This is a genomic window from Nonomuraea longicatena (assembly GCF_039525605.1).
GTDB classification, from domain to species: domain Bacteria; phylum Actinomycetota; class Actinomycetes; order Streptosporangiales; family Streptosporangiaceae; genus Nonomuraea; species Nonomuraea longicatena.
This window is the reverse complement of the sequence record NZ_BAAAHQ010000001.1, coordinates 683,699-741,369: the sequence shown is the minus strand read 5'-3', so window position 1 is coordinate 741,369 and position 57,671 is coordinate 683,699. Positions and strand designations below refer to the sequence as shown.

Genomic DNA, 57,671 nt, shown 5'->3' with positions numbered 1-57,671 from the left:
ATGAGCGTGTCGCCCAGGAGGTTGCCCAGGATGACGCCCTCCATCATGCTCTCCAGGTCGTCGCGCCCGGCCACCACGGAAAGATCGACGGCGGCGATGTCGTCGGCCGCCCGCGCGTAGTCGCCGAGCCGGTCGAGGAAGTCGTCCTGGCCGAGGGTGCGCAGCGAGCCGATGACCTCGGCGAGCATGATCCGCGCCGGGCTCTTGACGGGCACCCGCCAGTCGCGCTCGGCGAGCAGCCGGCCCGCCTCGGCCTCCGCCTGTTCCCTGGTCTCCTGGTCGCAGTGGTGACGCCGCGCCGTCAGCAGGTACTGCGCCGCCCCCAGCATCCGGTGGGTGTCCTTCTCGGCGGCGTCCACGGTGGCGAGCACCTCCTTCGCCGTGGCCACCGAGATGCCGCCGATCTCCAGCATCGCCCTGATGAGGCGCAGTCTGCGTAGGTGGCGGGCATCGTATCTGGCCTGGTTGGGGCCGGTCTTCTCACCTGGGAGGAGAAGCCCTTCCCGCAGGTAGTACTTGATCGTCGGGGTGGGGACGCCGCTCTCGCGGCTCAGTTCCGCCATACGCATGAGGACCGCCTTGCACGATTACGTCCATTAGTGGATAGTTACCGCTATCCATTATGGATATCACTCGCTATCCATCTTCCGGAGGAGTCTATCGTGTTCTCAAGCATGGGCAGGGTGATGGCACGGCGCCGGTGGTGGGTCGTCGTGGCGGCCCTGGCGCTGGCCCTCGTGGGCGGGATCTGGGGTTCCGGCGTGTTCGCGACACTCACCGGGGGCGCCGGGTTCGACGACCCGGGCAGCGAGTCCATCCGCGCCGACGAGATCCTCGCCGGGCCTCTCGGCAGGCAGGCCGTGGACGTGGTCGTCCTCTACGAGAGCGACCGGCTCACCGTCGACGACCCCGCCTTCTCGGGTCCGGTGAAGCAGGCGATCGAACGGGTGCCCCGCGACGGGATCACCCGCCTGGAGTCGTTCTGGTCGAACGGCGGCGCCGACTTCGTCTCGAAGGACCGCCGCGCCACCTACGTCGCCGTCCAGCTCACCGCCGCCGACGACCAGGCGCGCGTCACCGAGCTGAAGCGCATCGCCGGCGCGTTCGAGGCACCGGGGCTGAACGTGCGCTTCGGCGGCACCACGGCGATGACCGAGCAGGTCAACGCCCGCACCGGCAGCGACATCGCCACGGCCGAGCTGCTGTCCATGCCGCTCCTGCTGATCCTGCTCGGCTTCGTCTTCCGCAACGTCGTCGCCGCCTCCGTCCCGGTCGTCGTGGGGCTGGTCGGCGCGCTGGGCTCCTTCGTCGTGCTGCGGGTGCTGACGTTCTTCCTGCCGATCTCCAGCTCGGTCATCAACGTCATCACCATCCTCGGCCTGGGCCTCGCCATCGACTACGCGCTGTTCATGATCAGCCGCTTCCGCGACGAGCTCGCCACCGGCGTCTCCGTCGAGGAGGCCGTCGAGCGGACCACCGCCACCGCGGGCCGTACGGTGGCCTTCTCCGGGCTCGCCGTCGCCATCTCCTTCGCCGGGCTCGCCGTGTTCCCCTCCCGCTTCCTCACCTCCATGGGGTACGCCGGGGTCTCGGTGGTCGTCTTCACCGTGCTCGGCTCGCTCACCCTGCTGCCCGCGCTGCTGCGTTTCGCCGGGCACCGCATCGGCCGGGCCCGGCCGCGCGCCGAGGCCGGGCGCTGGTACCGGGCCGCCCGCGCGATGACCCGCCGCCCGCTGGTCGGCACGCTGGCGCTCGCGACCGTCCTGCTCGGACTCGGCGCGCCGATGCTGGGCGCCAACTGGGCCCGGCCCGCCGAGTGGGTGCTGCCCTCGGACGCCGACGCCCGCGCGGTCACCAAGACGCTCGACACCGGGTTCGCCGCCAACCCGGCCAAGATCATGACCATGGTCGTCCAGCCCGTCCCCGCCGATCTCCCCCAGTACGCCACCCGGCTCGACGCCGTCCCCGGCGTGGACTCCGCCGAGGTCACCGGCACCCACGGCGACCAGGCCCGGATCACCCTGCGCTACGCCATGGAGCCGATGTCGCCGCAGGCCCGCGAGACGGTCGAGGGGCTGCGCGCCGTCCCCGCCCCGCAGGGCTCCACGGCGCTGCTGACCGGGATGCCCGCCTCACGGGTGGACATCGTGAACATGATCGGCGAGAGGGCCGTCTGGATGGTGCTGTTCGTCGCGCTCGTCTCCTTCGTCGTGCTGTTCCTGGCCTTCGGCTCGGTACTGCTGCCGCTGAAGTCCGTGGTGATGAACCTGCTGTCGCTGTCGGCCGCCTTCGGCGCGATCACGCTGATCTTCCAGCACGGTTACCTGTCCGACCTGCTCGGCTTCGAGCCCGTCGGCGCCGTGGACGCCAACTTCCCGGTGCTCATCGTGGCCATCGCCTTCGGCCTGGCCATGGACTACGAGGTGTTCCTGCTCGCCCGGGTGCGAGAGCACTACGACAGGACCGGCGACCCCGCCGAGTCCGTGGCCCTGGGCGTGCGCGACACCGCCGCCATCATCACCAACGCGGCCCTGCTGCTCGGCGTCGTGGTGTGCGGGTTCCTGCTGTCGTCGATCACGCTGATGAAGATGATCGGCGTCGGCCTGATCATCGCCATCGCGGTGGACGCCACCCTGGTCCGCGCCCTGCTGGTGCCCGCGACGATGGGACTGCTCGGCCACGCGGCCTGGTGGGCGCCCGCGCCGCTGGCCCGCTGGTGGCGCCGCCACGGTATCCGCGAGACCGAGGCGGCTCCCGCCGCCCGCTGACGCCGCCTCAGAGGGCGACGGATCCGGCCAGCAGGTCGTCGAAGCGGGCCAGGTCCTCGGCGGGCCGGTCGAGGCCGCGCAGCGGGCCATGGTCGGCCAGGTGGGCCTCGGCGTACAGGCGGGCGACCGCCGCCTTGCGGTCGCCGTGGCCCGCACGCTGCTCCCACCCGGCCTGCTCCAGCAGCAGCGCGGCCGCGTACACGTCGCCCATGAACCGGGCCAGCGGGAACAGCCGGGCCTCCGCCGTCACCGGGTCGAGCGAGGACCAGAGCGTGATCGCCTTGCCGAGGTCGTCGAGGCGGCCGGCGACGAGGTCGGCCGTCGCGCGGTCGTCGGGCGCCCCCGCCACCGCGGCGGCCAGCCGCTCCAGGAAGGGCTCGTGCGCGTTCTCCCGCGCCATCGCCCGCCGGACGTCGAGGCACAGGATGTTGTCGCCGCCCTCCCAGATCGGGTTGACCTGCGCGTCGCGCAACAGCCGCGCGACCGGCCAGTTCTCGATGTAGCCGTTGCCACCGTGGATCTCGACGGCGTCGCTCGCGGCGCTCACGCCGAGCCTGGCGGCCCGCAGCTTGATCACGGCGGGGGTGAGGCGCAGCGGGTTCAGCATGCCGTCGAAGACCAGCGCCTGCGCCGCCTCGACCTCGACGATCAGCTCGGCGAGCTTGCGCCGCATGAGCGGATGGGCGATCAGCGGCGCGCCGAACGCCTCGCGCGCGCTCGCGTAACAGACCGACTCGACCAGCGCCCTCCTGGCCACGCCGAGGCCCATCATGGCGATGCCGAGGCGGGCGGCGTTGGTCAGCCCCATCATCGCGCCGATGCCCGAGCCCGCCTCCGGCCCCGACAGCAGGAATGCCTCCGCGCCGGTCAGTTCGACCTCGGCGGCGGCGACCGAGCGGGTGCCGAGCTTGTCCTTGAGCCTGCGGATCCGCACGCCGTTGCGCGAGCCGTCGCGCCGCTCCCACAGCACCAGGAACGGCTTGACCTGCTCGTCCGGCAGCCTGGCGAGCACCACGTAGGCGGAGCCGTTCGCGTTGGAGGCGAACCACTTCACCCCGTCCAGCAGCCACGCCTGTCCGTGCGGCGTGGCCCTGGTCTCCAGGGCGGCGAGGTCCGAGCCGCCGGTCCGCTCGGTGAGCAACTGCGCGGCCTCGCCGGAGTGGTCGCCGTTCGCGAAGATCTCCCTGACCCGGTCGCGCACGTCCGGCGGCGCGTACTTCTCCGCCAGCGACACGACCATCTCGCCGCCGGTGCCGAGCGCGCAGCCGAGGCCGATGTCGGCCTGGTCCAGCAGGTACATCCAGGCGGCGCCGAGCGCCACCGGGTCCGCCCCGTTCTCGCGCGCCCGCTTCGTGAAGCCGGGTGAGAGGAAGTTGTGTTCCATCATCGCCGCGCGGGCGGTCTCGAAGGACGGCGGCATGACGATCCGGCTGATGTCGCGGCCCCAGCGGTCGTACTTCTCCAGCCTCGGCGGGTTGCGGTCGCTCTCGACGGCGCAGCTCGCGACCACCCCGCCGGTGACGGTGCCGAGTTCGCGCAGGTACGGCTCGGCCCACGCGTACCCGTCGCCGAGGTGGCGGCGCATGAGCAGCCGGAAGGCGGGGTCGAGGGCCCACCAGTCACGGCCGGTGGCACCGTCGTACCGTTCGGTCGCGTAACGGTCGCTTCCGTCGTACGGCTCGGTGAGATAGTGGCCCATACCAGCAGTGTTACATATCCTGGATACGTGTTGGAAGAGCGTAACACTCTGAGCGCCAGATCCGCGCTGCTCAGCGCGCTGCTCGGCAGCCACCCGCCCGAGCTGGCCGCCCGGCAACTGGTCCGTATCGGCGCGCTGTTCGGCATCGCGGAGGGCACCGTACGCGTGGCGCTGTCGCGGATGGTCTCGGCGGGCGACCTCGTCCCGGCCGACGGCCGCTACCGGCTGTCCGAACGGCTGGTCGAACGGCAGGCCCGCCAGGACGAGAGCCGCGACCCGCGCACCAGGCCGTGGACCGGCACATGGGAGATCGCCGTGGTGACGGCCGAGCGGCGGGTCCCCGCCGAGCGGGCCGCGCTCCGGCACGCCATGGGCGCCCTACGGCTTGCCGAACTGCGCGAGGGCACCTGGACCCGGCCGGCCAACCTGAGCCGCACCTGGCCGCAGACCGTGCTGGCGCAGTGCACGCTCTTCGACGGCCGCCCGCACGACGACCCCACGCCGCTGCTGTGGGACCTCGGCGAGTGGGCGGCGCAGGCGCGGAGCCTGGAGCAGGCCCTCTCTCGCCCGCGAGACCTCGCGGACGGCTTCCTGGTCTCGGCCGGCGTGCTGCGCCACCTGCTGCGCGACCCGCTGCTGCCGCCCGAACTGCTGCCCGCCGACTGGCCCGGCGAGCGGTTGCGGGCCCGCTACGACGACTTCGACCGCGACTACCGCGAGGTGCTCATGCGGCACCTCGCGGACTGAGCGCCGCTACAGGGGGACCCCGAAGATCACCCGCTTGTTCCTGAACTCCGTGACGCTCCACACCCGGCCGCCCTGCACGGTCAGGTCCTCCGGGCCGATCGGGAACGGGCGGACCGTGCTCTGCCCGCCCTCCTCCACGAGCAGCCTGCCGTTGGTGGCGGCGTCGTAGGCCTGGCTCAGGTACCAGCGCTCGCCCTGCGACACCGCGCCCTGGATCTTGTCGGCGCCCATCGTGAAGCAGTCGCGCGGCGCGTCCAGCCCGCCTGCGGCGAGCAGCGGGTAACGGGCCGCCCGGCCGCCCGGCCCGGCCGCGTCGTACTCGCCGGTGACCAGCAGGTGCTGCGCTCCGCTGCGGTCGATCGCCGCGAAAGAGAAGCGCGCCCCCGGCGTCGCGACCGTCCACGCGTCGCTCTGCGGCACGATGTAGCGGTAACCGAAGGCGTTGAACTTCCCGCCGATCACCCCCACCTTCTGGGGGTCGCCGAGATCGCGCTGCACCGTACGCAGGTCGAGCAGGTGCGCCAGGTCGAAGACACGCAGGCCGCGCGTGGTGTCGGCGACGTACAGCAGGTCGCCGTACCACGCGATGCCGCCCGCGTGGATGTCGATCGGCCCGTACGAGCCGTCCGGCTTGGCCTCCACGAGCAGCGCGTGCTGGTACCTCATCGTCGTCGGGCTGAAGAAGGTGAGCCTGATCCCCCGCTCCCCCACGGCCGGCTTGAAATACCAGCTCACGACGAACACCGGCACGCCGACCTCGCCGGAGTCCGTACCGCACGTCAACCCCTGCGGGTACCAGTCGATCGTGTCCTGGTCACCGGTGTCGAAGGCGTACCACTCCGGCGGTCTGGGGTTCATCGTGCCGAGCGCGGCGCTCGCCCCCTTGCGCACACCCGTCCTGTTGGCCTGCGCCAGCACGGCCTCCACGGCGGTGCCGCCGATCTCACCGGCCAGTCTGGCAGCCCCCTCCGCGAGGGTGCCCGTCGTCTGCCTCAGCGTGTAAGGGGTCTTGTCCGCCGGAACCATGGTCACAATCACTCTTTTCCGTCACTCGATGCTTAGTGTGACGGAAAGGAAGTGGCAGAAGTTGCATCAGTTCCACAAGTGAACGGGTTGTCCCGTCAAAGACAGCTCCCGGTAGCGGCGCACCATTCGCTCGGTGTCCCCTCCGAAGGCCGTCAGCGCTTCGCGCTGCCACACCGCGCCGGTACGGCGGCGCCGTACCCGCTGCCTGATCACCTCCAGCGCGGTGTCCGCGTCGCCCGCCGTCACCCCGGCGGCCAGGAGCGCCGCCCTCGCCTCCGGCAGCAGCGCGGCGGCGAGGTCGGCGGCGGGCAGTTCGCCGGCCCGCCCCGGCCACGACAGCCGCGCGTCCAGTCCGTACCTGGCCGCCCGATAGAAGTTCTGGTACGCCTCGGCGAAGCGGTAGCCGGTCAGGTCGTGCTCGGCGCAGGCGAGCGTCAGCCCGAGCAGGAAGGCGGTGTTGGCCGCCATGTCCGCGCCCGACGGCCCTGCGGGCAGCGCGCGCATCTCCACCCGCAGGTGACCGCCGTCCGCCGGGTCGTACACGGGGCGGTTCCACTGCCAGACCGTGCCCTGGTGCAGGCGCAGTTCGGCCAGGCCGCCGGCGTCGGACAGCTCCGGCACGACGGGGTCGTAGTCGCGGACGTACCGCTCGAACAGCTCGTAGGCCCCCTCGCGCACCCAGTCGGAGCCGAAGGCGACCCGCCCGTCCCGCCGGAAGCGCCGCGCGATGTCGCGGTCGTCCACCGCCTCCTGCATGAGCGCGATCCTGGTCTCCTCCCACAGCCTCCTGCCCAGGAAGAACGGGGAGTTGCCGCAGACGGCGAGCACCGGGCCGATCGCCAGCTGGGCGGCGTTGAACAGGCGGGCGAAGCGGTCCGGCGGCGTGCGCAGGTGCACCTGCCAGGAGGTGTTGGCCGCCTCCAGCACGATGTCCTCGACCTCCAGCTCCAGGTCGTCGACCACCACGACGAACGGCTCCAGCCGCAGTCGCCGCAGCCCTCTGCCGAGCGCCCGGTAGCGGTTCTCCGGCGTGATCGCCTGCCGGGTGAAGTCGCCGGTGCCGAGCGTGGGCAGGATGCCGATCGGCAACGCTCCCCCGCCGTCGACGGCCGCGTCGACCCGCTCCAGCGTGTCCTGGGCCTCGGCGCGCAGCGTCTCGAACGGGGTGCCCGCGAGCGGCGTCGGCGTCAGGTTGGCCTCCAGGTTGAAGCGGCCCAGCTCCAGCACCACGCGCGGGTCGCCGAGGCGGTCGCGGGTCTCGCTGTTGCGCGGCAGCGGACGGCCGGCGGCGTCCACCAGGAACAGCTCCAGCTCGGCGCCGATCGTCGTGGGGCCCTGCCCGAAGCCGGGCCGGTCGAGCAACGACCGCAGCTCGGCCAGCTGCTTTTCCAGGCGTTCGCCGAAAGCCGTGTACTCCGCCTCGGAGAAGCGTTCCTTGTCCAGATCCCGTCCCATTCCTCCCTCCTGTCCGTAATTTGGGAAAGCACACCTACCAGGGCACGGCGCCTTCGTCCGCGAGGAAGGCGCCCGTCGGGCCGTCGGCGTCCAGGGTGGCCAGCCTGACCACGATCGCCGCGCCCTGCTCGGCCGAACGCGGGCCCCTGTGGGCGGTCATGTCCGTGGCGCAGTAACCGGGACTGGCGGCGTTGACCTTGATCGGGGTGTCGACCAGCTCCTTGGCGTAGGCGACCGTCACCATGTTCAGCGCCGACTTGGAGGAGTTGTAGATCAGGTTGTTCCGCGCCCAGAACGGACTGCCCGGGTCGGTCGCGAGGCCCAGGGAGCCGAGTTCGCTGGAGACGTTCACGATGCGGGCGGCCGGGGACTGCCGCAGCAGCGGCAGCATCGCGTTGGTGACGGCCACCACGCCGAACACGTTGGTCTCGTACACCTCGCGCAGATCGGCGAGCGCCGTGGCGCTCGGGGACGCGCCACGGCGCACGCCCGCGACGGCCGCGTTGTTGACCAGGATGTCGAGTCCGCCGTACTCGTCCCGGAGCCGCCTCGCCGCCGCCGCGACGCTCGCGGCGTCCGTGACGTCCAGGGCCAGGTACGGTTGCCCGAGCCGCCGCGCGGCCGCGCGGCCCCTCTCCTCGTCGCGGGCGCCGAGCAGGCGGGCGCTCTCGTGACCGATGCCCTTGTCGGCTCCTGTGATGAGTGCGATCGTCATGCCTTCACCATCCGGCACGGGGCACCGTCACGCCAGGAACCCGGGATCGACCGCCGGCGGTCAGGCGCTCAGGATTCCGCGACGGTAGGCCTCCCCGACCGCCGCCGCCCGGTCGGCGACGTCGAGTTTCGCGTAGATGTGGACGAGGTGGGTCTTCACGCTCGCCTCGCTGATGAACAGGCTGGCGGCCGCTTCCCTGTTGGTCGCCCCGCCCGCGACCAGCCGCAGCACCTGCAGTTCCCGGTCACTGAGCGCGCCTCGGGCGGGCCTGCGCACGTGCTCGGCCAGCCGTCCGGCCGCCGCCGGCGCCAGTACGGTCTCCCCCCGGTGGGTGGCGCGCACGGCCCGCACCAGTTCCTCAGGCGGCGCGTCCTTGAGCAGATAGCCGCTGGCACCCGCTTCCAGGGCGGGCAGCACGTCGGTGTCGAACGTGGTCAGCACCAGCACCCTGGCCCCGGAGCCACGCAGCCGCCCGATGGCGGTGACGCCGTCCATGCCGGGCATGCGCAGGTCCATGAGAACGACGTCCGGCCTGGTCGCGGCGGCCAGTTCGATCGCCTGCGCGCCGTCCGCGGCCTCGCCCGCGACCTCCACGTCGTCCTGTCCGTCGAACGCGGCGCGCAGGCCGTCGCGCACGATCGGGTGGTCGTCCACGATCAGCAGCCTGATCATCGCTCCGCCTCCAGCAGGATGGCCGGGACCGTGACGGCGACCGCCGTCCCGTGACCCGGCTCGGACTCGATCTCCAGGGTCCCACCCACCGAGCGCACCCGCTGCCGCATGCCGTCCAGGCCGTAGCCGTCGCGCGGCGCGGCCGGCTCGAAGCCTCGGCCGTCGTCGCGGACGTCGAGCATCACGACGTCGTCCTCGTAGGAGAGCGTCACCCCCACCCGTGCGGCGCCCGCGTGCCTCGCGACATTGGCCAGCGCCTCCTGCGCCACCCTGAACAGGGTCAGCTCCAGGTCCGCCGCCAGCGCCACAGGGGTGCCGGTGACCTCGAACGACAGTCCCGCCACCCGTTGGGCCGCCATCCTCCCGATCGCCTCCGGCAGCCGCGCGTCCTCCAGGGCCTCCGGCAACAGCGCGTGCACCGATCTGCGGGCCTCCGCGAGGCTCTGTCCGGCCAGGTCGGCGGCCTGGTCGAGGTGGCGGCGCCTCACCTCCTCGGTCTGGGCGGCGCCCGCCGCGCGCAGGCGGGCGGCGATCGCGACCAGTCCCTGGGCGATCGTGTCGTGGATCTCGCCCGCCATCCGCTGCCGCTCGTCGCGCACGCCCGCGCGCCTGGCCTGTTCGAGCAGCCTGCGGTGCAGTGCGGAGTTCTCCTCCATCGCCGCCCTCAGCTCGGCGATCAGCGACTGGCGTCTGTCGCTCTCCGAGCTCACGTACCAGCCCGCGAACAGCAGCGGTACGGCGACGCCGATCAGCAGCGGGAGCGTGCGGAGCTGCTCGTCCGGCCCGGCCTGGGCCAGCACGGTGAGGACGGCGACGACGGTCACGCCCGCCATGACGAGCCTGCGCGGCAGCATCGCGAAGATCAGCGGGTAGCTGACGGCGGCGAACAGCACGAACGCCGTGCTCCTGGTCACCAGCAGGGTCCCGAGGACCGCCAGGACCATGAGGTAGCCGGTCACCAGCACCGGCCGGTCGGCGCAGCGGGGCTGCAGCCGTACGAGTGGCGCCAGCCAGACCGCCGAGGCCGCCACCAGCGCCCACGCGCCCGGCCGCGCGCCCATGACGGCGGCGGCGACGGCGGACACGGCGAGCAGCCCGTAGGCCATGGCGAGGTACATCCACCGCGCCCGGTCGGCATCGTCGAAGGCGTCCAGCCAGCTCACCCGACCAGCCTGGCACAACATCCATCGAACGGTTGACCCCGGACATCCACCGCACGGACAGCCGCCTGGGCGATCCACGGCGACCCCACCCTGCCGCATCCTGACGGCATGACCTCCAGAAGACAGCTGCTGCAACTCGCCTCGGCCGCCGGGGCAGGGGCGCTGACCACGTCGGCCTGGGTCCGCGAACCGAAACGTAAGGGGAACGAAGTGACCACGTTCGTCTTCGTGAGCGGCGCCAACGGGCCCGCGTCAGGCGACTCCGAACTGGCGTTGCGCGGGCATCGCACCGTCGGCGTCAGCCTGCCCGGACACGATCCGGCCGAGCAGTTCCACCTCGCCTACCAGGCGCCGCAGGACCTCACGACGCTCGCCACGCTGCCGTCCCCGGTGTCGGCGCTCACGCTCGACGACTACGTCGAGGCCACCGTACGGGTGGTCCGCCGGGTCGCCGACCACGGGCCGGTGATCCTGGTCGGCGGCAGCATGGGCGGGATCACCATCACCAAGGTCGCCGACGAGGTGCCTCGCCTGATCGACCGACTGGTCTACGGGTCGGCCTTCTGCTGCACCGGGCTGCGCAGCGCGGCCGACTACCTGTCCACGCCCGAGGCGCAGACGAGCCTGCTGCCAGAGCTGGTCAAGGGCATGATCGCCGATCCGCGCGTGATCAAGGCCACGCGCACCAACTGGCGCTCCAACGACCCGGTGTTCCTGCGGGCGGCCAAGGCGGCGCTGATGGCCGGGGCCAGCGACGGGGAGTTGCTGGCGCTGCTCAACACGCTGCTGCCCGATGAGACGCTGACGGTGCCGTCGGCCGACGGACGGGGCGATCCGGACAGGTGGGGGCAGGTGCCGCGCACCTACATCCGGCACTCCCAGGACCGGTGCATCCCTCTCGACCTGCAGAACCGGATGATCAGGGAGGCCGACGAGGCGACTCCGGGCAACGCGTTCGACGTGAAGACGGTGGCCACGTCGCACGTCCCCGTCGGGAAAGCGGGCCGCCAGATCACCGACATCCTCGACCGGCTCGCACGGGGCTGAACCCGGTTCCGGTGCAGCTCAGGACAAACGGGGGTTCCGGCTTGCGGCGGGCCTTGCGCGAATTGCGGGAGATGACCCTAAGCTCAGCAGATGAGAGCGGTAGCGTTTGACGTCTTCGGCGGCGAACTCGATGTGCGAGAACTGCCCGACCCGGCCCCGTCGCCCACCGGCGTCGTGATCAAGGTCGAGGCGACCGGGCTCTGCCGGAGCGACTGGCACGGCTGGCGTGGCCACGACCCCGACATCACCGTCCTGCCCCACGTGCCCGGCCACGAACTCGGCGGGCAGGTCGTGGCCACCGGGTCGCTGGTGCGCGGCTGGGGGGAGGGGGCGCGGGTGACCGTACCGTTCATCTGCGCCTGTGGGTCCTGCGCGGCGTGCGCGGCGGGCGAGCAGCAGGTGTGTGAGCGGCAGACGCAGCCGGGCTTCACCCACTGGGGGTCTTTCGCCGAGTTCGTGGCCATCGACCATGCCGACGTCAACCTCATCGCCGTGCCCGAGGACATGGAGTACACGACCGCTGCCGCGCTCGGCTGCCGGTTCGCCACCTCGTTCCGGGCCGTCACCCAGGTCGGTGACGTACGGCCCGGCGAATGGGTGGCCGTGCACGGCTGCGGCGGCGTCGGCCTGTCCGCCATCATGATCGCCACCGCTGCCGGGGCCCGGGTGGTAGCCGTCGACGTCAGCACCGACGCCCTCCACCTGGCCGAACGCGCCGGTGCCACCCACTTCGTCAACGCTTCCGCCGGGGATGCCGCCGCTCAGGTGCGTGAGCTGACCCGGGGTGGGGCGCATCTGTCGCTCGACGCGCTCGGCGATCCGGACACGTGCGCGGCCTCCGTCGAGTCGCTACGGCGACGGGGGCGCCATGTACAGGTCGGTCTGCTGCCGGGCGGGGCGACGCCGGTGCCCATGGGGCGGGTGATCGCGCACGAGCTGCGACTGCTGGGCAGTCATGGGATGGCCGCCCACTCCTACCCTCGGATGATGGAACTGATCAGGGCGGGCGTGCTCCACCCGGACCAGTTGGTGACCCGCACGATCGGTCTGCCGGACGTCGGCAAGGCATTGGCCTCCATCGGCTCGGTTCCCGGCGTCACCATGATCGTCCCCTGACAGGGGGTTCCGGGTCCGATCCGCCGTCAACCGCACACACCTAAGCTGATTCCTATGAAATATGCGCGACTTGGCAATACCGGTTTGCACGTTTCCCGCATCTGCCTGGGCATGATGAGCTACGGCGACCCCGCCAAACAGGAGTGGGCCCTCACCGAGGAGCAGGCCGAACCCATCGTCCGGCGCGCCGCCGACGCGGGCATCAACTTCTATGACACCGCCGACCTCTACAGCGCCGGTGCCAGCGAGACCGTCACCGGCAACCTGCTCCGCCGCATCCACCCCCGCCGCGAGGACTACGTGCTCGCCACCAAGGTGTACTTCCCCATGGGCCCCGGCCGCAACGACCGTGGCCTGTCCCGCAAGCACATCATGGCGGCGATCGACGACTCCCTCCGCCGACTCGGCACGGATTACGTGGACCTGTACCAGATCCACCGTTGGGACTCCGAGACCCCGATCGAGGAGACGATGCGGGCCCTCCACGACGTGGTCGCCTCGGGCAAGGCCCGCTACCTCGGCGCCTCCTCCATGGCGGCCTGGCAGTTCGCCAAGGCCCAGCACGTCGCCGAGGTGAACGGCTGGACCAGGTTCGTGTCGATGCAGCCGCACTACAACCTGCTGTACCGCGAGGAGGAGCGCGAGATGCTGCCCCTCTGCGAGGACCAGGGCGTCGGCGTGATCCCGTGGAGCCCGCTGGCGCGCGGCGTGCTCGCCCGCGCGGGCTCGGCCGCGACGACCACCCGGCAGACGTCGGACGGCGGACGCATCGACTTCCTCTACGACGCCGACAACGACCAGAGCATCCTGGACGACGTGGCGGCGGTCGCGGCGGAGCGGCAGCTTCCGGCGGCCCAGATCGCGATGGCCTGGCTGCTGCACCAGCCGACCGTGACGGCGCCGATCGTGGGGGCGACGAAGGACCGTCACATCGACGACGCGGTCGCGGCGGTGGACGTGGAACTGTCCGACAAGGAGCTGACCACGCTCACGGAGGCGTACCGGCCTCGCGAAGTGAGAAGCTGACCCCACCCGGGACGTTCCTTACGCGCTCAGCACCTTCGTCGGTCATCGGTCTTCGGAACGAACCACCGGCTGAACAGCCGAGGTCAGGTGGAGGAGGTCGGTCAGGAGTTCTGAGGCGCTCACCCTGTCGAGGTCGGCGAAGGTCGCGGTGCTCGGACCGGCGGGCCGGCCCGGGGCGTGGGTGTGACCTCGGACGATCCGGACGGACCCGATCCTCTGGTCCGGCCAGTCGGCCGGAGCGACGACCGAGATGCCCGGTTCAACGGTGACCACGACCGTCCGGGCGCCGGGCAGACGGCGCGAGATCCAGAAGATGAGGCCGTTGTCCTGCGGCTCGCCACGGTCCCAGGCGCGTCGCTCCATGCCCAGCACCGTCCCGGCCAGGACGGCGGCGTCGCGGAACCGGTCGAGGTCGGCCACAGCCCGTTCGGCGTCCGTCAGGGCGTGGACCGGACGGCCGAGTTGGAGGAACGGCTGGCCGATCCCGTGGTCGGCGAAGACGTCGCGCCATGCCGCGAGCGCGTCCGAGGCGATGTTCAGCGGGTGCACGATCATGACGGAGTCGGTGTCGGCGAGGTGCTTCTCGGCATCGTCGAGGCCGGCGGGCGTGCCGTCCTCGGCCACGCGGAACGTACGGCCGTCCACGGTCGTCCAGAGCAGTCGTCGAGCGATGTGCCCGACCAGCGGGTGCCCGACGATCAGCCCCCTGAACTCGTCCGCCGTCCAGCGCCGCCCGGCGACCATCGCCCGTTCCAGGCGCTCGATCCGGCCCGCCGCGACCGTCCTCACCTCCTTCTTCAGCGTGGCGAACCGCTGGTGCGCGGCCGGGGCCAGCTCCGCGTCGTCGCGCGCGCCCGGCTTGGGGAGGCCGGCCCGGCGCTTGCCGTCCTGGTCGAGGACGTAGGGTTTGAGCTGCTCGTCGAACCCGACCGTGAAGCGTCGCGGTCCGTAGTCGAGGGTGAGGGTGCCGTCGGCGTCCAAGCCCAGGTCGGGGATGAGACGATCGGAGAGCTGCTCGCCGGACAGGCCACGGTCGGCGGCGAGCACGGCGATGCGTTCGCGGGCCTGACCCTTGAGTCCCTTGTACTTGATCCGTTCGGCGATGCCGTTGAGCTGGATCAGCGCGGTGTCGGTGCCGATCGCGAGCAGGACGTCGAGGCCCGCGACGGCCAGGTGGTGGCTGTTCATGCCCGGCCAGGCGCGGACCACCGCAGCCAGGTCGCGGACGGTCGTGTCGTTGCCGAACAGGCCGAGCGCGGCCAGCACCCACCCCTTGTCGCCCACACCACCGCTCCAGCCGCGCAACCCGGACTGCTGGAAGATCTCCCATGCCAGTCCGGCCAGAGAGTCGGGGTCGCAGACCTCCCGAACCGTCTCGACGCCGGGGTGGACGTCGTCCAGTTCGGACACGGTGAGAAGCGTGATCAGGTGGGCGACGGCCGCGCCGCGAAGCGCCCGCCCGTCACGCATCAGCACCTGCGGGAGCAGATACGGGTCGAGCCATCCCGGGGCCGCGGGGATCTCTGCGGGAAGGGCGGCCACCAAGGGGTCGAGCGAGACCAGCGCCTCGATCGCGTCCGAGGGACGGCCCCCGAGTTCCCTCGCCGCCGCCAGTACTTCGGCGGCGTGTCCGTGCGCGGCCAGGTGGAGCAACGCCGTCTCAGCCTCGCGACGGGCGCGGCGCTCGGCGACCTTCTTGCCTCCGGCCAGAGCGGCGGGCACCAGCGCGCGGGACGCGGCCGCCGCATGCCGCGCGAACCAGAGTTCCGCGACGGACCGCAGCGCCGGCCGCCGCAGCCGCCAGGCGGCCATCAGCGTGGCGACCTCGCCGTCGCAGAACGGCAGCAGCAGCTCTGCGGACCCCGCCGGCTGCCACTCGGCCAGGTCGAGTGCGGCCGGGACGGCGTCCTGGGTGAAGCGCGCCAGCACCGGCTTCAGGCGTGCCGGGTCGGGTGCGAGCAGGCTCGGCCGCCACCAGGCGAGCAGGGGACGGACGCGTTCCTCCGGGCCGGACAGGAACAGCTTCCACTGTCGTTCGGGAGACAGCCGCCGGTCCCGGAAGAGCCCGATCTCCCTGTCCCAGTCGAGGTTCTCATCAGCCGGAGGAGCGGCCCACTGTTCGCGTTCGCCCGGCTCCCACGCGACTACGCACCCGGCCGGGGCCTTGACACCCTTGACGACGACGGGAGTCCGGTCCGGGAGCGCCTTCGTCCACGGCGGATCGACCAACACGGACGGCAGGTCCTCCGGCACGGCCTCGGGAATCCACCCGGCTTCGCTCGCGGCCTCGCCGCCCAGCAGACGGGCCGCGTAACGCGAGATCTCGGCTTCGCCGGAACGCACCGCCTCGCCGAGGACGCGGCGTGCGCGCTCAGGGAACCGCTGCGCGACATCGACGACGGCCGCGTGCACATCGTTCCTGTCCAGCCGCCGGACCAGGCAATCCAGTGCCTCGTCCGACGGCAAAGCGGCCAAGACTTCCAGAACGCGACCCCCGTCGCCGGTGATCATGAGAATGTCGTCCAGCACGGGAACCAGAGCCGGGCCGAGCCCGTCGGCCGCCGTGTACAGGGCGGCGCCATCCAGCCAGTCATAGCGTCGCTCACGTGCACGGAACCGCGCGACCTGGTCCGCCGAGCCGAGGGAGCACAGCACCCTGCGCAACAGCCACCAATTGAGCTCGTCGGGCAGTTCGTCGCAGAGTTCGTCCACCCAGCCGGTCTCCGAGGGCACGAGGAACGCCGTCGCCATCCGGCCCGTCAGATCTTCGCGGCATTCCGACACGGACGCGACCACCCTCCGGTACTCGGCGTCATCGGCTGCCGCGACGAGCGCACGGATTCGTGGTGCGACCTCGTCGAAGCACGGATCATCGGGGTTCCAGATCCCGTTGAGGCGTTCGCTCCTGATCGACTCAAGATGCCGCCGTGAGCGACGTCTGGAATTGATCCGCGCGCGGGCGGTCTCTGCGGCCGCCGCAGCGGCGAAGGCCAGCCCGTGCTCGGCGACCCACGCGTCCGCGAACACCCGAGCGTCGGCGTTCCCGTCGACGGCGATGACCGCGAGAACGGCAGCGCCTTTGGGGTTCTCCGAGCCCGCGAGCTGCGCACGGGCGGCTCGGAGTAATCCGGGCTCGTTCTCCTCGGAGTCGAGCAGCCGATCGATGTCGTCCCGCAGACCGGCCAGAGTCGCCCGCGCGACTTCGGGAGCGCCCGGATCGATCGGGGCGGACGGCACGGGGACGCCTCCGCGCCGGGGATACAGAGCCCGCCGCCAGAACTCGGGAATCGTGAGCGTGTTCTCAGACATGGACGAGCACGATAACGCCATCGACTGACAAAAGATCGTGACCGACCCTTCACCAGGGGAAGGGCACGGTTCTGACACCGATTCCCTCGACGTCGGATCGGGAGGGGCGCCGTTGCGGTGGGGTGGGGTGAAGGCGGGGAGCGTCACCCTGGAGGGTCGTCAGCCTGGTGGGGCGGGTGGTGGGTGGGGTGGCTTTGCCGTAATGGAGGGTGGCGGGCGGAACGGCCGCCCCACCACGGCGGGAAGCCCTCGACTCACTCAGGGCGGATGAAGGACAGGAGGTCCTCCAGCGGCCACGTCGTGATCACGTCGTCGGGCGTCAGCCCGGCGCGCTGGGCGATGCCGACGCCGAAGCGCTGGTTGCGAAGGTGCGGCACCGCGTGCGAGTCGCTGTCGATCGCGAACCGCACCCCGTGGTGGCGCGCCATCCGCACCAGTTCGGACGGCAGGTCGGAGCGGTCGGGGAAGGAGTCGATCTCCATCGCCGTGCCTGTGCGCGCCGCCGCCTTGAAGACGGTGTCCCAGTCGGCGTCCACCGGCGCCCGTTTGCCGATCTTGCGGGTGGTCGGATGTCCGATGATGTCGACATACGGGTTCTCGCACGCCGCGACGAACCGCGCCGTCATCTCCTCACGCGTCTGGGAGAAGTGCGAGTGGACCGACGCCACGCACACGTCGAACTCACGCAGGATCTCAGCGGGCCAGTCGACCGAGCCGTCGGGGCCGATGTTGAGTTCGGTGCCGTGCAGCAGCCGCATGTCCGGATATTTCTCCTGCAGCTCGCGGATGCGTCCGCGCTGCTCCAGTGCCTTGTCCAGCGTCATGCGCTGCATCGTCAGGTCGGGCGCGTGATCGGTGATCGCGTAGTAGGCGTAGCCGAGCGCGTGCGCCGCCGCCACCATCTCCTCCAGCGAGGCGATGCCGTCGGTCAGGTCGGTGTGCGTGTGCAGGTCGCCGCGCAGATCGCCCAGCTCGACCAGCCTCGGCAGCGCGTTCCTGAGCGCGAGTTGCACCTCGCCGTCGCCCTCACGCAGCGGCGGCGGAACGTACTGCATGCCGAGCGCGGCGTAGATCTCCTCCTCCGACGCGGCCGCGATCACCCGCTCACCCTCGAACAGGCCGTATTCCGACAGCTTCCAGCCCTTCTTCACCGCTATCTCGCGGATCGCGACGTTGTGTTCCTTGGATCCGGTGAAGTACTGCATCGCAGCACCCCACGACTCGGCCGGGACCACCCGCAGATCGACCTGAACACCCGTCTTGGTGCGGACCGAGGTCTTCTTGTCGCCCGCCGCGACGATCTCTTCGACGTACGGCTGCGCCTTGAACGTCTCCATGATCTCCACGGGAGCGACCGCGAGGACGTCGATGTCGCCGATCGTGTCCTTCATCCGGCGCAGCGAGCCCGCGTAGGCGATGCGCTCCGCCTGGCCCGCAAGGGACGCGATGACCTGCTCGGCCAGCGACATCGCCACCCCGATGTGCACGCGGCGGCTCGCCTGCTCCAACTGCTCGACGCCCTTGGCCAGATTGGCGAGCGTCTTGGCGCCGAGCCCCTTGACCCCGTCGAGCCGCCCGGCGGCGATGGCCTCCGACAACGCCGACGGCGAGTCGATACCGAAGTCCTCGAACAGCATGATCGCCGTCTTGGGGCCGAGCGTGGGCACCTTCGTCAACCTGCGCACCCCGTCGGGCACCCGCTCGCGCAGCGCGTCGAGCTGCCGGAAACTACCGCGCTGCAGGAACTCCTCCATCTTCAACGCGATCGCCTCGCCCACCCCCGGCACCTTGCGGACGTCGACCTGCGAGATGTCCTCGGCGAACCCCGCGATCGCCTTGGCCGCCTTCTGATAGCTGCGCACGCGGAAGGCGTCGCCCCCGGTCAGCGCGAACAGCTCTGAGTACTCCTGAAGGGCGGCCGCAGCCTGCTCGTTTGCCCGTGCCATGGGCCCAGCTTAGGAGGTGCCACCGACATTTAGCCTTGCTCATGGAGCTGACCAAGGCATGCTTGGCGGTTTCGTAGAGTGTCGGGCGGGTCCTTCCAGCACGGCTTGTTCACCGACTGGCAGCTCTGACCTTCGGGTCAGAGACTCCTGATTTCTGATCGTCCGGCTGGACGGATCTGCCCGGCGCATGTGCATCCCTGTTGGGGAACTCGCGGCCATCCCCTCGGCTCTCGCGGTCGAGGTCGCGTGATGGACCGCTGCTACCGAATGTCAGGCCTGGCACTCGATCACTCTGCGGACATGCCCCGCCCCTACCGCGAGCGCGTGCGTGGAAGGCTCCCCGAACCGCACCATCAGCACCACCGAGGGGAATGTCCTGTGAAAGTACGGCTGGGCATCGACGTGGCCTGCCGGGCCGCGCACCGGGCCGCCTGCGCGAACGAGGCCGGGGAGTTCGTCTTCCCCGGCCGCGAGTTCCGCACCACCATCGATGATCTGGAACGGCTGTGGGCCCAGCTGCCCGCCGACGCCGACGAGGCGCTGGTGGTGATGGAACCCACCCGCAACGCCTGGATTCCGCTGGCCGCCTGGTTCGCCGCCAAAGGCGCCCAGATCGCCATGGTCACCCCGGAGCAGTCTTCCGACCTGCGCAAGTACTACCACAAGCACACCAAGAACGACCGGCTGGACGCCCGGATCCTGGCCCGCATCCCGCTGCCGCACCCCGAAGGGCTGCGCCTGTCCGGTGAGGGTGAACTCGGCCCGGCCGACCCGTTGCGGCGGGCCACCCGCCGGCGCCGCTCGCCGGTCAAACGCCGCACCGCCACCGGTCGGCGCATCGACGCGCTGCTGGAGATCTACGGCCCGCAGTGGGCCGCCGCGCTGGGTGATGGCGACTTCTCCAAGGCTGCCCTGACCGTGCTGGAGCGCACCGGCGCCGACCCCCGCGCTCTGAAGCGGCTGGGCCACAAGCGGCTGACCGCCCTGTTGATCCGGGCCGGCCGCGGCCAGTGGCGACAGGATCGGGCCGAGGCGATCCTGCAGGCAGCCGAGGTCACTCAGGCCCTGTGGGCGGCCGGTGGCCTGGACTTCGCCGAAGTGGCCGAGGATCTGGCCGGGGAGGCTCGGCTGGCCCTGCAACTCGGCGAGGAGATCAAGGCCCTGGACTCGCGGATCGGGGTCCTCTACGAGGAAGCCGACCCCGAGCAGATCATCGCGTAGGGTCCCGGCATGGCCACTATTTCCGCCGCCGTCGTGCTCGGCGCGCTGGGCAACCCCGACCGCTTCGACAACCTGGCCGGGGTGCGCGCTCTCACCGGCCTGACCCCCAGTCTGGACGAATCGGGCACCAGTTCCCGGCACGGACCGCCCACCAAGGCCGGTGATCCAGCCCTGCGCGAGGCCTTGTTCGGCGCGGCCGATCGCGCCCGCGAACTCGACCCCACCCTGGCCGCCCGATACCAGCGGCTGGTGGTGACCGAGGGCAAACACCACAACTCCGCCGTCTGCACCCTGGCCGCCACGCTGGTCACCCGGCTGGCCGCCTGCTGGCGCTCGCGCACCCCCTACCAGCTCCGGGACCTGGACAGCACGCCGATCACCGTCGAGCAGGGCCGGGCCATCTGCGCCGAGCAGTACGCCGTCACCGACACCGACCGCGCCAAGAACCGGCCCAGACGAGCCAGCAAGCGATTGAAGCAGGGGACGAGCCGACGCGGTCAGGAGTCGCCCGACGACGCTCCGGAAGTCGGCCCGTCCACCGTCAAGGCTACCTGGCGCAAGGTGGCCTGACCGGGAACCCGCCGCTCACCGCGACCAGCACCAACGCCGGGACCACTGAGTCCCGACGGCAGTTGCGCATGCCCAGATCCATCAGCCCTTGATCGGGTTGACGTCGGTTAGGAACTCAGTCTGGCTGTGTCCGGCCCAACCAGGCGCGGGACACCTTGTGTCGCTGTCAGCTTCCCTCTCGCCCTGGTACGGATCACCGACACAACCTCGGCTGACGAGGTGTACAGGACATGCAGGATGGAGTTCACCGTCACCGTCGTCTCGACGGCGCCGGTCTCTACTCCCGGCCACCGATCTTGCGCCGTAGCACGATCTTCGGCAATCAGGTCCCACGGCACAACAAGTGTCTCCGTGTCACAGACCGGAGAGCTAGGAATGTAGCTCAACGATCACCATAGACTCCGAAGGCGTTATCTTCCGAGCCTTGCGGAGCGCCTCCGACACAGTGGGCTCATCCGGGTCTCCCAATCCCCACGCCTGAATCTGATACTTCATACTGGATGCCGTACCGAAATCGAGCTAAAGCCCCTAGCGTTTGATGGGTATTTACCTTTTCACGACAAGTGCGCATCAGAACTTTAAAGCAACCATTCCTTGCGTAGATATCTACCCAAAACGCTATCCCAGCCAGCTGACCCCCTCCTCTAGATTTAGCTCCCACTCATCGGTGTCTTCGATAAGATTCCAGAACTCGTCAATACCCATCGAGATCACCTCAGCTCGACTCCTTCATACCAGAAGTAGACAATCGGAGTCACCGAACCGAGCGCATCTACCTCCCGATAGAACCCACCCAGACAGCAGACTTCAGACGTCGGTTCATCATAAACGGGCAATAATTAGTCGTTCCGGATCCCCACAATCGCTTCCGAGATCCTGCTCCTTACTTTCTCATCCAGTACCGGATCCGCCGGATCTAGTCGCTCAAGAGTAAGAAGCTTCATGCCCCATCTTTCGGCCTCTAACTGCACACTTAGAGACGGCAGTCTAGCCACCACTTTCCACCCATTGACCTCTAGCGCTGCCGCCACCTGCGACACCTCAAGATCGTGGCGATCGACCGCCGAATCGAAGACAAGATAGTGTGTGACAATCATTGAGTCAGACTCCGCAAAGCTGGCTTCGGCTTCTGCCACCACATTTCCAGATGCCCGAATCGACTGAAGTGCAGCCGCGTCGACTTTTAACGCCTGCGACTCCAGCCAGCCAAGACCGAAGATCCCATGGCCAATCACTGCCACCACAAGAAAAGCAACTGCGATGCATCCGAGTATCTTCATTCTCATGAAACATCACCTTTGGGTTCTATTTGATCACCGGATCTGGCGCTCGAGGGTCGCATTGCGGCTTGACTGCGACGCACCTCCAGTACGAGTCCGCCACCGCCCAAATCGTGTAAGCAGAGTCTATCATCAGCGTTCTAATGATCCGCCAATCACTCACACTCCGATCCTTACGGGTCAAATTCTTCAGCAGTAGATCAGACCCCACATCCTCCATTCAAGCCGAGATGTCTCAACATAACTCACAGACAGGAGCCGGAATCAGGATGGCGCTCAATCCAGAACAACCCAAAGATATGACTGTCGCACACAAGGCTATCCGCAACGGCGTTAACTCCGATCAACGCTCACACTGATGATGACCGGCGACCCCATAGATTTCATCCTCGCCTGTAGCGTAGCTCTAATCTTCGGATGATACCGAAGTGCCTCAGGGTCGAACGGGATGATGTCCAAGACCGCACTCCATTTGGCAGACTTCATCATCACTGCCGTCGGATCCTGCGAATAGAGCACCCAACCATGTCCACGCAAGCGGGAAGCAGCTTTACCGATTGCCGCTCCCGTTTTCGCCTCACCAACGTCGACAACGAAGGTGTTTATGATTTCGAACCCTTCTGCCCACCTAACGTCATAATCAGATTCAATACTGTCCTCTGCTTGCACTGCGCCAATCTGTCGCACCGTTTGAAGTGCAGCCGAATCTACTTTCTCGTCAGGCGATACCAGCAAATCTCCGCGCCATACAAGGACAGCCAACCCAAGAAGGGAAAGCGCCACCGCACCTCCCACTAACAATGTTTTCAGCCACATGCCCTCTTGTCACGCTCCTCGACACAGGACCAGAACTCCCAGACCACGCCGTCATTCCCGCCAATATTAGTCATCGCATCCAACTCCCTCGCGCGACGATCCGCTTCGGCCGCATTTCCACCCTGCAGCGGATTCCTTTTACCAGGATCATTGCTCTTATGATAGGACAACCAAGCCGCAAACTTCTCATAGCGAGGAACCGGATAATAGAACTTCCTACCATCCCATGTAACCACTCCTGAACATCCACAGTATGCGTATGCAGCCTCGAAATCGTCGATGGGGCGTCCGTTTATCCTGATATTCTGCTTGAGATGAGCCAGCCAAGCCGCAGCGAGATCGATGGCCCTGGCGGGCTTTAACATCTCCTTGATTATGTAACGCATTTCCGTTCTAGCCCACTTACGCCCTTCGTGCTTGATGAGCATAAGGGTACCCTTGTAGATCTCCATCTGCGCTATACCGATTGACGCTCCCCAGGCGCGATGACGCCCCTTGGTCGACTCCCACATGAATGCAAGAAAGGCGCCACCCCTACCGACACCCTCTCCTGCGTTCGCAGTCTCCCAAATCAATACAGCGGTAAGTGCATATTTACTCACCTTATGCTTCTTGGCGGCCTTCTGAATATCCCTCCAGTACGGCAGCAGGTTCTTGTAGCGCTCATAATAAGATCCCTTCGATGAAGAATCACCAATCGCTCCCCCGCTGGGCGCAACCCCACCTATCAACTGCTCCAGACTAATCGAAGGGTTGAGAAAGTTCATCATCGAAGCGAAATCGGAGAATTCCGCACGCTGCCTGGCAGAAAGCTTGTAGAATCCCGGTGGCGCAGGCATCCCGTTTGGCATCACACCGATCCGCCTAGCTTCGGCGTCGTCGAAGGACGGCAATCGGTACTTAACAAAGTTCTCGAAGTACCACTCAGGGTCAGCTTCAGCGAGTGCGCTAAAATCAGCAGCACCGCACAGATTTGTCGCTGGACCGGCGCAGCCGATTGCGCCTTCGCCGCCTCCGAGTCCGCCGCCGATGAGGCCGGTCAGGCTCTCCGGTACTCCGGTGAGCACGATGCCCGCGCCGCTGAAGGAATAGCCGTAGCCGCTGCCTGTGTAGAGGTTTCCGCCGGTGAGGCCGGTGGAGGCGGTGGCGTGGCCGGTGGGGTCGATACCGGTCAAGGGGGAGGCGTTGGCGTAGGTGTAGCGGTTGGCTTGGACCGAGGGGCTGGGGTTGAGGGTGGCGGTGTCGCGGCTGGTGAACGCTCCCGTCCCGGGCTGGTACCAGCGGGCGTGCATGTTGACTTTGCCGGTGTCCGGGTCGGTGTACTCGCCCTGGTAGCCCAGGCTGGACTTGGCACCGGTCTGGGCTGTGGGGGTGCCGAAGGGGTCGTAGGCGGTGGAGGTCTGGATGCCGGTGGTGGTGAAGGTGGCGACGAGGTCGCCGTGCAGGTCGCTGAGCGCTGTGGTGGCGGGGGTGTTGCCTTCCTGGAGGCTGAGGATGCCGCCGGCGACGTCGCGTCCGTACTTGTTCAGGGTCGCGCCGGTGGTGGTGTCGGTGATGGCGGCGAGGTCGTTGCCGAGGCCGGAGTAGGCGAAGGTCTGTTTGGCGGTGCCTCTGGTTCGGGTGGTGACGCGGTTGAGGGCGTCGTAGCTGTACAGGCTGTCGCCGTCGGCGATCAGGCGGTCGAAGGCGTCGAACGTGAGGTTGGTGGTTTGGCCGTTCTTGGTTTCGGTGGCCAGGGTGCCGCGCGGGGTGTAGGTGTAGTCGGTGCCGTCGCCGGTGGTGAGGCGGTTGCGTTGGTCGTAGGTGAAGGTCTTCGACCCGGCTTTGACGCGGTTGCCGGAGGCGTCCCAGCCGTAGTCGGTGCGGGTGCCTGTGGGGGCGGTCCAGGAGGTGAGGCGGCCGGCGTGGTCGTAGGTGTAGGTGTTGGTGCCGGCTCCGGCCAGGCCTGCGGTGGTTTTGGTGGTGAGGTTGTCGTCTTTGTCCCACCCGTAGGTGATCTTCGCGAGTTGGGTGCCCGTCGCGTTTTTGAGGGTGTGGGAGTCGAGGCGGTCGACGGCGTCGTAGGTGAACGTCTGCGCGTCCGCCGCCGCCCCCGCAGAGGTTTTGCCGGTCAGGCTGGTCAAGCGGCTGGCCTTGTCGTAGCCGTAGGTCAACGTCCGGTCGGTGACGGGGTCGGTCGCGGTGGCGAGGCGGCCGGCGGTGTCCCAGGTGAAGGCGGCCGTTCCGGCGGCGTCGACGCGCTGGGTGGGGTTGCCGAGGGCGTCGTAGGTGTAGCCGGTCTGCTGGGCGGTGCCGCGTTTGACCGTCAGGGGCAGGCCGCGGTCGTTGTAGTCGACGGTCAGGTCGCCGAGGGCGGTGGCGCGTCCGGCCAGGTCGTAGCCGATGGTGCGTTCGGCGGTGGCGGCGCCGCCGCCTGCGCCGGTTTCCTTGGTGAGGCGGCCGAGGTGGTCGAAGACGCGGTCGATCCGCACTCCGCCGGGCAGCAGGGAGGTGACGGGGTTGCCGCCGGGGTCGTAGACGCTGGTCCAGGTGCGGTCGGCCGGGTTCGGGTGGGCTGTGGTGGCGGGTTCGGTGACCGATTCCAGCAGGCCGAGGGTGTTGTAGGTGGTCCAGGTGGCGTTGCCGCGCCCGTCGGTGAGGCGGGTGCGGGCGCCGGTGGCGTCGTAGCCGAACCCGGTCGTGATGGACTCGGTCGCCGACACCGGCTCCACCCTGGTGGTGAGCCGGTTGAGCGCGTCGTAGGTCTGCCGGGTGACGTGCCCCTCGGGTGAGGTCGCGCTGGTCGGGTTGCCGACCGCGTCGTAGCCGGTCGTCGCGGTACGGACCACCGCGCCTGCCGTGTTCAGGTCTTGGGCTTTGGTCTGTCGTCCGGCCAGGTCGTACTCGACGGTGGTGGCGTTGCCCTCGGGGTCGGTCGTCTTGGTGAGGCGTCCGGCCAGGTCGTAGGCGTGCAGAGTCTTGTTGCTGGCGGGGTCGGTCTGCGTGTCGATCTCGCCGGCGGCGTTCACGGCCATGATCGTGGTGCGGTTGCCGGGTGCGGTCTGCTTGGTGAGCGCGCCGGCGTCGTTGTACTCCATCGTCGTGGTGTGCGCGGCCGTGCTGGGTTTGCGTTCGATCTGGGTGGCGGTGATCATCCGGCCGAGGTCGTCGTAGGTCGCCTCCGTCCGGGCGCCGGTCGGGTCGACGGTGGCGAGTTTCTCTCCGGCCAGGTCGTACTCCACGACGGTTTGCCCGGACGGCTGGCCCTGCGGCGCCGGGTCAGAAACCCGTACTTGGCGGCCGAGTTGGTCGTAGTCGAAGCCGGTGATGTTCCCGCGCGGGTCGGTGGTACGCACCAGTTGCCCGGCCGCGTCGTAGGCGTGCACGGTGGTCGGCGTGACCGGGGTGCCGCCGGGCGGCGTGTACGCGGGGGCTTTCAGGCTGGTGAGGCGTCCGGCCCGGTCGAAGACCGAAGTGAGAGTACGGCCCTCGGCATCGGTCTTGTGCGTGGTCGCGCCCATCGTGTCGTAGCCGAGGCGCGCCACCGGGCGGGCGTCGGCGGAAGCGCCTGCCTTGTCCACCTTCACCATCGGGCCCGTCGCCTCGACCAGCCGTCCCAGGGCGTCGTAGCGCATCGAGGTGGTGAAGTCCGCCGGGGTGGCGCCTGCCGCGTTGCCGCGCGGGTCGGTGCTGGCCACGACCAGGCCCCGGTCGTCGTAGGCGAGGGTGGAGACCAGGTCGTCGGCGCCGTTCTCGACGGTCTCCTTCAGCACCTGGTTCGCCTTGTTGTAGGTGAACTCCCGCGCCTCCATCCTGGCCCCGGTACCGGTGTGCGTCTGCTTGAGGACGTTGCCGTTGGCGTCGTGGGCGAAGGCCGTCTTCCGCTTCAGGCCGGCCGGATCGAACACCTGCGACGTCGCCAGCCCGGCCGCGTCGTACACGTACTCGGTCGTGGCGCTGCCGCCACCGGCGACCAGCTTGGTCCGGTTACCGGCCGCGTCGTAGGTGTGCTCCTCCAACACCACATCACGCGGCGTGGTGGCGCCGTTCAGCTTGGCGGCGGTCGCGGTCTTGCGGTGCAGCCGGTTGTCGCCGTAGTAGGTGAACGACGTCTGCCGGCCCATCGCATCGACCTGCGTGGCCAACCGCCCCGCCGGGTCGTAACCGTACGATTCGAGGACCACGTCCCTGGCGGGCTGTGGAGCGGTGGGACTGCCGGTCCAGCCCTTCAGGGTGCGGTTGAGCAGTTCACCGCGCTTGGTGTAGCCGTTCTCGGTCACGGTCCCGCGCGCGTCCGTCAGCTGGGAGAGCTGCCCGAGCGTGTTCCACGCCTGCCGCACAACCCCGCCCTCAGGACCGGTCGTCGTCTCCAACCGGCCGCGGGTGTCGTAGGTGAACACGGTCTCGCGCGCCGCCTCACCACCGGTCAGGTCCGTCACCGTCTCCGACAGCTTGTTACCGTCCGGGTCGTAGGCGAACGTCGTCTTCTTCGTGTGGGTGAGGCCGGAGACCTCGTTCTTCACCCCCGGCTCGGTCTGCGTCACCAACCGCCCCAGCAGGTCGTAGGTGAAGACGGTCTTCACCCCGCCTGGGTGCGCGGCCGACACCAGCGTCGAACCTGTCAACCGGCCGAGCGCGTCATACTCCAGCTTCGTGACCAGCCCCGCCGGATCCGCCTGCTCAGCCAGATCACCAGCCGAGGTGTAGCGGTAGGTCCACACACTCCCGCGCGCGTCCGTCTTCGTCTCCGCGAGCCCGGCCGGGGTCGTACCGCCGCCGACGGCGGGCTCGGTGCCGTCGGTGTAGGACGTATGGACGGAACGACCGTTGGGGAAGCCGGGAGTGGCAGGTGTGGTTTGTGCGATCAACTCGCCGAACCGGCTGTAATCGGCGGTGGTGGAGTAGGTGGTGTCGAACTCGCTGGCCGAGCGGGCGTCGCCGACCCGGATGACACGGTCGTTACGGACGTCGAACGGGTCCTGCCTGTTGAGGTAGTGCTCGACGTATGTGGTCTGGCAGTTGCCCGCCGCCCGACAGGTGACGCTTTCCATCCTGTTTCCGCGGCTGTCGTTCAAGTACTCGGTGACATTGCCGTTGGCGTCGGTGATCGTCCGAGGGAAGCCACCCGTGTCGTACTCGTAGGCGACGGTCTTGCCGAGTTGGTCGGTGCGGGACACCAGCCGACCGGCGCGCCAGGCATCGAACGTGTAGCCGAGGGTCTCGTTCTGCGGATCGGTCACCTTGGCACTCGACCGCCCGGTGACGGGTGTGTACACGAGCGGATCCAGGCGCCAGGTGCCGCCGTGTCGGTCGGTGTGGGTCAGCAGCCGGTCGGTGGCCGCGTCGTAGGTGTTACTGGCCTGCACCCGGCCCGACGGCAGTGTGAGTTTGGCCAGCTTGTGCCCCACGCCGGCACCGGCCGCGTGGTGACGGGCGACATCGGTGTGCGGCAGCGCGTAGTCGTAGACCGCCAGTTCGTCGTACGACCCAGCTGCTCCGCCGAGCACCAGCTTTGGGCGGGCCTGGATCTGCTCGGACGCGCTGCTGACGTAGACAGCGGCCCCGTCCAAGTACAGGGTTTGCCATTGGCCGTCCACGGTGAGCACGGCATGGTGCCAGGCGCCGTCGTTGACCGGTCCCGGGCTCACCGCTCTCGGCCCGCGCAACGGATCGTAGGCCGCCGACAGCCTGCCGTCCGGATCCACCGCGATCAGTGGATGATCGCCCCGGATTCCATCGGTCGACAGCACCGGACCGCTGCCGGTGGTCTTGAACCACACCTCCAGCGACGCCTGCACTCCCACCGCGGTCAGGATGCCCTCGGGCATCGTCACCTTCGCGCCCGCTCCCAGTTCCACCGCCGTGTCCGGCGTGCCGGTCAGTGCGCCCGGACGTCCCAGGACGGCGCCGGTGTACGTGCCGCTGGTGGCGATACGTGCCTGGTCCTTCGCCTGGGTGCCCGTGGCCTCGCCCAGCCGCCAGTACCCGAAGGGATCGCTGTCGGCCACCATCGTCCGATACAGCGAACCGCCCGTGTATTCGTAGGAGGTGCAGCGCTGCTGCGGGTCGCACACCTTCGACAGGTGGTCGCCCGTGTAGGTGTAGGTCCAGGTGAGCGGGCTGCCGCCGACCGGGTCCGTGGACACGGTCCCGATGTGGGCGCCGCTCCAGGTGAACCGCAGCGTCCGGCCGCCCGCCGCGCGCAGCATCGACAGCTTGCCGTCGGCGCCGTACACGAACTCCTGGGGGACGCCACGCTGGTCGCTGATCTTCGTCAGCCGCCCCTGGGTGTCGAACAGGTAGGTCGTGGAACCCTTGTCCATGAGCTTCCACCCACCGCCGGTCTCGTCAGCGAGAGTGGCGAACATACCCGGCGGCGGCACGTACTTCCCGTCCGGTTTGCGGGGGAACCGCACCAACCGCCCGTCGGGATAGGTGACGGTCAGGGACGTTGGCGCGTCTGCCCGGTTGGTGAACTCCTTGGTCGCCCGCATGTCCAGGTTCGAGGACCAGCCCGCACCGAACGAGCTGTCCCGTCGGGGATCCGAGCTGTTGTAGGAGCGCCGGATCCCCAGCGGCGGCCCCGCGACCGGCACCTCCACATCGGTGACGGACGTCGTGTAGTTGCCCGTCAGCGGATGGAAGTCGGTCCCGTCGACACCCGTCGTCGATATCTGCGACATCGCCACCTGTGACCGGCCACCCACGGTGAACGTGTGCGTCCCGGACCGGGTGATCCCGCCCACGGCCGCGCTGTCCTTCACGTCCACCGACCACCAGTACTGCCGCGCCCACTTCAGCGTCCCGGCGGGCGGTGTCCACTGCGCCGACAGCCCACCGGTCGATATCCACCCGCTGCTCACACACTTGACCGACGGATCGGACGACACGTTGTCGCAGACCTCGAAGTCGAAGTCCGCCGACCCGCTCGTCGTCGTCGCCGACGCCGACAGCACCGGATCCAACGACGTCACCATTCCGCCGCTCGGCGGCGACGTCGAGGTCACCACCGGCAATGCCGCAGTGACGGCCTTCGGGGGAGTGAACAGGCCCACCTTCCCCCGCGTCTCAGGCGGCAATGCCCCCTTGGGGACGACGGACCTCTTCCGCTTGCCGTTCCCTTCACCCGCGGAGGTCGCCGACGACGGCACCAGCGAGGGCACGTTCCGGGCGGAGCCGTTCATCTGTTTCGGGGTGTCAGGTGTCCCCTGCGCCGTCGCTTCCGCGTTCACGACATCGACCGATGAAAAGGCGGGTAACGACGGCAGGACCAGCAGGCCGGGAAGCATAAACGCCACTATTCCCACGTGGACCGCTGAACGCCGTAAACCAGTCCGCCGCGAGAATCGGCGCATACGCCATCACTCTCCAAACCACAAAAGGGCAGCACAAGGACGCCTGATGCCGCTCCACCAACGGGCTCGGAGCGCTACAGGACTCCCGAAGATTAACTTCCCTTTATTTCGGACACAAGATCCGAAACCGCCACCAGAAGATCGCTCTGTGTGACCGTGGACTTTACGAAGGTCAGGCAATTCTGTCGCCGAATCGGCGATACAGGAATGTCGGATAAAGGGCGCGCGAAAACGACGGCGACATCCCGAGGGGGCGGGGAAGTGGACTCCCGGCCAGCATGGTGATCAAACGGGCAAAGCGTATCCAGGTCTCGATCACCCGACAAGACCACAAAACAGGATGAAAGTGGATGTATGCCACACTCTCCCCCTGGGTATGCTGACGGTGCACGTCAGGGTGCCGCCGGTCCGCGGAGAGGGCAGAGCCCGCCTGAACACCTGAAGCCTCACGGCCCGACCTCTTTTCCGGCCTGAGCATGCGGACTCCAGGCGTACACGGAAGGGAGTCCGCCGTGACTGTCCAACCCCTGAGTGACCACCCGAACGCCGAACACCTTCGCAACCAGGCCAAAACACTCCTACGGCAGGCCAGAGAGGGCAGCCCGGAGGCGTTGTCGGTGATCGAGGAGTTCCACCCGCGCCCGCCCGCCGCGCCCAAGCTCGCCGACACCCAGCTCGTCGTCGCCCGCCGCCACGGGTTCGCGAGCTGGCCCAGGCTGGTCCGCCACCTGGAGATGATCGAGCGCTACTCCCGCTCGCCCCATCTGGTCGGCGAGACCGCCGACCTCGTGGACGAGTTCCTGCGCCTGGCCTGCCTGGCCTACGGCGACGACGATCACGCCGACCATTGGAAGCGGGCCGCCGACATGCTGGCCGCGCGCCCCGAACTGGCCGCCGCCGACATCTGGACGATGGCCGCCACCGGTTCGGCGGAGGCCCTGCGCGAGGCGCTGGCCGGAGCGCCGGAGGCCGCGCGGCGGCAGGGTGGGCCGTTCGGGTGGGAGCCGCTGCTGTACGCGGCCTACGCGCGCCTGCCCGTCCACGGCGACTACGTCGAGACCGCCCGCGTGCTGCTGGAGCGGGGCGCCGACCCGGACGCCGGGTTCCTGTGGGACGGGCTGCGGTCCCCGTTCACGGTGCTGACCGGCGTGTTCGGGGGCGGAGAGGGCGAGCAGCCGCCGCATCCGCAGGCCGCGCGGCTGGCCCGGCTGCTGCTGCGCGCCGGCGCCGACCCCAACGACCCGCAGACGCTGTACAACCGGGGTCTCGGCGGACCCTGGTCGGACGACACCGCCCATCTGGAGCCGCTGCTTGAGCACGGGCTCGGGCAGGGCGACGGCGGTCCGTGGCGGGCCAGGCTGGGGCCTGAGCATCCCGCGCCCGCCGACCTGCTGGCGGAGGAGATGGCGACGGCCGCGCTGCGCGGCGGGCCGCGCAGGGTCAAACTGCTCCTCACGTACGGCGCACCGGTCGACCGCCCGGGTTCGCATCCGGTCTTCGGCGGGCGCACGCCGTACGAGCTGGCTTTGTTGAACGGTCACCGCGAGGTGGCCGGGCTGCTGGCGGCGGCGGGGGCGCAGGCGGCACTGGACGAGCTGGAGGCGTTCGTGTCCGCGTGCATGCGCGCGGACGCCTCGGCCGCGACGGCTGCCGGGCCGGAGATCCTCGCGCGCGCCAGGGCGGAGCATCCGGGACTGCTGCGGAGGGCGGCCGAGCACCGGCAGACGGAGGCGGTGCGGCTGCTGCACGGGCTCGGCTTCGACATCGGCCACCGCGAACGGAGCACGGCGCTGCACCTGGCCGCATGGAACGACGATGTGGAGACCGTCGCCACGTTGCTGGAGCTGGGCGCCGACCCGTCGGTCACCGACGAGGACCATGACGCGACGCCGCTCGACTGGGCGGAGTACGGCGGCAGGCGACGCGTGGCCGCGTTCCTGAAGTCGGGTCAGACCCTGGGCTGATGTGCGACGGGCGGGCGCGTGGCCAGGATGGCGTGATGCGCAGATCCCGAATCGTCGTCGCCGTCGTCCTGGCGGCGCTGGCCGCGCTCGTCGGCGGCGTCGTCTTCGCCTACCCGTCGGTCGCGGCCTCCACCTGCCCGTCCTGCTACGGCCTGCGAGAGGTCGCCGACGGCGTCCACGCCGACCCCGGCCTGGACGAACGCCGGATCGTCGAGCTGGTCAGGGCCGCCGAGAAGCGGGTCGCCGACTTCTACGGCGGCCGCCGGGGCACCACCCGGGTGCTGGCCTGTTCGAGCGAGAAGTGTTACAGCCGTATCGGCGGCGGAAAGGAGAAAGGCATAGCCGTGCTGAACCGCACGGTGATGTTGTCGCCGCGCGGCCTCGACGTGGTGATCGCCTCCCACGAGCTGTCGCACGTGGAGCTGCGCGCGCGGCTGGAGGCCGAGGTGCCGCAGTGGTTCGACGAGGGTCTGGCCGTGGTCGTCGCCGGCGACCGTCGCTATCTGACGCCGGAGGGCGGCTGTCTGGTGGAGCCGACCGGTCCGCAGCCCGCCACGCTGGAGGCGTGGCTGAAGGCCGATCCCGGCAAGTACGGCAGAGCCGCCTGCGAGGTGAGCCGCTGGCTGGCGGCCAACGGTGGCAGGGACGGCCTCCTGCGCCTGGTGGAAAGAGCCAATCATGGCACGGAGATTACCCAGCTTCTAGGTAGGGAATAGGTATTTTGGAGGTGTGACCATGCACGCACTGGCGACCATCGTGAAGCCGCTCCCCGAGGACCTGTTCATCGCGCACGACGGCAGCGCGGAGACACGATGGGAGGCGATGGCCGGACAGGGCTACCACACACCCAACGACCGTTTCTTCGTCCGCAACCACACCGCGACCCCCCTCGTCGACGCGGCCACCTGGCGGCTGCGGCTGCACGGCGACGGCCTGCGATGTCCGGCGGAGTTCGGCTACGACCAGCTCAGGAGCCTGCCCTCGCGCACGGTCGACACGGCCATCGAGTGCGCGGGCAACGGCCGCCGTTTCTACGGCGGCCAGCAGGGGCGCACCGCCCCCGGCACCCAGTGGGGCCTCGGCGGCATCGGCGTCGCCCGCTGGCGCGGCGTCCCCCTGCGCGTCCTGCTCGAACTGGCCGGAATCCGGCGCGCGGCCGTGGATGTGCTGCCGCAGGGCCTCGACGCCCCCTTCGAGCACCACGGCCACGTGCGCCGCCCCCTGCCGGTCGACAAGGCCATGGCCGACGTCCTGGTCGCCTACGAGATGAACGGCGAGACGCTGCCGCCCGACCACGGATTCCCCGCCCGGCTGGTGGTGCCGGGCTGGGTGGGGATCGCGTCGATCAAGTGGCTCGGCGACATCGAGGTGGCCACCCGGCAACTGTTTACCCCGTGGAACACCGAGTTTTACCCGGGCCTCACGACACAGCCCGTGAAGAGCGCCCTCGAACTCGCCTGGAACGCTCCCCTGGTGTACGGCAGAGGCCAGGTGATCCGAGGCCGCTCGTGGTCGGGCAACGGGCGCATCGTCCGCGTGGAGGTGAGCTTCGACGGCGGCGCGACCTGGCACCGGGCCGAGCACAAGGGCTCCCGCCTGGCCGGGGCCTGGCTGCCCTGGCACATCACCTGGGTGCCGAGGCGGCTCGGCGAGCAGACGGTCATGGCCAGGGCCACCGATGAGACGGGCGCGACCCAGCCGTTGCGAACACCGCACCATCCGTTCGGATACCACTTCGACGCGGTGGTACGGCATCCGGTGCACGTGATTCCGGGGTAGATAACCGTCACCGGACCGCTGAGCTGCGCAGGTGCGCAAAGCACCCGAATTCATCTGCGAGACTCGCGCGGAAACGTCCTGGAAATCTCTCGGTGTGAAGCTGGACGGCGAGCGAGCCAGAAGGAGTAGTCCGTTGCATCAGCTGAGCGCGCTCGACGCGCAGTTCCTCAACGCCGAGTCCCCGACGACGGCCGCCCACGTGGCCGGTCTGGCCGTGCTCGACCCGCTGGGCGCCGTCCTCGACCGGGAGGCGCTGGCCGGGCTGCTGGAGGCGCGGATGCACCTGTCGCCCGCGTTGCGGCTGCGGCTGCGGACGGTGCCGTTCGGTCTCGACCATCCGTACTGGGCGCCCGATCCGGACTTCGACCTCGACCGCCACCTGTTCGCCCGGGAACTGCCCGCACCGGGCGGCGAGCACGAACTGGCCGAGGCGGTCGGCGAGGTGCACGCCCGGCGGCTCGACCGCGACCGGCCGCTGTGGGAGATGCACCTGATCACCGGACTGACGGGCGGGCGGATCGCCGTCTACACCAAGGTCCATCACGCGGCGATCGACGGGGTCTCCGGCGCCGAACTGCTCGCGGCCTTCCTCGACCTGACCCCCGAGCCCAGGTTGACGCCGGAGCCGCAGGCGGAGGACTCCCCCGCGCCGGGGCTCGGCGACATGCTGGCGGGGGCGGCGCGCAGCGTGCTCACGCATCCCGCCCGCGCGCTCGGCTCCCTGGTCAGGGCGGCGGGCGAACTCGACTCGATCCCGCTGGCCGCCTCGCTCCCCGGCGCGCGGCGGATCGCGAGGGCCGCGCGGCTGGCGGCGGGCGACCGTGAGCCGCGTTCCGACCTGCCGGATCTGACGGTCCCCCGTACCCCGTGGAACGGGCCGATCAGCGCGGAGCGGCGGGTGTCGTTCGGCTCGGTGCCGCTGAAGGACGTCAAGGCGGTCGCCAAGGCCCACGGGCTGAGCGTGAACGACGTGGTCATGACCATGTGCGCGTCGGCGCTGCGCGCCTGGCTGCTGGCGCGCGGCGAGCTGCCGCCGGAACCGCTGATCGCCGGGGTGCCCGTCGCGTTGAGCCCTGACCCCGAGAGCGGTGCGGGGACCACCGTGGGCAACCGGATCGCGGCGATCGTGGCGCCGCTGGCGACCGACGTGGCCGAGCCGTACGCCCGGTTGCACGCGGTGGGGCGGTCGATGCGCGCGGCCAAGCGCCGCTTCGCCGAGTCGCCGGCGAACTGGCTGCACGAGCTGTGCGCGCTGCTGCCCGCGCCGGTGTCGGCGCTGGCGGTGCCCGCGGCGTTCCGGCTGGCCTCGGTCGTGGCGCCGCCGATCAACCTGATCATCAGCAACGTGCCCGGACCGCAGTTCCCGTTGTACCTGTGCGGCGCGCGAGTGCTGTCGTATTACCCGCTGTCGGTGCTCACCGATGCCACGGGCGGCGTCAACATCACCTGCTTCTCGTACGACGGGATGATCGACTTCGGCGTCGTGGCCTGCCCCGAGCGACTGAGCGAGGTGTGGACGCTCATGGCCCACCTGCGCACGGCGCTGGAAGAGTTGCTAGACGAGGGAGTGGGCGATGAGCTCGGCGACGGCGTCGGGATCGATCTGGTGCCCGGTTAGCTGGCAGAGGTTCTCCTGGTAGAGCAGCACGGCCGCGAACGTGGCGGCCGCGACCTCCAGGCGCGCGTTCTCGCCCCGCGCGCCGGGCAGCGCGAGTTCGAGGGCGAAGCGGGAGCGTCTGATCAGCTCGCCGTTGAGCCTGCCGAGCCGGTCCTTGACCGAGCCGTGGGTGTCGGCCTCGCGGAACAGGATGCGGCGCATCGCGGGTGAGGCCCGAAGCGGCAGCCGCCGCGCCAGGCGCGACAGCGTGCCCGCCGGATCTCCCGGTACGGCGTCGACCTCCCTGGTCTCCTCGACCAGTGTGCGCTCGTCGACGAGGGCGACCAGTACGTCGATCTTCTTCGGGAAGTAGTGGAAGAGCAGGCCCTTGGGCACCTCGGCCAGCTTGGCGATCACCGCGGTGGGCGTCGCCTCGTAGCCGCCTCCGGCGAACAGTTCCTCAGCCGCGTCCAGGATGCGCGTGCGCGCGTCACCGATCACCACAGCCGAACGATAGCGCCCACTCCGTGCGCCTGCCATTCCGCCGGGGGCAGACCATGGTGCCGCTTGACATTGCGCGACATCTTCGTACCATATGAGACACTTATGTCGCAAATGATACGGAGATGCGGAAGATGGCGATGAACCGCGAGGAGATCGTGGCGGCGGCGATCCAGCGGCTCAACCGGGTGCCGACGTCCTCCATGGCCGAGCTCGCCGAGGCCGTGGGCGTCAGCCGTGCCACGCTCCACCGCCACTTCAGCACCCGCGAGGAACTCCTCACCGAGCTCGCCAACCGGTCGCTGGACAGCTGGGAGCAGGCGATAGAAGCGGCCGGGGTCGCGGCGGCCACCGCGAGCGGCGACGCCGAGCAGATCCGGCGCACGTTGGAGGACCTGCTCTCCCGCCACCTCGTCTACGCCGAAGAGCACGGCTTCGCGCTCTCCGAGCACGTCATGGTGGTGGACCCGCACCTGGAGCGCCGCATCGACGAACTGGAGGAGCGCGAGATCGAACTGTTCGCCGCAGGCCAGCGCGCCGGGGTCATCCGCGCCGACCTGCCCGCCCGCTGGGTGAGCAGCGTCGTGTACGGCCTGCTCGTCGCCGCGCGGCAGAGCATCCTGCGCGGTGACGTGGCCCGCAGGGACCTGCCCCGCATCGTGATCGAAACGCTTTACCGGGGGATCTCATGACACTCGCCACCGAACCCACGGCCACCCGGCGACGATGGGCCGGGCTGGCCGTACTGTCGGCCAGCCTGCTGCTGGTCGTGATGGACATCACCATCCTCAACGTCGCGCTCCCCGCGATCTCGGCCGACCTGCGGCCGGATGCCATGCAACTGCTGTGGATGGTCGACGCCTACCCGCTGGTGCTGTCCGGGCTGCTCGTCACCGTGAGCGGCCTCGGCGACCGGTGGGGACGCAAGAAGATGCTGCTGTCCGGCTTCGCCGTGTTCGGGCTCGCCTCGACGCTGATCCTGCTGGCCGACGGCCCGCTCGCGGTGATCGCCGTGCGAGCGCTGCTCGGCGTCGGCGGCGCCATGATCATGCCGTCCACTCTGTCGATGATCCGCACACTGTTCACCGACCCGCGCGAGCGGGCCACCGCGCTCGGCGTGTGGGGTGCCATGGCGGCCGTGGGCGGCGCCCTAGGCCCGATCCTCGGCGGGCTGCTGCTGGAGAACTTCAGCTGGCACTCCGCCTTCCTCGTCAACGTGCCGGTCATGGCCGTCGCCATCGTCGCCGGGCTGTTCCTGCTGCCCGAGTCGCGCACCGCCGTACGCGCCCGGTGGGACGGCGCCGGGATGCTGCTGTCGATCGTCGGCATGGTCGCGCTGGTCTACTCGATCAAGAACCTGGGCAAGAACGGCCTGACCGACCCGGTCGGCCTGGCCACGCTGACCCTCGCGGCCGTGATGCTGGGCTGGTTCGTGCTCCGCTGCCTGCGGCGGCCCGACCCGCTGCTCGACATCGGGCTGTTCCGCAGCGGCCCGTTCACGGCCGGGGTGGTGGTGGCGCTGGCCACCTCGATCGCCATGGCGGCGACGATGCTGCTGATGGCCCAGTGGATGCAGCTCGTGCAGGGCTACTCTCCGCTGGAGACCGGCCTGAGGTTGCTGCCCACCGCGGTCTTCGCGCTGGTGGCCTCGCCGCTGGCGCCCGCGCTCGCGGCCCGGATCGGCGCCCGTACGGTGCTCGCCGGTGGGATGGCCGTGGCGGGGCTCGGCTTCCTTCTGCTGTTCGTCGCACCCCTGGAGTACGGCTGGGTGGCACTGGCGCTGGTGTTCGTCGGCCTCGGGCAGGGTGCGCTGGCCATCGCCTCCGCGGTCGTCATGTCGGGTTCACCCGTGGAGAAGGCGGGCAACGCGGCGGCGATCGAGGAGACCTCCTACGAGCTGGGCTCGGTGCTGGGCGTGGCCGTGCTGGGCAGCGTGGCCGCCGCCGTCTACCGGGCGGGGCTGCCGCATGCCGTGGAGGGGAGCGCGGCCGCCCGCGAATCGCTCGGCGGCACGCTCGACGTGGCCGCGCAGCTCGGCGCGGAGGGTGAGCGGCTGGCCGTACTGGCGAAGGCGGCCTTCGCCGACTCGTTGGCGATCACCGGGGCCGCCGGGGCCGGACTGATGCTGGCGGCGACGCTGGCGATCTGGTGGCTCACCCCGCGCGACCTCGACCTGGGCTCCACCCACCACTGACGAACGCCTCCGCCGAAAGGGAGGGGAACACGTCGGGGCCCGGCTGGCAGGAGCCGGGCCCCGACGCGGGAGGGTGGTCAGTGACTGGAGGCCTTCTCGGCGCCCACCCCGGTCAGCGAGCGCACCTCCATCTCGGCGTACTTGGCGGCGTTGTACTCCTTGCTGAGCACGGTGCCGAGGTAGCCGCACAGGAAGCCGATCGGGATCGAGAAGATGCCCGGGTTCGACAGCTCCCACAGGTGGAAGTCGGCACCCTTGATCAGCGAGGTCTTCGCACCGGACATGACCGGCGAGAAGACCACCAGGATCAGGCAGGAGATGAGGCCGCCGTAGATGGCGGAGACGGCTCCCGCGGTGTTGAACCGCTTCCAGAACAGGCTGTAGAGGATGGCGGGCAGGTTGCCGGAGGCGGCGACCGCGAAGGCCAGTGCCACCAGGAAGGCGACGTTCTGCCCCTGGGCGAGGATGCCGAGACCGATCGAGGCGGCGCCGATGACGAAGGCGGAGACCCGGGCGACGACGACTTCCTGGCGTTCGGTGGCGGTGCCCTTCTTGAACACGTGCGCGTACAGGTCGTGGGCGAAGCTGGAGGAGGAGGCGAGTGTGAGCCCGGCGACCACGGCGAGGATCGTGGCGAAGGCGACCGCGCCGATGAGCGCGAGCAGGATGGTGCCGCCGACCTCGCCGAAGAAGTTCTCGCCGATCGCGGCGGCGAGCTGTGGAGCGGCCGTGTTGCCCGCGGTGTCGGTCGCCGGGATCTTGACCAGCGCCGCCGCGCCGAAGCCGAGGACGAGCGTCAGCAGGTAGAAGGTGCCGATGATGCCGATGCCCCAGAGCACCGACTTACGGGCGTCCTTGGCGGTCGGCACGGTGTAGAAGCGGATGAGGATGTGCGGCAGTCCGGCGGTGCCGAGCACGAGCGCGAGGCCGAGGCTGATCAGGTCGATCTTGCCCCAGATGCCCTGGGCGTCGGTGCCGTACTTCAGACCGGGTTCGAGCAGGTTCGTCTTGCCGCTGGCCTCGGTGGCGGCGCCGAGCAGCGCCGACAGGTTGAAGTTGTACTTGGCCAGCACCAGCACGGTGATGATCGCGGCGCCGCCCATGAGCAGGACGGCCTTGACGATCTGCACCCAGGTGGTGCCCTTCATGCCGCCGAACACCACGTAGACGATCATGAGGGCGCCGACGGCGACGATCGTCCAGTTCTTGCCCGCCGTCGAGGTGATGCCGAGCAGCAGGCCGACCAGGGCGCCGGCGCCGACCATCTGGGCCAGCAGGTAGAAGATGCTGACGACGATGGTGGACACTCCGGCGGCGGTGCGCACCGGGCGCGGGCTCATCCGGAAGGCGAGCACGTCGGCCATGGTGAACTTGCCGGAGTTGCGCATGAGTTCGGCGACCAGCAGCAGCGCGACCAGCCAGGCCACGAGGAAGCCGATCGAGTAGAGGAAGCCGTCGTAGCCGGACAGCGCGATCATGCCCGCGATGCCGAGGAACGAGGCGGCCGACATGTAGTCGCCGCCGATGGCCAGGCCGTTCTGGACGCCCGTGAACGAGCGGCCGCCCGCGTAGTAGTCGGCGGCGGTCTTGGTCTGCCTGCTGGCCCAGAAGGTGATGCCGAGGGTGGCGACCACGAAGGCCAGGAACAGGATGGTGGAAAGGGTGTGCTGTCCGCTCACTTGTCGCGCTCCTCGACCTCGTGCCGGAGCTTGTCCGCGAGGGGGTCCAGATGTCTGTCCGCGTGCCTGGCGTAGGCCCAGGCGATCAGGAACGTCGAGACGAACTGCAGCAGTCCGAGGATCATGCCTACGTTGATGTTTCCGAGGAGCTTGACGGCCATGAAGTCGCGAGCCCAGCCGGAGAGCACGACGTACAGGAGATACCAGGCGAGGAACGCTGCGGTCATCGGGAACGTCCAGGCGCGGAAGCGCCGCTTCAGTTCTTGGAACTCGCTGCTCGCCTGCACTCGTTCGTAAACGGACGCGTCGTGTTCTTGTGTCGTCACCGTGCCTCCCGCTGACTGTGATGGGGATCACGCACAAGGTAAGAGCGCAAGCTACCCTCCGTGGAGAGCCGGAGACCGGCGGTTCGATGAGGAGCCGCCGCGTGGCGCCTAGCTGGCTGGGACGTGCGATGAAAGGTCCCTTTAGCGCGATAAGCGGTCAGCGGCCGCACGACGACGAGCGCGGAGAGTGTGGCCCGCACCCGACGAGTCACACAGTGTAGTTGATCGATCGCGGACCGCGAACGTCAGGGCAGTCCCCAGGGCGGGACCTGCTCGTTCGCGGGCACGTCGCGGGCCCGGTCGGGCCGTACTCCCGGCCTGCTGACGATCGCGGTACGGCCTCTGCGCAGCGGGACGGTGATCGTCCCCGCGCCCCGGTACGGCAGCCGCCCGCCGTCCTCGTCGCGGACCTCGATCTCGCCCTCGATGCCGTGCCGGAGCACCAGCGGCTCCCCCGCCTCGCTGTGGATCCTGATCCACTGCGTACGGCCCCCGGCGCGCGATGCGTCGAGGACGAAGGCGCCCTGGGTGCGCAGCCCCCGTACGCACGCCTCCGCCCAGGTGGCGGAGACGGCCGGGAAGACCTTGACGACGCCGCCGTGGCTCTGCACCAGCATGTCGAGCAGCGACTGCGCGGCCGAGATCGGGCTCTCGATCGCGAAGCCGGTGCCTTCCCGGTACATGGTGTTGGGCGTCAGCTGGCAGTTGTCCTGGATGTTGCCGTCGACGAAGAAGCGCAGGTGCCACAGCGCCTGCTCGGCGTTGCCGAACAGGGTCTCCATGGAGGAGGCGGCGGCGTAGCTGTAGCCGTGCCAGCGGGCCTGCATGCTCGCCCAGTGCTCGAAGGTGCGCCGCTCCAGCTTCTCCTGGAGCGGGTAGAGCCACAGCAGGTGGGAGAAGTGCCGGTGCGACTCGGCGAACGGCACCCCGGCGCCGATCATGACGCCGTTCCCGTCCTCGTGGTACGGCACCAGCCGCGCCTTGATGTCGCGCCATTGGGCGAGCCGGGGTTCGTCCACGCGCAGGCGGGCGGCGGCGTCGATGAGCGCGGTGACGCCCCAGCGCAGCAGCGACAGGTCGTAGGTGCAGTCGGCGGCGTTGGCGAGTTCGGGCGAGCGGGTGGTCGGCAGGTGGAGCAGTCCGTCCGTGCCCTCGGTGAGGAAGCGGGCGTAGTAGTTGACGGCTCTGCCGAGCACCGGGTGGAGCACGTCGCGCAGGACCGTGTCGTCCATGTGGTGGCGGTAGGCGACCCAGACATTGTGCAGCGCCCAGACGAGGTTGCCGGTGTGGTCGTTGGGGTTGAGGCCGGGTCTGCCGACGTAGCGGGGTCCGGAGCGGAGCTGCCAGTCGCCGGGGTGGCACAGCGCGTAGGTGTCGCCGTCGCGCAGTTCCGGCCAGATGTTGCCCTCAAGGTTGCGGTGGTACCGGCGGAAGGCCGGGGTGATCGCGTCGAGTTCGCAGTGGTTGGACCCGTTGGCGACCGGATAGGTGACCTGGACGTTGGTGTTCCACCAGATCTGGGTCCAGTTGTTGCCGCGCTCGGGGAACCAGGGGCCGAACACGGGGACGACGGGGGCGTCGTCGCGGGCGCAGCAGGCGAGCTTGTAGAGCTGGATCCAGTAGAAGCGCTGCACCTTCTTGTCCGGCACGGAGACGAGGCTGCGCCGGTAGAAACGCCGCCACCACAGCCGGTGGGCGGCCACGTGCGCGTCCGGCGGGCGGCGCAGCACGTCGGTGACGGTCTCGATCGCCCGGTCCCTGCCGGTGGAGTCCGGGTAGCCGTAGACGATGGTGGCGGCGAGCAGGCGCCTGCCGCCGTGCCGTACCTCTTTCCAGGCGGTGGTGTAGCCGCCGCCGGCGTGCATGGGCTGTTCGACGTGGCCGGGGGCGATCGCGGGGTCGGGGTTGGCGGTGTAGTCGGGCGGGCGGCGCTGCTGGCGGGTGGTGGCCGAGGGCAGCGGCACGAACGCCCAGGCCATGGCCTCCTCGCCGGCGCTGGGCTCGGTGGAGACGAGCATGACGTCACGGTGGCCGAGGATCAGCGCGGTGAAGCGGGCGCCGCCCTGCGTGGTGGTGACGGTGCCGGACAGTTCGGCGTTCTCGAGGTCGAGGGTCCAGTCGACGCCGGTGATGGATCCGGCGAAGGTGAGGGTGAAGTAGCCGACGCCCAGGCGGGAGTAGCCGATCGCGGCCTCCCACTGGCCGCGCTGGTCCTGGACGTGGCCATGGTTGATCATGAAGCGCAGTACGCGGCCCTCGCCGCCGACGTGGTAGACGTGCGCGGCGAGGAAGCCGTTGCCGAGGAACGGGGCCTCGGTCCAGCCGCCGGGTAAGCGCTTCCAGACCATGGCGGCGTCGCGCAGGACCGTGCTGTGCACGTCCTCGCGATCGTGGGGGGCACGGGCCCAGGCGACGGGCGAGGATGCGGTGACGGCCGCCCCCGCGCCCACGACGAAGGAACGGCGAGAGATCCCGGTCATCTGGCAGTGATCCTTCCAGAGATTCATCGGAGCTTTGCTTTGTATGACACACGGCTTCACTGCCGTCAAGGCGCCAGTTGTCTACCTCGCCGCACGAAACCGCCTCCCATCAGGGACGACGCGAGTGAATGCCACTCTGATTCATCGGATGCATCGCTGGAGAAGGCGGCCGCCTCCAGGTAGAGGTGCCGCCCGTCAGCCCTTGACGGCTCCCGCTGTCAGGCCCTCGACCAGGTAGCGGCGGATCGCGGCGAACAGGATCAGCGTCGGCACGACGGACACCACGGTCGCCGCGGCCATCGCGCCCCAGTCCACGTCGTACTGGGTGATGAAGGAGTTCATGGCCACGGGCACGGTCTTGGCGTCCTCGCTGTCGATGAAGGTGATCGCCAGGAACAACTCGTTCCAGCACTGCACGAAGGCGAAGATGAAGGTGGCCGCGACTCCGGGCAGCATCACCGGGACGACCACGCGGACCATCGCGCCCAGCCGCGAGGCGCCGTCCACCTGCGCGGCCTCCTCCAGCGCGACCGGCACCCGCTCGTAGAAGCCGCGCATGATCACCGTGGCGAACGGCACCAGCATCGCCACGTAGACGACCATCAGCCCGGCCAGCCGGTTGAGCAGGTCGAGGTCGGACATCAGCAGGTAGAGCGGCCCGAGCGCGATGAACAGCGGGATCATCTGCGTGACCAGGAACCCCAGCATCAGCGCGCCCCTGCCGGGGAAGTCGAAGCGGGCCAGCGTGTAGCCGCCGAGCACGCCGACCGCCGTGACGACGGCGGCGGACGCCAGCGAGACCAGCAGGCTGTTGGCCAGGTAGCGGCCGAAGTCGGCGAAGGCGAACAGTTCGGCGTAGTGCTCGAAGGTGACCGTACCCGGCCAGTAGCGCAGTGGCATGGAGAAGATCTCGGCCTGCGGCTTGAGCGAGGTGACGGCGATCCAGTAGAGCGGGAAGACGGTGACCAGCAGCCAGGCGCCGAGGATCACGGCCTTAGCGACGCGCGGCATCGGACGACCTCGTGGCGTTCAAGTAGAAGACGGCGAAGGACAGCAGCAGGCCGAGCACCAGCAGCCCGACGGCTCCGGCCCGGCCGTAGTCGCCGCCCATGACCTGCTGGATGAGGTACGTCGTGACGATGTCGGTGCCGCCGGCCGGGCCGCCACCGGTCATCGCGTAGATGAGGTCGGGGAAGTTCAGGATCCAGATGATCCGCAGCAGCACGATCAGCGTCAGCGTGGGCCGGATGTGCGGCAGCGTCACGTGCCAGAACCGGCGGGCCCTTGAGGCGCCGTCCACGTCGGCGGCCTCGGACAGCTCTCTGGGCACCGACTGCAGCGCCGCCATGATCATGATGGCGAAGAAGGTCACGCCGTACCAGATGTTGGCCACGACGACCGAGGTCATCGCCCAGCCGGGGTCAGCCAGGAAGGCGATGGGCGTCTCGACGATCCCGGCCCTGATCAGCAGGTCGTTGACGACGCCGAACTGCCCGTTGAACATCCACCGCCACAGCAGCCCGATGAGGAAGCCGGACATCGCCCATGGGAAGAACACCCACGCCTGATAGAGGGCGCGTCCGGGGAAGTGCCTGCGCAGCAGCAGAGCCAGGCCGAACCCGAGCGCGAACTGGAAGACCAGCGACACCCCGACCCAGGTGCCGGTGTTGCGCAGCGCCGTCCAGAACCGGTCGTCCGACAGGACGGCGGCGAAGTTGGCCAGGCCGGTGAACGGTGTGGCGGTCAGGTCGAACAGGTGGTAGTTCTGGAAGGCCATGACGCTGCCGCGCACCATCGGCCAGTAGGTGAACACGGCCACCGCCAGCGCCGCCGGCAGCAGGCTCAGGCCGATGAACAGGCCGCGCCGAGGGTGGAAGGCGCGTTTGGCCGTGAGCGTCATGACGCCTGCGCCGACCAGAACGCGTCCCACGAGCCGAGCACCTCGGCGACCGACTTCTGACCGGTCAGCAGCGACTGCACGTCGCGGTCGGAGTCGACCAGGAAGCGGCTCCAGCCGGGCGAGTCGACCGGCCGGACGGTGATCACCTGCTTCGGGTCGCGCTGCGCCTCCAGGTACGCCTTCCAGGCCCCCTGGCCGAACTGCGGGTCGTCCTGCGCCTGCCGGGAGATCGGGATCAGCGAGTTGCCCTTGGCGAAGCGGATGCTCTGCTCCGGCTCCGACAGGAACCGAACCAGCCGGACGGCCTCCTCCCGGTGGCGGGTGAAGGAGGTGATGCCCCATCCGGCGTAGCCGACCGGCTGGAAGGCGTAGCCCGTCGGCCCCTTCGGGATCGGCGCGGTGGACCACGCCTCGACCGCGCTGTCCTGCACGGTCTTGATGACCTCCGGGTCCTGGATGAGCAGGCCGGTGACGCCGGAGGTGAAGCCCTGGACCATCTCGGGGAAGGCCCATGAGAGCGAGTCGGGCGGCGACGCCTCCTTGAACAGGCGCACGAACAGCTCCATCGCCCGGGCGGCCTCGGGGGTGGCGAAGATCGTGCGCTTGTCCTTGAGGAAGAAGGACCGCTCCGGGTCCACCTTCTCACCGTTGTACGCGCTGATCATCATGACCGCGTAGTCGGCGCCGCCCTTGCCGCCCCGGAAGGAGTAGCCGAACCGCCCGCCCGAGGTCATCTTCTTGGCCGCCTCGAACAACTCCTGCCATGTCCCCGGCGGCTTCGTGAGCCCCCAGTCGGTGCGGTAGAACAGCGTGCGCTGGTAGAAGCCGTAGGGGATCAGGTACGGCTTGCCGCCGATCTCGACGGCCTTCTTCCGCGCCAGTTCGGTGAGGTCGGACCAGCCGGGCCAGCCGGTGGTGGGCAACTCGCCGAGCCAGCCGTTGTTGGAGAAGGACTTGGCGGTGTGGTCGCGGACCTCCAGGACGTCCAGGCCCTTCTTCGTCTGGAGGATCTGCGTGATCTTCTGGTCGGCGCTGTCGTGGGGCGGCGAGACCAGTTCGACCTCGATGCCGGGGTTGGCCTTCTCGAAGTCGGCGAGCAGGGTCCTGATCAGCTTGGTGCGTTCGGGGCTGGTCAGGCTCTCGATCAGGCGCAGCCGCACGGTCCCGGATCCGGACGGCGAGCCGCAGGCGGTGAGAGCCAGGACGACGGTCAGGGCTGCGGGGAGGAAGGGTCGCATAACGCCTCCAGGGGATGACAGCGCTGTCAGTCACGCTAGGCGAGCGACCCCCTCCAGCGCCAGAGCGAGATCCTCGATCAGCGTCTGCGCCGGTTCCAGGCCGACCGACAGCCGGACCAGCCCCACCGGCACGCCCATCGTGGCCCGCACGCTCTCCTCCACCGACAGCGCGGGCGCGACCGCGAGGGACTCGAATCCGCCCCACGACACCCCGACCCGGAAGTGCCGCAGCCGGTCGAGCAGGCCCGCGACCTCCTCGCCGGAGTCGGTGTCCAGTTCGAAGCCGAACAGGCTGGAGAACCCGGTCATCTGCCGCAGCGCCTGCGCGTGACCCGGATGCGCGGGCAACCCGGGATGGTGCACCGCCCGTACCGCCGGGTGCCCGGCCAGGAACGCCGCGACCGCGAGACCCCGCTCCTGGTGGGCGGGCATCCGGACGGGCAGCGTGCGCAGGCCCTTGATGGCCTTGGCGCCGTCGTGCGGCGACATCGCGGCGCCGTAGAGCTGGTACTCCGTCAGTGCCAGCGGACGCACCAGGGCCGCCGGGCCCGCCACCACGCCGCCGACCAGGTCGCTGTGGCCGCCGACGTACTTCGACAGCGAGTGGACCACCAGGTCGACGCCCATCGTGAGCGGCTTCTGGAACAGCGGCGTGGACCAGGTGTTGTCCATCACGCTCACCAGCCCGCGCGCCGACGCCCAGGCCGCCACGGCGGCCACGTCGAAGATCTCGTAGCGCATGTACGACGGTGACTCGAAGTAGAGTAGGCGGGTGCTCGCCCTGATAGCACTGTCACATCCGTCGAGATCGCCGACGTGCGTATGCGTGACACCGAACTTCGCCAGATAACGCAGGAACTGCGTGGTCGGCCCGTAGACCGACCCCAGCACCAGCACGTGGTCTCCCGCCGAGACCAGCGACGAGATCGCCGCCGAGATGGCGCCCATGCCGGAGCCGAAGCACTTGGCCCGCTCGGCCCGCTCCAGCGCCGCCAGCTTGCGCTGCAACAGGTCGACGGTCGGGTTGGTGCCGCGCCAGTAGACGTACCTCTCGTCCTCGTCCTTGATCGCCTCGGCCAGGTCGGCCGCCGAGGCGAAGGTGAACAGGGAGTTCTCGAAGACCGGGGGGTTGACGGCGCCGAGCTGCCAGGAGGCGTCCTCGCCCAGCCTGCCGCAGATCCATTCGTCGTCCATGATGTGCTCGTCCATGGGGGGAGACTATGACAGCGCGCAAGCCCACCATGGCCGACGTCGCCAGGCGGGCCGGGGTCAGCCTCAAGACGGTCTCCCGGGTGGTCAACCAGGAGCCGCATGTCAGCGCCGACGTACTCGCGCGGGTGCGGGCGGCGATCAGCGCGCTCGGCTTCCGCCGCAACGAGGCCGCCGCCCGGCTGGCTCGCGGCGCCACGATGCTCACCATCGGCCTGGTCGTGGAGAACATCTCCAACGAGTTCTACTCCCGGCTGGCCAAGGCCGTCGAGGCGGCGGCGGCCGAGCACGACGCGCTCGTCGTGTTCGGCTCCTACGAGGAGCGGCCCGAGCGCGAGCGCATGCTCGTCGAATCCATGCACGCCAGAGGCGTCGACGCCCTCATCGTGGTCCCCTCCGGCGGCGACCACGCCTGGATGGACCGGCTCGGCGGGCTGACCTCGGTCTTCGTCGACCGGCTCCCGGCCGGCCAGGACCGCGACGTGGTACTGCTCGACGACCTGCGCGGCGGGCGCCTGGCCACCGAGCACCTGCGCGCCCACGGCCACCGGCGCATCGCGCTGGTCTCCGACGAGCCCGCGCTCAGCTCCGTGCACGATCGCGCCACCGGCTTCCGCCAGGTGATGGGCGAGCCGGACGAGAAGCTGATCGTGCACGGCGTCTTCGAGCCGTGGCGGGTGGCGCGCGAGGTCGGACGGCTGCTCGACCTCGGCGACCCGCCCACGGCGTTCTTCGCGACCAACAACCGGGCCGCGATCGGCGTCCTGCAGGCGCTGCGCGAGCGGGCGGAGCGGCCCGCGCTCGTGGGCTTCGACGACTTCTCGCTGGCCGAGGTGTTCAGCCCGGGGGTGAGCGTGGTGCGCTACGACCTCGGGCGCGTCGCCCGCACCGCCGTCGACCTGCTGCTCGACCCGGCCGAGCGGCCCCGGCGGGTGACCGTACCGGTCGAGTTGGTGGTACGCGGGTCCGGGGAGCTCAGCCCTTAGGCCGCCAGTCGCCCCTGTCGAGGTCGAGGGCCTCCGGCGTGTGCAGGCGCACCATGGTCCGCGCCACCCCCGGCGGCACCCGGTGCGGGGTGAGGAACGAGACCGCCACCATGACCGTGAAGGCGACCGGCACCGTCCAGGCGGCGGGCTCGGCCAGCAGCGCGTTGAGCAGCCCGTCGTACGGGCCGCCGATGATCGTGGCCAGTACGGCGCCGCTGGCCAGCCCGCCCCCCGCGAACAGCCCGGCGAGCGCGCCGGTCACCGTGAGCCGCCGCCACCAGATGCCGAGCACGAGCAGCGGGCAGAACGACGAGGCCGCCACCGCGAACGCCAGCCCGACCACGTCGGCGACCGGCAGCGCCCGCGCCCACAGCGCCAGCCCCAGCGGCACCGTGACCGCCAGCAGCGTCGCGATGCGGAAAGAGCGCACGCCGCCGCCCAGCAGGTCCTGGGCGATCACACCCGCCACCGACACCGTCAGCCCCGACGAGGTCGACAGGAACGCGGCGAACGCGCCCGCCGTCACCAGCGCCGTCAGGACGTCGCCGAGCACGCCGCCGACCATGGCGCCGGGCAGCGTGAGCACCACGGCGTCGGTGCGGGCCAGGTCCGGCATGTACAGGCGGCCGAGCCAGCCGTAGGCGGCGGGCAGCAGGTAGAAGGCGCCCAGGAGGGTCAGCACGACGAGGGTGGTGCGCCGCGCCGCCCGTCCGTCCGGATTGGTGTAGAAGCGCACCAGTACGTGCGGCAGTCCCATCGTGCCGAGGAAGGTCGCCAGGATCAGCGAGTACGTCGAGTACAGCCCGTACTCCTTGCCGCTGCCGAGCGGGACCTGCCAGCTCACGACGTCCTGCGGGCTCAGCCCCGGCGCGCCGTCCCGCTGCCAGGCCAGCAGCAGGAACACCAGCGGCACCAGCAGCGCACTGAGCTTCAGCCAGTACTGGAAAGCCTGCACGAAGGTGATCGAGCGCATCCCGCCCGACAGCACGTTGACCGCCACCACCAGGCCCACCAGCACGCCGCCCACCCAGACGGGGGCGCCGGTGATCGTCCGCAGCACCAGGCCCGCGCTCTGGAACTGCGGCATCAGGTACAGCCAGCCGATCAGGACCACGAGCACGCCGGCCGTCCGGCGTACCGCCATCGACTCCAGGCGCGCCTCGGCGAAGTCCGGCAGCGTGTACGCCCCCGAGCGCCGCAGCGGCGCGCTGACGAGCACGAGCAGCACCAGGTAGCCGCCGGTCCAGCCGACCGGCAGCCAGAGCATGTCGATGCCGTAGGTGAGGATGAGCCCGGCGATGCCGAGGAAGGAGGCGGCCGACAGGTACTCCCCGCCGATGGCCGAGGCGTTCCAGAGGGGGCTGACCGTGCGGGAGGCGACGTAGAAGTCGGACGTCGTGCGCGAGACGCGGAGGCCGAACGCGCCGATGAGCACGGTCGCCACGACCACCGCCACGACGGCCGCCAGGCTCACGGCCGCTCGACCAGGTCCGCGAAGTGCCGCTCGTTGCGCTCGGCCTGCCTGACGTACAGCCAGGCGCCGATGACGAAGGCCGGGTAGATGAGACCCGCGAGCACCGCCCACGGCAGGGGGATGCCGAGCAGGTGCAGGTCGCGCAGGTGCGGCAGCAGCAGGAACAGCAGCGGCAGGCCGCCGACGACGCAGCCGAGCACCGTGCAGACGAACATCGCCAGGCGGAACTGGGTCCGCAGCAGCGAGCCCATGTACACCTCGCCGACGCGGGTCTGCTCGTCGATCTCGCGGGTGACGGGGTAGCGCCTGCGCCGCGCGGCGGCGGTGCGGGGGCTGGTGACGGTCACGCGCCGGTTCATCGTTTGGCCCGCCTCACGAGCAGGTCGCGCAGTTCGCGGGTGTGGCGGCGGCTCACCGGGATCTCCGTCCGGCCGACTCTCACGGTGCAGCGGCCGGAGTCGATGTGCAACTCCTCGATGTGCTTGACCGCGACCAGGTGGCTACGGTGGACACGGACGAAACCGGCGCCCGCCCAGCGCTCCTCCAGCGTGTTGAGGGGGATGCGCACCAGGTGGGTGCCGCTCTGGGTGTGCAGGCGGGCGTAGTCGCCCTGGGCCTCCACGTAGACGACGTCGGCCGAGGACACGAAGCGGGTCACCCCGCCGAGTTCGACCGGGATCGTGTCGCTCTCCTCGGCGTCGACGGTGACGTCCGCGGACAGGGCGACGCGGCGGATCGCCTCGGCCAGCCGCTCGGGGCGTACCGGCTTGAGCAGGTAGTCCTCGGCCTTGATCTCGAAGGCGTCCACCGCGTGCTCCTCGTACGCGGTCACGAACACCACCCGGGGCGGGTTGGCGAACTGGGCCAGCAGCCGTCCGAGCACGACCCCGTCGAGCCCGCGCATGCGGATGTCGAGGAAGACGGCGTCGATCGGGCGGCCGTCGGCGATGCCCCGGTCCAGCAGGCGCAGTGCGGCCGCGCCGTCGCGGGCGGTGAGCACCTCCGCGATCCGGGGGTCGGCGCGCAGCAGGTAGGCCAGGTCCTCAAGGGCGGGGAGTTCGTCGTCGACCGCAAGGACGCGCAATCCAGTCACAACACTCCTTCCATTGACAGTGATGAAACCGGCAAGAGGCGTCAAGCCCGTCACATCACGGTCACCGTGCGGAAACTCCCGGCCGGTATTTCGGCACCAGGACGTTGACCTTGGTGCCCGCGCCCAGCCCGGTCTCCACGACCAGCCCGTACTCGTCGCCGTACACCTGGCGCAGCCGCTCGTCCACGTTGGCCAGGCCGACGCCGCCCTCTCCGACCACCTCGCCCGACAGGATCAGCCGCAGCCGTTCGGGGTTCATGCCGAGGCCGTCGTCCTCGACGCTGATGCGGCACTCGGCCCCGGCGTCCTCTGCCACGATCGTGATGCGGCCAACGCCGTTCTTGCTCTCCAGGCCGTGGCGCACCGCGTTCTCGACGAGCGGCTGCAGGCACAGGAACGGCACCGCGACCGGCAGCACCTCGGGGGCGATCCGCAGCGTCACCTGGAGCTGGTCGCCGAAGCGGGCACGTTCCAGCGTCAGGTAGCGGTCCACCGAGCGCAGTTCCTCGGCCAGCGTGGTGAAGTCGCCGTGGCGGCGGAAGGAGTAGCGGGTGAAGTCGGCGAACTCCAGGAGCAGTTCGCGCGCCCGCTCCGGGTCGGTGCGCACGAAGGAGGCGATCGTGGTCAGCGAGTTGTAGATGAAGTGCGGGGAGATCTGCGCGCGCAGCGCCCGCACCTCGGCCTCCATCAGGCGGGTGCGGGAGTGGTCCAGCTCGGCGAGCTGGAGTTGCGAGTCGATCCAGCCGGCGACCTCCTCGGCGGCGCGGACCAGGCCCGCCGAGGCGTGCGGGCCGTAGGCGGCCAGCGAGCCGACGATCCGCTCGTCGGTGGTCAGCGGGACGACCACGACGTACCTGATGGGGCATTCGAGCAGTTCGCAGTCGACCGGGAGCACCTGGGTACGGCCGTCGCGCAGGGTCGCCGCCGCGTGGTCGAGGGCGGCGCCCGCGTGGTGGTCGCCGACGCCGTCGTACACGAGCAGCCGCTCGCCGTCGGTGATGGCCAGGGCGGGCGAGCCGAGCAGTTCGCGCAGGTGGCGGGAGGCTTTCTGGGCGCCCTCCGAGGTCAGCCCGGCCCGCAGCGGCGGCGCCGCCTCCGAGGCCGTGTGCAGGGTCTCGAAGGTGGCCCGCTCGGCCGCGCTGGTGCCGAGTTCACGGCGGCCGCGCATGACCCGCCACAGCACGATGGCGGGCACGCCGAGCAGCACGACCGCCATGCTCAGCCCGATGGCGATTTCCACGACGTCCCGATCCGGGTGGCGTACTCCTGCGCCTCCTCCTCCGACGCGTACTTGACGCGCGGCCAGAAGAAGCCGCGCAGCCCGTCCTTGCGGTGCCGGGGCACGACGTGGACGTGCAGGTGGGGGACGCTCTGGCTGATCCGGTTGTTCATCGCGACGAAGGTGCCGTCGGCGCCCAGGCCCTCCTCGACGGCGCGGGCGGCGGCCTGGACGCGTTCGAAGAACGGGCCGACCTCCTCCAGGTCGGCCAGCGTCTCGACATGAGCCCTGGGCACGACCAGTACGTGGCCCTTGAAGACCGGGCGGGCGTCGAGGAAGGCGACCGCGACGTCGTCGGCGTGGACCACGAAGGCGGGCCGCTCCCCCGAGGCGATCTCGCAGAACAGGTCGGCGCTCAACCGCGCGCCCTGGCCGCGAAGGCCGTCCAGCTCGTCACGTTGGGGGCGCTCCACTCGGCCGGGGCGCGCAGGAAGTGCTCGCCGACGTGCTCGCGCAGCCGTTCGGGGATCTCCTCCGTCTTGCCGCCCCGGCAGTGGTAGACGAGCGCGCCCGGCCGCGAGCCCATCGCCATCCATGGCAGCCACGGCGACATCCGGCACCAGGAGAACACGCTCGGCACGTCGGCCAGGCCGCTGTCGAGGTCCTCGGCCGTGCAGAAGAACTGGAACAGCTCCATCGACCGGTAGGTGTCGCTCGCCGAGTTGTCGGGGAACTCGGCGACCTTGAGCGGCGACGGGTAGGCCAGCCGGAGGTCGACGTTGAACACCACCTGGCCGCCGAGCCGGGTCGTCGGCACCTGGTGGTGGCCGAGCCGCTGGTTGACCGGGTCGTTGAAGACGTGCATGACCTCGTCGGACGCGCCCGTGAACGGGTTGTCCCAGGTGTGCAGGATCTCACGGGTCTTCGGGTCGAGGTAGACGGCGGCCTCTCTGGTCAGCAACCGCCAGCCGTCCTCATCCTGTACGGCACGGGCCGCGTTGAGCCCCTCGAAGCCGAACAGGTGGTGCGGGCCGTCGCCGTCCTGCCACCCGTACACGTCTCCGGTCCACCAGGAGAGCGTCTGCGTCCCGTCGGTCGAGGCGCGCACGCGGATGAAGTCCATGGGCGCAAGCCTGTCCGACCTGGGTGCCGGTTTCAATCACTTGACGGTGATTTGGAATGCGGCTTCCCCTGCCGGGGCGCCTTCGCACGGGTCGCAGTCGCGGAGCTGGACCTGCGTCTGCCCCTTCTGCTTGGCGTTGAAGACGAAGTAGGCGGTGCCGCCGTCGAGTTCCTCGGTGATGTAGGAGGCCACGACCGGGTCCGGATGGTCGGCCAGCGACCATCCGGTGCCACCGGCGGGGACGGCGAGCGAGAAGCGCTGGCCGGAGGTCAGCTCCACCGGGACGGTCCGACCCGTCGTGCCCTTGAAGACGGTGCCGTGGTCGCTCACCCACGAGCCTGAGCCGCAGCCGGTCAGGAGGAGGGCCAGGGAGGCGGCGGCGACGGTCCGGAATCTCACCCCGGAAGGTTACCGGGCCGGTCAGGCGGTGCCCGACGTGGCCTACTTGGGGCTCCTGTTGCCGCGCATCAGGCGGCGCACGACGAGCGCGACCACGGCGCCGACCGCGGCCACGACCAGCAGGGGGCGCTTCTTGGCCTCGGTGACGGCCGAGTCCTTGGCCTTGCCCGCGAGCTCGCCCGCCTTGTCCATGGCGGCGTCGGCGGCCACGACGGCCTTCTCCTTGGCGGCCTGGGCGTTCTCCTTGGCCGTCTGGGTCTTCTCGGAAATGTCCTTGCTCACGGTGTTCCCCCTGTTCGACCGCGCAGGTCGGTCTCCAGCGCGTCCTCGGTTGCTTCCTCGGGGCTGGCGGCTTCCGCGCGGCGCCGTACGGCCTTCGACTCCGCCTCGCCGGTCACGTCCAGGACGTCGCCGGGCTCGTCGCGGTGCGTGGCGGCGACGAAGGTCTCGTCGGGCCTGCGCGCCTCCTGGCCCTCGCGGGCGCGTCTGGACGCGCCCTCCCGGATCTGCGGGACGTTGATGGACGTGGCGTCGGTCTCCTCCCCGACCACGGCCTCGTGCGCGCCCACGTATCCGGCGGGTTCGTCGGCGTACTCCCAGTCGGTCTCGCGTTGTGCCATCGGCCCGCCCTCCCCTTCGGCTCTGCCTCCTCACTTGGTTGTAACCGTCCTGGTGGGATTCGACGGCATATGCGGGCAAAGCTCCCACCACGATTCGGCCTTTCGAATGGCACCCGGCGGTCGTGGGAGCCGGGTAACCTGCCCTGGTGCTGGTGGTGCAGGGTGTGTGGGCGGGTGACGGGCTCGCGTTCTGGGCCGAGGACCCGGCCGCCGCCGGGGCGAAGGGGCGTCCTCGGCATCCGTTCGCGGTCGAGACGGGGGCGTTGACGCGGCTGCTCCTCGGCGACTCCCTCCGGGACGAGCCGGACCCCCGTGAGCTGGAGATGCTGCTGCCCGGGTCGGCGGCGGCGCCGCTGCCCTCGCCGGAGACCGGGGTGCTGTCCGACGTCGCGCGGCCCCGGATCCGGTCGTGGCGGGTACCCGCCGTGGTGCTCTCCCCCGCCGACGCGCTGCGGGCGATCCCCCTGCACACCTCCTCGACCGTGCGCTACTGGGCGGCGGTCACGGAGTTCGCCGGGCATCTCGTACGGCGCGGCCGTGTCCTCCCCCACCTCGTCGCCGACGACACCGCCGAGATCACGGACATGTGGGCCGTTCCCCCTGATACCGCGCGGGCCCTGTGGCGGGCGGTGGTGATCGGCGGCGACGCCGCGCACTTCCGCGAACTCGCCGAGGCCATGCCACCCGCCTGCAGAGCGGCGGCCGTCGAACGCCCGTCGGCCGACGTGCTGCGCGAGGCGCTCGACCACTTCGCCGACGCGCACGCCAGGGCCGCGTTCACCGAGCCGATCGTCGCCCGTCCGCGCACGCCACGCGACCGGTGGCTCGCCGCTCTGACCGCCTCGGATCCCGCCTGTGCCGACGTACCCGAGTTGCGCGGGCTCCTCGCCCACTGGCACCGGACGGTGGCCCGCACCGACACCGGCACCCGCGTCAGCTTCCGCCTCCGCGAACCCGCACCCGCACCCGCACCCGCACCCGCACCCGCACCCGCACCCGCGATCGAACCCCCGCCGTCGCACGAGCCGTCACATGGGCACGAGCCGTCTCAGAGGCCCGAGCCGTCAGACGGGCCCGGAAGCGGCGGGGAACCGGGATGGGTCGTGGAACTGGCGCTGCAGTCTGCCGACGATCCGAGCCTCTACGTCCCCGCCGAGCGGGTGTGGAGCGGCGAGCCCGTCCCCGGGCTGCCGCCTCGGCCGGAGCGGGAGTTGCTGGCCGGGCTGGGGCGGGCGGTCAACCTCTACCCGGGGCTGGAGCCCGCGCTGCGCGAGCCGCAGCCGATGCGGCTGACGCTGGACACGGCCGGGGCGCACGCGTTCCTGCGGGAGGCGGCGCCGCTGCTGCAGGCGGCCGGGTTCGGCGTGCAGTTGCCACGCTGGGCGGGGACGCGGCGGCTCGGGCTCAGGCTGACCGCACGGACCGCGCAGCGGCAATCGGCCGCCACCGGCCAGGGACTCGGGCTGGAGCAACTGGTCGATTTCCGGGTGGATCTGGCGATCGGCGACGAGACGCTGAGTGAGGAGGAACTGGCCGAGCTGGTCCGGCTGAAGGTGCCGCTGGTGCGGGTGCGCGGGCAGTGGGTGGAGCTGGACGAACGACGGCTCGGTGCCGCCCTGCGGGCCGTCGAGGGCGACAGGGACGGACGGCTGCCCGCCGGTGAGATCCTCCGGCAGGTCGTCAGGGGCGAGGACGGTGAGCTGCCGCTGGTCGAGGTGGACGCCGACGGCGTACTCGGCGACCTGCTGTCCGGTCAGGCCGAGCGGCGGCTGCGGCCGGTCCCGGCCCCGTCAGGGCTGTCCGCGGAGCTGCGGCCGTACCAGGAGCGGGGGCTGGCGTGGCTGGCGTTCCTGTCGGAGCTGGGGCTGGGCGCGATCCTGGCCGACGACATGGGGCTGGGCAAGTCGGTGCAGACGCTGGCGCTGCTGGTGCACGAGCGGGCGGCACGGCCGACGCTGCTGATCTGCCCGATGTCGCTGGTGGGCAACTGGCAGCGGGAGGCGGCCAGGTTCGCTCCGGAGCTGCGGGTGTACGCCCACCACGGCGCGGGGCGCGACGCCGCGCTGATCGACGGCGCCGACCTGGTGATCACGACCTACGGTACGGCCCAGCGCGACTTCGACACCCTGAAGGGCGTGGCGTGGCACCGGGTGGTGTGCGACGAGGCGCAGGCGATCAAGAACAGCGGCACGCTGCAGGCGCGGGCGGCCCGGTCGATCCCGGCCGCCACCCGGCTGGCGCTGACCGGCACCCCGGTGGAGAACCATCTGGCGGAGCTCTGGTCGATCATGGAGTTCTGCAACCCGGGGCTGCTGGGCTCGCGCGAGCGGTTCCGGACGCGCTTCCAGGAGCCGATCGAGGCGCGGCAGGACCAGCAGGCGACGCTCGCGCTGCGGCGGGCGACGGAGCCGTTCGTCCTCCGCCGCCTCAAGACCGATAAATCGGTCATATCTGACCTGCCGGAGAAGCTGGAGATCAAGGAGTGGTGTCCGCTCACCCCCGAGCAGGCCACCCTCTACCAGGCCGTCGTCACCGACATGCTGGAGCGGATCGACTCCTGCGAGGGCATCGAGCGGCGCGGCCTGGTGCTGGCCGCCATGGCGCGGCTCAAGCAGGTCTGCAACCACCCGGCCCACCTGCTCAAGGACGGTTCCCGGCTCGACGGCCGCTCGGGCAAACTGGCGCGGCTGGAGCAACTGGCGGAGGAGATCGTGGCAGAGGGCGACAAGGCGCTGGTGTTCACCCAGTACGCCGAGTTCGGCAACATGCTGCGGCCGCACCTGGCCAGGCTGCTCGGCCGTCCGGTGCCGTGGCTGCACGGCGGGCTGCCGAAGAAGGACCGCGACCGGCTCGTCGCGCGTTTCCAGGACGACCCGGAGCCGACGGTGTTCCTGCTGTCGCTGAAGGCGGCGGGCGTCGGACTCAACCTGACGGCGGCCAACCACGTGATCCACCTCGACCGCTGGTGGAACCCGGCCGTGGAGGACCAGGCCACCGACCGCGCCTTCCGCATCGGGCAGCGCAAGAACGTCCAGGTGCGCAAGCTGATCTGCGCGGGGACCGTGGAGGAGCGCGTCGACGAGCTGATCGAGCGCAAGAAGGCGCTGGCCGAGCGGGTCGTGGGCAGCGGCGAGGACTGGCTGGCGGACCTGTCCACCGACCGGCTGCGCGAGCTGTTCCGGCTGGACGAGCGGGCGGTGGGCTGACATGCCCCAGAGCAGGGACGGCCGGTACGAGCGTGCGGCCCCGATCCGGGTGCACGGCGGCCTGCGGGCGCGCACCCGGCGCGGCACCATCGGCGCGTCGTGGTGGTCACGCCGCTTCGTCGACCTCCTCGAACGCGTCTGCGACCGGGGACGGCTCGGCCGGGGCCGGGCCTACGCCCGGCAGGGGCAGGTGCTGTCGATCGACCTGGAACCCGGCGTCGTGACGGCCGCCGTGCAGGGGTCGCGGCCCCGGCCGTACTCCGTGTCGGTGCGGATCGAGGCGTTCACCGAGGAGCGGTGGCGCGCGGTCGAGACGGCGATCGCCGAGCAGGCGGTGCACCGGGCACGGCTGCTGGCCGGGCAGATGCCGCCGGAGATCGAGGAGCTCTTCGCCGCGCTGGGCCTCGACCTGTTCCCGCGCGAGCTGGACATGCGGTGCTCGTGCCCGGATCCGGGCCACCCGTGCAAGCACCTGTCTGCGGTCCTGTACCTGCTGGCGGAGTCGTTCGACGACGACCCGTTCCTGGTCCTGGCCTGGCGCGGCCGCTCCAAGGACGACCTGCTCGGCTCCCTGCCCCCGGAGGCGCCCTCGGACATCCCCTTCGCCGACCGGCTGCACGACTTCTTCACCCCGTCGGGCCCGCTCCGCCCGCCGCCGCCGCGCCCGGCGGTCACACCGGACCTGCTGCTGCGCCTGGTCCCGCCCCCGGAAGGTCTCGCCCATCCGCTCGGCCGGGCCTACCGGAGGTTCTCCGAGGACGTCGCGCAGCCACC

45 protein-coding genes (2 of these 45 running past the window's edge) are annotated in these 57,671 nt (G+C 70.0%); 16 read left to right on the top strand and 29 right to left on the bottom strand.

Features of this window, described 5'->3' with window-relative positions; translation table 11 throughout:
• Nucleotides 1-569 carry the 5' portion of a MerR family transcriptional regulator gene (locus ABD120_RS03275; protein WP_343948145.1) on the bottom strand. 70 nt of this gene lie to the left of the window's left edge, so 569 of the gene's 639 nt are visible here — the first part of the coding sequence; the start codon lies at nt 567-569; its stop codon lies beyond the left edge, outside the window.
• Between the two features lie 105 nt (nt 570-674).
• On the opposite strand from ABD120_RS03275, the gene ABD120_RS03270 reads away from it, so the two are divergent.
• Nucleotides 675-2,768: an MMPL family transporter gene (locus tag ABD120_RS03270; protein WP_343948144.1), complete on the top strand. Its 2,094-nt coding sequence runs from the start codon at nt 675-677 to the stop codon at nt 2,766-2,768.
• A gap of 7 nt (nt 2,769-2,775) precedes the next feature.
• On the opposite strand, the gene ABD120_RS03265 is transcribed toward ABD120_RS03270, so the two are convergent.
• Entirely contained in the window at nt 2,776-4,467 is a 1,692-nt protein-coding gene (locus ABD120_RS03265; protein WP_343948143.1) for an acyl-CoA dehydrogenase family protein, read from the bottom strand.
• Nucleotides 4,468-4,494: 27 nt separating this feature from the next.
• On the opposite strand from ABD120_RS03265, the gene ABD120_RS03260 reads away from it, so the two are divergent.
• Nucleotides 4,495-5,214: a PaaX family transcriptional regulator C-terminal domain-containing protein gene (locus ABD120_RS03260; protein WP_343948142.1), complete on the top strand. Its 720-nt coding sequence runs from the start codon at nt 4,495-4,497 to the stop codon at nt 5,212-5,214.
• Between the two features lie 6 nt (nt 5,215-5,220).
• On the opposite strand, the gene ABD120_RS03255 is transcribed toward ABD120_RS03260, so the two are convergent.
• Genes ABD120_RS03255 through ABD120_RS03235 form a run of 5 tightly spaced genes read right to left on the bottom strand, consistent with a single transcriptional unit; the run spans nt 5,221 to nt 10,245 of the window.
• The gene (locus ABD120_RS03255) at nt 5,221-6,246 is read right to left on the bottom strand and encodes a hypothetical protein (RefSeq protein ID WP_343948141.1); all 1,026 of its coding nucleotides are present in this window, start codon (nt 6,244-6,246) and stop codon (nt 5,221-5,223) included.
• 60 nt (nt 6,247-6,306) lie between these two features.
• The gene (locus ABD120_RS03250) at nt 6,307-7,695 is read right to left on the bottom strand and encodes a glutamate-cysteine ligase family protein (protein WP_343948140.1); all 1,389 of its coding nucleotides are present in this window, start codon (nt 7,693-7,695) and stop codon (nt 6,307-6,309) included.
• A gap of 34 nt (nt 7,696-7,729) precedes the next feature.
• Nucleotides 7,730-8,410: an SDR family NAD(P)-dependent oxidoreductase gene (locus ABD120_RS03245; protein ID WP_343948139.1), complete on the bottom strand. Its 681-nt coding sequence runs from the start codon at nt 8,408-8,410 to the stop codon at nt 7,730-7,732.
• Nucleotides 8,411-8,470: 60 nt separating this feature from the next.
• The gene (locus tag ABD120_RS03240; protein WP_343948138.1) at nt 8,471-9,082 is read right to left on the bottom strand and encodes a response regulator; all 612 of its coding nucleotides are present in this window, start codon (nt 9,080-9,082) and stop codon (nt 8,471-8,473) included.
• Nucleotides 9,079-10,245 (bottom strand): sensor histidine kinase, encoded by a 1,167-nt coding sequence (locus tag ABD120_RS03235; protein WP_343948137.1) that lies wholly within the window; start codon nt 10,243-10,245, stop codon nt 9,079-9,081. Before ABD120_RS03235 ends, ABD120_RS03240 begins: the two co-directional genes overlap by 4 nt.
• Before the next feature lie 108 nt (nt 10,246-10,353).
• Between ABD120_RS03235 and ABD120_RS03230 the strand changes: the two genes are divergently transcribed.
• From ABD120_RS03230 to ABD120_RS03220, 3 genes are all read left to right on the top strand, one after another.
• Complete coding sequence (locus ABD120_RS03230; RefSeq protein WP_343948136.1) at nt 10,354-11,292, top strand: alpha/beta hydrolase; 939 nt, start codon at nt 10,354-10,356, stop codon at nt 11,290-11,292.
• Nucleotides 11,293-11,382: 90 nt separating this feature from the next.
• Nucleotides 11,383-12,408, top strand: a complete 1,026-nt coding sequence (locus ABD120_RS03225; protein WP_343948135.1) for a zinc-dependent alcohol dehydrogenase family protein — start codon at nt 11,383-11,385, stop codon at nt 12,406-12,408.
• A 54-nt stretch (nt 12,409-12,462) separates the two neighbouring features.
• The gene (locus ABD120_RS03220) at nt 12,463-13,434 is read left to right on the top strand and encodes an aldo/keto reductase (RefSeq protein WP_343948134.1); all 972 of its coding nucleotides are present in this window, start codon (nt 12,463-12,465) and stop codon (nt 13,432-13,434) included.
• 42 nt (nt 13,435-13,476) lie between these two features.
• On the opposite strand, the gene ABD120_RS03215 is transcribed toward ABD120_RS03220, so the two are convergent.
• Together ABD120_RS03215 and polX are read right to left on the bottom strand one after the other, a co-directional pair.
• Nucleotides 13,477-16,743, bottom strand: coding sequence for a DUF4132 domain-containing protein (locus tag ABD120_RS03215; protein WP_343948133.1), 3,267 nt, complete (start codon nt 16,741-16,743; stop codon nt 13,477-13,479).
• Nucleotides 16,744-16,997: 254 nt separating this feature from the next.
• Nucleotides 16,998-18,689: a DNA polymerase/3'-5' exonuclease PolX gene (gene polX, locus ABD120_RS03210; protein WP_343948132.1), complete on the bottom strand. Its 1,692-nt coding sequence runs from the start codon at nt 18,687-18,689 to the stop codon at nt 16,998-17,000.
• Between the two features lie 378 nt (nt 18,690-19,067).
• Between polX and ABD120_RS03205 the strand changes: the two genes are divergently transcribed.
• Nucleotides 19,068-19,910 (top strand): IS110 family transposase, encoded by an 843-nt coding sequence (locus ABD120_RS03205; RefSeq protein ID WP_343948131.1) that lies wholly within the window; start codon nt 19,068-19,070, stop codon nt 19,908-19,910.
• Nucleotides 19,911-19,919: 9 nt separating this feature from the next.
• Nucleotides 19,920-20,480: a transposase gene (locus ABD120_RS03200; RefSeq protein ID WP_343948129.1), complete on the top strand. Its 561-nt coding sequence runs from the start codon at nt 19,920-19,922 to the stop codon at nt 20,478-20,480.
• 839 nt (nt 20,481-21,319) lie between these two features.
• Here ABD120_RS03200 and ABD120_RS03195 read toward each other — a convergent pair.
• From ABD120_RS03195 to ABD120_RS03185, 3 genes are all read right to left on the bottom strand, one after another.
• Complete coding sequence (locus ABD120_RS03195; RefSeq protein ID WP_343948128.1) at nt 21,320-21,766, bottom strand: hypothetical protein; 447 nt, start codon at nt 21,764-21,766, stop codon at nt 21,320-21,322.
• A gap of 327 nt (nt 21,767-22,093) precedes the next feature.
• Nucleotides 22,094-22,576, bottom strand: a complete 483-nt coding sequence (locus tag ABD120_RS03190) for a hypothetical protein (RefSeq protein ID WP_343948127.1) — start codon at nt 22,574-22,576, stop codon at nt 22,094-22,096.
• Nucleotides 22,567-29,739, bottom strand: coding sequence for an RHS repeat-associated core domain-containing protein (locus ABD120_RS03185; protein WP_343948126.1), 7,173 nt, complete (start codon nt 29,737-29,739; stop codon nt 22,567-22,569). The genes ABD120_RS03190 and ABD120_RS03185 overlap by 10 nt, the downstream gene beginning before the upstream one ends.
• 683 nt (nt 29,740-30,422) lie before the next feature.
• Between ABD120_RS03185 and ABD120_RS03180 the strand changes: the two genes are divergently transcribed.
• The 4 genes from ABD120_RS03180 to ABD120_RS03165 all read left to right on the top strand — a co-directional run bounded on the left by ABD120_RS03180 (nt 30,423) and on the right by ABD120_RS03165 (nt 35,271).
• Nucleotides 30,423-31,874, top strand: a complete 1,452-nt coding sequence (locus ABD120_RS03180) for an ankyrin repeat domain-containing protein (protein WP_343948125.1) — start codon at nt 30,423-30,425, stop codon at nt 31,872-31,874.
• Nucleotides 31,875-31,909: 35 nt separating this feature from the next.
• Nucleotides 31,910-32,590 carry a hypothetical protein gene (locus tag ABD120_RS03175; protein ID WP_343948124.1) on the top strand — a complete coding sequence of 227 codons (681 nt, stop codon included), beginning with the start codon at nt 31,910-31,912 and terminating at the stop codon, nt 32,588-32,590.
• A 19-nt stretch (nt 32,591-32,609) separates the two neighbouring features.
• The gene (locus ABD120_RS03170) at nt 32,610-33,653 is read left to right on the top strand and encodes a sulfite oxidase (protein WP_343948123.1); all 1,044 of its coding nucleotides are present in this window, start codon (nt 32,610-32,612) and stop codon (nt 33,651-33,653) included.
• 133 nt (nt 33,654-33,786) lie between these two features.
• Nucleotides 33,787-35,271 carry a WS/DGAT/MGAT family O-acyltransferase gene (locus tag ABD120_RS03165; RefSeq protein ID WP_343948122.1) on the top strand — a complete coding sequence of 495 codons (1,485 nt, stop codon included), beginning with the start codon at nt 33,787-33,789 and terminating at the stop codon, nt 35,269-35,271.
• On the opposite strand, the gene ABD120_RS03160 is transcribed toward ABD120_RS03165, so the two are convergent.
• Nucleotides 35,209-35,754, bottom strand: a complete 546-nt coding sequence (locus ABD120_RS03160; protein WP_343948121.1) for a TetR/AcrR family transcriptional regulator — start codon at nt 35,752-35,754, stop codon at nt 35,209-35,211. The genes ABD120_RS03165 and ABD120_RS03160 overlap by 63 nt on opposite strands.
• Nucleotides 35,755-35,876: 122 nt before the next feature.
• On the opposite strand from ABD120_RS03160, the gene ABD120_RS03155 reads away from it, so the two are divergent.
• Nucleotides 35,877-36,443 carry a TetR/AcrR family transcriptional regulator gene (locus ABD120_RS03155; RefSeq protein ID WP_343948120.1) on the top strand — a complete coding sequence of 189 codons (567 nt, stop codon included), beginning with the start codon at nt 35,877-35,879 and terminating at the stop codon, nt 36,441-36,443.
• Nucleotides 36,440-37,945 carry an MFS transporter gene (locus ABD120_RS03150; RefSeq protein ID WP_343948119.1) on the top strand — a complete coding sequence of 502 codons (1,506 nt, stop codon included), beginning with the start codon at nt 36,440-36,442 and terminating at the stop codon, nt 37,943-37,945. The genes ABD120_RS03155 and ABD120_RS03150 overlap by 4 nt, the downstream gene beginning before the upstream one ends.
• A gap of 77 nt (nt 37,946-38,022) precedes the next feature.
• Here the strand turns inward: ABD120_RS03150 and ABD120_RS03145 are convergent, their stop codons facing one another.
• The 7 genes from ABD120_RS03145 to ABD120_RS03115 form a co-directional block, all read right to left on the bottom strand.
• Nucleotides 38,023-39,624 (bottom strand): solute symporter family protein, encoded by a 1,602-nt coding sequence (locus tag ABD120_RS03145; RefSeq protein WP_343948118.1) that lies wholly within the window; start codon nt 39,622-39,624, stop codon nt 38,023-38,025.
• Complete coding sequence (locus tag ABD120_RS03140) at nt 39,621-39,950, bottom strand: DUF485 domain-containing protein (protein WP_343948117.1); 330 nt, start codon at nt 39,948-39,950, stop codon at nt 39,621-39,623. Before ABD120_RS03140 ends, ABD120_RS03145 begins: the two co-directional genes overlap by 4 nt.
• A gap of 245 nt (nt 39,951-40,195) precedes the next feature.
• The gene (locus ABD120_RS03135) at nt 40,196-42,430 is read right to left on the bottom strand and encodes a glycosyl hydrolase family 95 catalytic domain-containing protein (protein WP_343948116.1); all 2,235 of its coding nucleotides are present in this window, start codon (nt 42,428-42,430) and stop codon (nt 40,196-40,198) included.
• Between the two features lie 195 nt (nt 42,431-42,625).
• Nucleotides 42,626-43,441: a carbohydrate ABC transporter permease gene (locus ABD120_RS03130; protein WP_343948115.1), complete on the bottom strand. Its 816-nt coding sequence runs from the start codon at nt 43,439-43,441 to the stop codon at nt 42,626-42,628.
• The gene (locus ABD120_RS03125; protein ID WP_343948114.1) at nt 43,425-44,360 is read right to left on the bottom strand and encodes a carbohydrate ABC transporter permease; all 936 of its coding nucleotides are present in this window, start codon (nt 44,358-44,360) and stop codon (nt 43,425-43,427) included. Before ABD120_RS03125 ends, ABD120_RS03130 begins: the two co-directional genes overlap by 17 nt.
• Entirely contained in the window at nt 44,327-45,568 is a 1,242-nt protein-coding gene (locus ABD120_RS03120) for an ABC transporter substrate-binding protein (protein WP_343948113.1), read from the bottom strand. The genes ABD120_RS03125 and ABD120_RS03120 overlap by 34 nt, the downstream gene beginning before the upstream one ends.
• Nucleotides 45,569-45,598: 30 nt before the next feature.
• The gene (locus ABD120_RS03115) at nt 45,599-46,777 is read right to left on the bottom strand and encodes a trans-sulfuration enzyme family protein (RefSeq protein ID WP_343948112.1); all 1,179 of its coding nucleotides are present in this window, start codon (nt 46,775-46,777) and stop codon (nt 45,599-45,601) included.
• A gap of 11 nt (nt 46,778-46,788) precedes the next feature.
• On the opposite strand from ABD120_RS03115, the gene ABD120_RS03110 reads away from it, so the two are divergent.
• Nucleotides 46,789-47,763, top strand: a complete 975-nt coding sequence (locus ABD120_RS03110; protein WP_343948111.1) for a LacI family DNA-binding transcriptional regulator — start codon at nt 46,789-46,791, stop codon at nt 47,761-47,763.
• Here the strand turns inward: ABD120_RS03110 and ABD120_RS03105 are convergent.
• The 9 genes from ABD120_RS03105 to ABD120_RS03065 form a co-directional block, all read right to left on the bottom strand.
• Complete coding sequence (locus ABD120_RS03105; RefSeq protein ID WP_343948110.1) at nt 47,753-49,237, bottom strand: sodium/solute symporter; 1,485 nt, start codon at nt 49,235-49,237, stop codon at nt 47,753-47,755. The two genes, ABD120_RS03110 and ABD120_RS03105, sit on opposite strands and share 11 nt — an antisense overlap.
• Nucleotides 49,234-49,584 (bottom strand): hypothetical protein, encoded by a 351-nt coding sequence (locus ABD120_RS03100; RefSeq protein WP_343948109.1) that lies wholly within the window; start codon nt 49,582-49,584, stop codon nt 49,234-49,236. Before ABD120_RS03100 ends, ABD120_RS03105 begins: the two co-directional genes overlap by 4 nt.
• Nucleotides 49,585-49,592: 8 nt before the next feature.
• Entirely contained in the window at nt 49,593-50,330 is a 738-nt protein-coding gene (locus ABD120_RS03095; protein WP_343948108.1) for a LytR/AlgR family response regulator transcription factor, read from the bottom strand.
• Nucleotides 50,331-50,391: 61 nt separating this feature from the next.
• Entirely contained in the window at nt 50,392-51,498 is a 1,107-nt protein-coding gene (locus ABD120_RS03090) for a sensor histidine kinase (RefSeq protein WP_425563921.1), read from the bottom strand.
• Nucleotides 51,499-51,548: 50 nt separating this feature from the next.
• Complete coding sequence (locus ABD120_RS03085; protein WP_343948105.1) at nt 51,549-51,968, bottom strand: HIT family protein; 420 nt, start codon at nt 51,966-51,968, stop codon at nt 51,549-51,551.
• Nucleotides 51,965-52,672, bottom strand: a complete 708-nt coding sequence (locus tag ABD120_RS03080; RefSeq protein WP_343948104.1) for a DUF1838 family protein — start codon at nt 52,670-52,672, stop codon at nt 51,965-51,967. Before ABD120_RS03080 ends, ABD120_RS03085 begins: the two co-directional genes overlap by 4 nt.
• Before the next feature lie 36 nt (nt 52,673-52,708).
• Nucleotides 52,709-53,071, bottom strand: coding sequence for a hypothetical protein (locus ABD120_RS03075; protein WP_343948103.1), 363 nt, complete (start codon nt 53,069-53,071; stop codon nt 52,709-52,711).
• A 42-nt stretch (nt 53,072-53,113) separates the two neighbouring features.
• Nucleotides 53,114-53,353: a hypothetical protein gene (locus tag ABD120_RS03070; RefSeq protein WP_343948102.1), complete on the bottom strand. Its 240-nt coding sequence runs from the start codon at nt 53,351-53,353 to the stop codon at nt 53,114-53,116.
• Nucleotides 53,350-53,691, bottom strand: a complete 342-nt coding sequence (locus ABD120_RS03065) for a hypothetical protein (protein ID WP_343948101.1) — start codon at nt 53,689-53,691, stop codon at nt 53,350-53,352. The genes ABD120_RS03070 and ABD120_RS03065 overlap by 4 nt, the downstream gene beginning before the upstream one ends.
• 146 nt (nt 53,692-53,837) lie before the next feature.
• Between ABD120_RS03065 and ABD120_RS03060 the strand changes: the two genes are divergently transcribed.
• Both ABD120_RS03060 and ABD120_RS03055 read left to right on the top strand, forming a co-directional pair.
• Complete coding sequence (locus ABD120_RS03060; RefSeq protein ID WP_343948100.1) at nt 53,838-56,897, top strand: DEAD/DEAH box helicase; 3,060 nt, start codon at nt 53,838-53,840, stop codon at nt 56,895-56,897.
• A 1-nt stretch (nt 56,898) separates the two neighbouring features.
• Nucleotides 56,899-57,671, top strand: the 5' portion of a protein-coding gene (locus ABD120_RS03055; RefSeq protein ID WP_343948099.1) for an SWIM zinc finger family protein. The gene runs 10 nt beyond the window's last position; 773 of the gene's 783 nt are visible here — the first part of the coding sequence; its start codon is at nt 56,899-56,901; the stop codon falls past the right edge of the window.

Bases quoted from the DNA above. Each gene is read 5' to 3' on its own strand.
- ABD120_RS03225 (WP_343948135.1), top strand. From the start codon at position 11,383: ATGAGAGCGGTAGCGTTTGACGTCTTCGGCGGCGAACTCGATGTGCGA.
- ABD120_RS03170 (WP_343948123.1), top strand. From the start codon at position 32,610: ATGCACGCACTGGCGACCATCGTGAAGCCGCTCCCCGAGGACCTGTTC.
- ABD120_RS03090 (WP_425563921.1), bottom strand. From the start codon at position 51,498: ATGCGCGGCCGCCGTGAACTCGGCACCAGCGCGGCCGAGCGGGCCACC.
- ABD120_RS03265 (WP_343948143.1), bottom strand. From the start codon at position 4,467: ATGGGCCACTATCTCACCGAGCCGTACGACGGAAGCGACCGTTACGCG.
- ABD120_RS03240 (WP_343948138.1), bottom strand. From the start codon at position 9,082: ATGATCAGGCTGCTGATCGTGGACGACCACCCGATCGTGCGCGACGGC.
- ABD120_RS03185 (WP_343948126.1), bottom strand. From the start codon at position 29,739: ATGAACGGCTCCGCCCGGAACGTGCCCTCGCTGGTGCCGTCGTCGGCG.
- ABD120_RS03115 (WP_343948112.1), bottom strand. From the start codon at position 46,777: ATGGACGAGCACATCATGGACGACGAATGGATCTGCGGCAGGCTGGGC.
- ABD120_RS03245 (WP_343948139.1), bottom strand. From the start codon at position 8,410: ATGACGATCGCACTCATCACAGGAGCCGACAAGGGCATCGGTCACGAG.
- polX (WP_343948132.1), bottom strand. From the start codon at position 18,689: ATGGCACGGGCAAACGAGCAGGCTGCGGCCGCCCTTCAGGAGTACTCA.
- ABD120_RS03130 (WP_343948115.1), bottom strand. From the start codon at position 43,441: ATGCCGCGCGTCGCTAAGGCCGTGATCCTCGGCGCCTGGCTGCTGGTC.
- ABD120_RS03270 (WP_343948144.1), top strand. From the start codon at position 675: ATGGGCAGGGTGATGGCACGGCGCCGGTGGTGGGTCGTCGTGGCGGCC.
- ABD120_RS03175 (WP_343948124.1), top strand. From the start codon at position 31,910: ATGCGCAGATCCCGAATCGTCGTCGCCGTCGTCCTGGCGGCGCTGGCC.
- ABD120_RS03220 (WP_343948134.1), top strand. From the start codon at position 12,463: ATGAAATATGCGCGACTTGGCAATACCGGTTTGCACGTTTCCCGCATC.
- ABD120_RS03200 (WP_343948129.1), top strand. From the start codon at position 19,920: ATGGCCACTATTTCCGCCGCCGTCGTGCTCGGCGCGCTGGGCAACCCC.
- ABD120_RS03155 (WP_343948120.1), top strand. From the start codon at position 35,877: ATGCGGAAGATGGCGATGAACCGCGAGGAGATCGTGGCGGCGGCGATC.
- ABD120_RS03135 (WP_343948116.1), bottom strand. From the start codon at position 42,430: ATGACCGGGATCTCTCGCCGTTCCTTCGTCGTGGGCGCGGGGGCGGCC.
- ABD120_RS03080 (WP_343948104.1), bottom strand. From the start codon at position 52,672: ATGGACTTCATCCGCGTGCGCGCCTCGACCGACGGGACGCAGACGCTC.
- ABD120_RS03110 (WP_343948111.1), top strand. From the start codon at position 46,789: ATGACAGCGCGCAAGCCCACCATGGCCGACGTCGCCAGGCGGGCCGGG.
- ABD120_RS03195 (WP_343948128.1), bottom strand. From the start codon at position 21,766: ATGAGAATGAAGATACTCGGATGCATCGCAGTTGCTTTTCTTGTGGTG.
- ABD120_RS03230 (WP_343948136.1), top strand. From the start codon at position 10,354: ATGACCTCCAGAAGACAGCTGCTGCAACTCGCCTCGGCCGCCGGGGCA.
- ABD120_RS03120 (WP_343948113.1), bottom strand. From the start codon at position 45,568: ATGCGACCCTTCCTCCCCGCAGCCCTGACCGTCGTCCTGGCTCTCACC.
- ABD120_RS03065 (WP_343948101.1), bottom strand. From the start codon at position 53,691: ATGGCACAACGCGAGACCGACTGGGAGTACGCCGACGAACCCGCCGGA.
- ABD120_RS03150 (WP_343948119.1), top strand. From the start codon at position 36,440: ATGACACTCGCCACCGAACCCACGGCCACCCGGCGACGATGGGCCGGG.
- ABD120_RS03190 (WP_343948127.1), bottom strand. From the start codon at position 22,576: ATGTGGCTGAAAACATTGTTAGTGGGAGGTGCGGTGGCGCTTTCCCTT.
- ABD120_RS03215 (WP_343948133.1), bottom strand. From the start codon at position 16,743: ATGTCTGAGAACACGCTCACGATTCCCGAGTTCTGGCGGCGGGCTCTG.
- ABD120_RS03250 (WP_343948140.1), bottom strand. From the start codon at position 7,695: ATGGGACGGGATCTGGACAAGGAACGCTTCTCCGAGGCGGAGTACACG.